The sequence below is a fragment of the Microcoleus sp. D3_18a_C4 genome (assembly GCF_036702415.1).
Taxonomy (GTDB): Bacteria; Cyanobacteriota; Cyanobacteriia; order Cyanobacteriales; family Microcoleaceae; genus Microcoleus.
Window position 1 is genome coordinate 1 of sequence record NZ_JAUBTI010000009.1, and the last position, 57,671, is coordinate 57,671.

General features: G+C 46.4%; 39 protein-coding genes and 6 pseudogenes (1 of these 45 running past the window's edge). 16 read left to right on the forward strand and 29 right to left on the reverse strand.

Features of this window, described 5'->3' with window-relative positions:
* Positions 1 to 182 precede the first annotated feature (182 nt).
* The 6 genes from atzF (at position 183) to QUB16_RS06935 (ending at position 7,187) form a co-directional block, all read left to right on the forward strand.
* A complete protein-coding gene (gene atzF / locus QUB16_RS06910) occupies positions 183 to 1,997 on the forward strand; it encodes an allophanate hydrolase (RefSeq protein WP_333315086.1) in 1,815 nt (604 codons plus the stop codon).
* Positions 1,998 to 2,037: 40 nt separating this feature from the next.
* Positions 2,038 to 2,808, forward strand: coding sequence for a calcium-binding protein (locus QUB16_RS06915; RefSeq protein WP_333315087.1), 771 nt, complete (start codon positions 2,038 to 2,040; stop codon positions 2,806 to 2,808).
* A 293-nt stretch (positions 2,809 to 3,101) separates the two neighbouring features.
* Positions 3,102 to 4,028, forward strand: a complete 927-nt coding sequence (gene truB / locus QUB16_RS06920; RefSeq protein ID WP_333315089.1) for a tRNA pseudouridine(55) synthase TruB — start codon at positions 3,102 to 3,104, stop codon at positions 4,026 to 4,028.
* A 149-nt stretch (positions 4,029 to 4,177) separates the two neighbouring features.
* On the forward strand, positions 4,178 to 4,408 hold the full coding sequence (gene yidD, locus QUB16_RS06925; RefSeq protein WP_333315091.1) for a membrane protein insertion efficiency factor YidD: 231 nt from the start codon (positions 4,178 to 4,180) through the stop codon (positions 4,406 to 4,408).
* Between the two features lie 216 nt (positions 4,409 to 4,624).
* Positions 4,625 to 5,839: a response regulator gene (locus QUB16_RS06930; RefSeq protein WP_333315092.1), complete on the forward strand. Its 1,215-nt coding sequence runs from the start codon at positions 4,625 to 4,627 to the stop codon at positions 5,837 to 5,839.
* 361 nt (positions 5,840 to 6,200) lie between these two features.
* The gene (locus tag QUB16_RS06935) at positions 6,201 to 7,187 is read left to right on the forward strand and encodes a glycosyltransferase (RefSeq protein ID WP_333315094.1); all 987 of its coding nucleotides are present in this window, start codon (positions 6,201 to 6,203) and stop codon (positions 7,185 to 7,187) included.
* Between the two features lie 136 nt (positions 7,188 to 7,323).
* Here QUB16_RS06935 and QUB16_RS06940 read toward each other — a convergent pair whose 3' ends face one another.
* The 3 genes from QUB16_RS06940 to QUB16_RS06950 all read right to left on the reverse strand — a co-directional run bounded on the left by QUB16_RS06940 (position 7,324) and on the right by QUB16_RS06950 (position 8,798).
* Positions 7,324 to 7,896, reverse strand: a complete 573-nt coding sequence (locus QUB16_RS06940) for a Uma2 family endonuclease (RefSeq protein ID WP_333288921.1) — start codon at positions 7,894 to 7,896, stop codon at positions 7,324 to 7,326.
* An 8-nt stretch (positions 7,897 to 7,904) separates the two neighbouring features.
* The gene (locus tag QUB16_RS06945; RefSeq protein ID WP_333070615.1) at positions 7,905 to 8,234 is read right to left on the reverse strand and encodes an iron-sulfur cluster assembly accessory protein; all 330 of its coding nucleotides are present in this window, start codon (positions 8,232 to 8,234) and stop codon (positions 7,905 to 7,907) included.
* A 144-nt stretch (positions 8,235 to 8,378) separates the two neighbouring features.
* On the reverse strand, positions 8,379 to 8,798 hold the full coding sequence (locus tag QUB16_RS06950) for a phosphomannose isomerase type II C-terminal cupin domain (protein ID WP_190693399.1): 420 nt from the start codon (positions 8,796 to 8,798) through the stop codon (positions 8,379 to 8,381).
* A gap of 694 nt (positions 8,799 to 9,492) precedes the next feature.
* On the opposite strand from QUB16_RS06950, the gene QUB16_RS06955 reads away from it, so the two are divergent.
* A complete protein-coding gene (locus QUB16_RS06955; RefSeq protein ID WP_333315096.1) occupies positions 9,493 to 10,614 on the forward strand; it encodes a hypothetical protein in 1,122 nt (373 codons plus the stop codon).
* Between the two features lie 233 nt (positions 10,615 to 10,847).
* On the opposite strand, the gene QUB16_RS06960 is transcribed toward QUB16_RS06955, so the two are convergent.
* A complete protein-coding gene (locus QUB16_RS06960) occupies positions 10,848 to 11,081 on the reverse strand; it encodes a hypothetical protein (RefSeq protein WP_333315097.1) in 234 nt (77 codons plus the stop codon).
* Between the two features lie 278 nt (positions 11,082 to 11,359).
* On the opposite strand from QUB16_RS06960, the gene hemH reads away from it, so the two are divergent.
* Complete coding sequence (gene hemH, locus QUB16_RS06965) at positions 11,360 to 12,523, forward strand: ferrochelatase (RefSeq protein ID WP_333315099.1); 1,164 nt, start codon at positions 11,360 to 11,362, stop codon at positions 12,521 to 12,523.
* A gap of 347 nt (positions 12,524 to 12,870) precedes the next feature.
* On the opposite strand, the gene QUB16_RS06970 is transcribed toward hemH, so the two are convergent.
* On the reverse strand, positions 12,871 to 13,482 hold the full coding sequence (locus QUB16_RS06970) for a DUF4126 domain-containing protein (protein WP_333315100.1): 612 nt from the start codon (positions 13,480 to 13,482) through the stop codon (positions 12,871 to 12,873).
* Positions 13,483 to 13,908: 426 nt separating this feature from the next.
* Between QUB16_RS06970 and QUB16_RS06975 the strand changes: the two genes are divergently transcribed.
* Positions 13,909 to 15,195, forward strand: a complete 1,287-nt coding sequence (locus QUB16_RS06975; protein WP_333315101.1) for a Glu/Leu/Phe/Val dehydrogenase — start codon at positions 13,909 to 13,911, stop codon at positions 15,193 to 15,195.
* 451 nt (positions 15,196 to 15,646) lie between these two features.
* Here the strand turns inward: QUB16_RS06975 and QUB16_RS06980 are convergent, their stop codons facing one another.
* Complete coding sequence (locus tag QUB16_RS06980; protein ID WP_333315103.1) at positions 15,647 to 15,847, reverse strand: helix-turn-helix transcriptional regulator; 201 nt, start codon at positions 15,845 to 15,847, stop codon at positions 15,647 to 15,649.
* Between the two features lie 160 nt (positions 15,848 to 16,007).
* On the opposite strand from QUB16_RS06980, the gene QUB16_RS06985 reads away from it, so the two are divergent.
* Positions 16,008 to 16,226: a hypothetical protein gene (locus QUB16_RS06985; RefSeq protein ID WP_333315105.1), complete on the forward strand. Its 219-nt coding sequence runs from the start codon at positions 16,008 to 16,010 to the stop codon at positions 16,224 to 16,226.
* A 207-nt stretch (positions 16,227 to 16,433) separates the two neighbouring features.
* Here the strand turns inward: QUB16_RS06985 and nrdJ (QUB16_RS06990) are convergent, their stop codons facing one another.
* From nrdJ (QUB16_RS06990) to QUB16_RS07040, 13 genes and pseudogenes are all read right to left on the reverse strand, one after another.
* Positions 16,434 to 18,500, reverse strand: a complete 2,067-nt coding sequence (gene nrdJ, locus QUB16_RS06990; RefSeq protein ID WP_333315217.1) for a ribonucleoside-triphosphate reductase, adenosylcobalamin-dependent — start codon at positions 18,498 to 18,500, stop codon at positions 16,434 to 16,436.
* A gap of 235 nt (positions 18,501 to 18,735) precedes the next feature.
* Complete coding sequence (gene nrdJ, locus QUB16_RS06995; protein WP_333315107.1) at positions 18,736 to 19,980, reverse strand: ribonucleoside-triphosphate reductase, adenosylcobalamin-dependent; 1,245 nt, start codon at positions 19,978 to 19,980, stop codon at positions 18,736 to 18,738.
* 208 nt (positions 19,981 to 20,188) lie between these two features.
* A complete protein-coding gene (locus QUB16_RS07000) occupies positions 20,189 to 20,476 on the reverse strand; it encodes a hypothetical protein (protein ID WP_333053679.1) in 288 nt (95 codons plus the stop codon).
* Positions 20,477 to 20,769: 293 nt separating this feature from the next.
* Positions 20,770 to 22,932: a DUF4394 domain-containing protein gene (locus tag QUB16_RS07005; RefSeq protein WP_333315108.1), complete on the reverse strand. Its 2,163-nt coding sequence runs from the start codon at positions 22,930 to 22,932 to the stop codon at positions 20,770 to 20,772.
* Between the two features lie 432 nt (positions 22,933 to 23,364).
* Positions 23,365 to 23,931 (reverse strand): annotated as a pseudogene (locus QUB16_RS33510) (DUF6745 domain-containing protein); the annotation flags it as partial.
* Between the two features lie 540 nt (positions 23,932 to 24,471).
* Positions 24,472 to 25,815: pseudogene (locus QUB16_RS33515) on the reverse strand (leucine-rich repeat domain-containing protein); the annotation flags it as partial.
* Between the two features lie 55 nt (positions 25,816 to 25,870).
* Positions 25,871 to 26,443: pseudogene (locus QUB16_RS33520) on the reverse strand (DUF6745 domain-containing protein); the annotation flags it as partial.
* A 498-nt stretch (positions 26,444 to 26,941) separates the two neighbouring features.
* A pseudogene (locus tag QUB16_RS33525) lies at positions 26,942 to 28,123 on the reverse strand (leucine-rich repeat domain-containing protein); the annotation flags it as partial.
* Positions 28,124 to 28,178: 55 nt separating this feature from the next.
* Positions 28,179 to 28,754 carry a hypothetical protein gene (locus QUB16_RS07020; protein WP_333315111.1) on the reverse strand — a complete coding sequence of 192 codons (576 nt, stop codon included), beginning with the start codon at positions 28,752 to 28,754 and terminating at the stop codon, positions 28,179 to 28,181.
* A 209-nt stretch (positions 28,755 to 28,963) separates the two neighbouring features.
* Positions 28,964 to 29,164 carry a hypothetical protein gene (locus QUB16_RS07025; protein WP_333208170.1) on the reverse strand — a complete coding sequence of 67 codons (201 nt, stop codon included), beginning with the start codon at positions 29,162 to 29,164 and terminating at the stop codon, positions 28,964 to 28,966.
* Complete coding sequence (locus tag QUB16_RS07030; protein WP_333315112.1) at positions 29,161 to 29,460, reverse strand: BrnT family toxin; 300 nt, start codon at positions 29,458 to 29,460, stop codon at positions 29,161 to 29,163. The genes QUB16_RS07025 and QUB16_RS07030 overlap by 4 nt, the downstream gene beginning before the upstream one ends.
* Positions 29,461 to 29,554: 94 nt before the next feature.
* Positions 29,555 to 30,595, reverse strand: a complete 1,041-nt coding sequence (locus QUB16_RS07035; RefSeq protein WP_333315113.1) for an ABC transporter permease — start codon at positions 30,593 to 30,595, stop codon at positions 29,555 to 29,557.
* A 225-nt stretch (positions 30,596 to 30,820) separates the two neighbouring features.
* Complete coding sequence (locus QUB16_RS07040) at positions 30,821 to 31,333, reverse strand: adenine phosphoribosyltransferase (protein ID WP_190740620.1); 513 nt, start codon at positions 31,331 to 31,333, stop codon at positions 30,821 to 30,823.
* A 237-nt stretch (positions 31,334 to 31,570) separates the two neighbouring features.
* On the opposite strand from QUB16_RS07040, the gene QUB16_RS07045 reads away from it, so the two are divergent.
* Complete coding sequence (locus tag QUB16_RS07045; RefSeq protein ID WP_333315115.1) at positions 31,571 to 32,737, forward strand: pyridoxal phosphate-dependent aminotransferase; 1,167 nt, start codon at positions 31,571 to 31,573, stop codon at positions 32,735 to 32,737.
* Positions 32,738 to 32,878: 141 nt separating this feature from the next.
* Here the strand turns inward: QUB16_RS07045 and QUB16_RS07050 are convergent, their stop codons facing one another.
* Positions 32,879 to 33,652: an RNA polymerase sigma factor SigF gene (locus tag QUB16_RS07050; protein ID WP_333315117.1), complete on the reverse strand. Its 774-nt coding sequence runs from the start codon at positions 33,650 to 33,652 to the stop codon at positions 32,879 to 32,881.
* Between the two features lie 462 nt (positions 33,653 to 34,114).
* On the reverse strand, positions 34,115 to 34,954 hold the full coding sequence (locus QUB16_RS07055) for a photosystem II manganese-stabilizing polypeptide (RefSeq protein WP_333315118.1): 840 nt from the start codon (positions 34,952 to 34,954) through the stop codon (positions 34,115 to 34,117).
* Positions 34,955 to 35,353: 399 nt separating this feature from the next.
* Between QUB16_RS07055 and QUB16_RS07060 the strand changes: the two genes are divergently transcribed.
* Positions 35,354 to 35,716 (forward strand): hypothetical protein, encoded by a 363-nt coding sequence (locus QUB16_RS07060; RefSeq protein WP_333315119.1) that lies wholly within the window; start codon positions 35,354 to 35,356, stop codon positions 35,714 to 35,716.
* Positions 35,717 to 35,783: 67 nt separating this feature from the next.
* On the opposite strand, the gene QUB16_RS07065 is transcribed toward QUB16_RS07060, so the two are convergent.
* The 4 genes and pseudogenes from QUB16_RS07065 to QUB16_RS07080 form a co-directional block, all read right to left on the reverse strand.
* Positions 35,784 to 37,418: a calcium-binding protein gene (locus tag QUB16_RS07065; RefSeq protein WP_333315120.1), complete on the reverse strand. Its 1,635-nt coding sequence runs from the start codon at positions 37,416 to 37,418 to the stop codon at positions 35,784 to 35,786.
* A 320-nt stretch (positions 37,419 to 37,738) separates the two neighbouring features.
* A pseudogene (locus QUB16_RS07070) lies at positions 37,739 to 39,661 on the reverse strand (ATP-binding protein); the annotation flags it as partial.
* A 457-nt stretch (positions 39,662 to 40,118) separates the two neighbouring features.
* Positions 40,119 to 42,947, reverse strand: a pseudogene (locus tag QUB16_RS07075) (ATP-binding protein); the annotation flags it as partial.
* Positions 42,948 to 43,217: 270 nt separating this feature from the next.
* Complete coding sequence (locus tag QUB16_RS07080) at positions 43,218 to 44,204, reverse strand: AEC family transporter (RefSeq protein ID WP_333315126.1); 987 nt, start codon at positions 44,202 to 44,204, stop codon at positions 43,218 to 43,220.
* A 379-nt stretch (positions 44,205 to 44,583) separates the two neighbouring features.
* Here QUB16_RS07080 and QUB16_RS07085 point away from each other — a divergent pair, with 379 nt between their 5' ends.
* Positions 44,584 to 47,115: a VWA domain-containing protein gene (locus QUB16_RS07085; RefSeq protein WP_333315128.1), complete on the forward strand. Its 2,532-nt coding sequence runs from the start codon at positions 44,584 to 44,586 to the stop codon at positions 47,113 to 47,115.
* A 247-nt stretch (positions 47,116 to 47,362) separates the two neighbouring features.
* On the opposite strand, the gene QUB16_RS07090 is transcribed toward QUB16_RS07085, so the two are convergent.
* Both QUB16_RS07090 and gyrA read right to left on the reverse strand, forming a co-directional pair.
* Positions 47,363 to 48,655, reverse strand: a complete 1,293-nt coding sequence (locus QUB16_RS07090) for a ribonuclease D (RefSeq protein WP_333315130.1) — start codon at positions 48,653 to 48,655, stop codon at positions 47,363 to 47,365.
* A gap of 547 nt (positions 48,656 to 49,202) precedes the next feature.
* Positions 49,203 to 51,914, reverse strand: a complete 2,712-nt coding sequence (gene gyrA / locus QUB16_RS07095) for a DNA gyrase subunit A (protein WP_333315132.1) — start codon at positions 51,912 to 51,914, stop codon at positions 49,203 to 49,205.
* Between the two features lie 396 nt (positions 51,915 to 52,310).
* Between gyrA and QUB16_RS07100 the strand changes: the two genes are divergently transcribed.
* From QUB16_RS07100 to QUB16_RS07110, 3 genes are all read left to right on the forward strand, one after another.
* Positions 52,311 to 53,234: a histone deacetylase gene (locus QUB16_RS07100; protein WP_333315134.1), complete on the forward strand. Its 924-nt coding sequence runs from the start codon at positions 52,311 to 52,313 to the stop codon at positions 53,232 to 53,234.
* Positions 53,235 to 53,555: 321 nt separating this feature from the next.
* Entirely contained in the window at positions 53,556 to 53,744 is a 189-nt protein-coding gene (locus QUB16_RS07105) for a hypothetical protein (protein WP_015175516.1), read from the forward strand.
* A gap of 741 nt (positions 53,745 to 54,485) precedes the next feature.
* The gene (locus QUB16_RS07110) at positions 54,486 to 55,508 is read left to right on the forward strand and encodes an ATP-binding cassette domain-containing protein (RefSeq protein ID WP_333315135.1); all 1,023 of its coding nucleotides are present in this window, start codon (positions 54,486 to 54,488) and stop codon (positions 55,506 to 55,508) included.
* Between the two features lie 263 nt (positions 55,509 to 55,771).
* On the opposite strand, the gene QUB16_RS07115 is transcribed toward QUB16_RS07110, so the two are convergent.
* Positions 55,772 to 56,359 (reverse strand): Uma2 family endonuclease, encoded by a 588-nt coding sequence (locus tag QUB16_RS07115; RefSeq protein WP_333315137.1) that lies wholly within the window; start codon positions 56,357 to 56,359, stop codon positions 55,772 to 55,774.
* A gap of 172 nt (positions 56,360 to 56,531) precedes the next feature.
* Positions 56,532 to 57,671: the 3' portion of an NB-ARC domain-containing protein gene (locus tag QUB16_RS07120; RefSeq protein ID WP_333315139.1), read on the reverse strand. 273 nt of this gene lie beyond the right edge of the window; the window shows 1,140 of its 1,413 coding nt (coding positions 274-1,413); its start codon lies beyond the right edge, outside the window — the gene reads right to left on this strand; it ends in the stop codon at positions 56,532 to 56,534.

A 57,671-nucleotide genomic window follows, 5' to 3' on the forward strand; every position in this document is an offset into this window, starting at 1 on the left:
GGTATTTTAAAGTCCCAAAAGCCTTTCGACCCCAATTATTTACTCGCTACCCCTTGACAGATCAAGACAGTATCTACAAAATTTAACATCATACAAGTCCGAATCTCTCCAGAAATGATATGAAGTCAAATCTTCAATCTAAAATCTAAAATCTAAAATCTAAAATCGACTGACCGTGCATTATGGAAAAATTTAACTACAGCAACAGTCTCGACATTCATTCGCTGCTCGATCGCTACCGCACAGGCTCGATCGCGCCCGCAGATGCGATCGCCAGCGTGTACGATCGGATCGAACGCTATGCAGATCCGGCAGTATGGATTTATTTAGCACCGCAGGCAGAAACCCTCGAACGCGCCAAAGCCTTGGAAAACCTAGATCCGCAACAATTGCCACTCTACGGAATACCTTTTGCGATCAAAGATAATCTCGATTGGGCGGGCGTTCCGACTACGGCGGGATGTCCTGCGTTTGCTAGCACTCCAGCGCGATCGTCCGCAGTCGTAGAGCGTTTGTGCGCGGCAGGTGCGATCGCGATCGGCAAAACAAACATGGATCAATTTGCCACAGGATTAGTGGGAACCCGCACGCCCTATGGAGTTTGTCGCAATCCCTTCGATCGGCGCTACATCCCTGGCGGATCGAGTTCCGGTTCCGCAGCAGCAGTCTCCGCCGGATTGGTGAGTTTTGCTCTGGGTACCGATACCGCAGGATCGGGGAGGGTTCCCGCTGCTTTTACCAACATTGTCGGGCTGAAGCCAAGTTGCGGATCGATCGGCACTCGCGGGCTGCTGCCGGCGGTGCGATCGCTCGATTGCGTTTCTGTGTTCGCTCTCACCTGTGCGGATGCGGCCTCCGTGCTGCAAGTAGCCAGCGGTTTTGACGCTGAGGATGCGTTTTCTCGTCGCCATGAAACCAAAGTTTTGCCGGATTTATCCAGGTTACGGGTGGGAGTTCCCGGAGACGGCGAACTCGAATTTTTCGGGAATGCAGAAGCCGAACAGCGCTACAGAGAGGCGATCGTGCGCTTGCAATCATTGGGCTGCACGATCGCACCTATTGACTTCAAACCCTTTGCGGATGCTGCCGAACTGCTTTACGGCGGGCCTTGGGTAGCAGAAAGGTTGGCCGCGATCGGCGATTTCCTCGACGCGCACCCAGATGCGATCGATCCGATCGTCTACCAAATTATCAGCGGCGGCAAACGCTACGATGCCGTCGCTGCTTACCGCGCGTCGTACCGATTGGCAGAACTCCGCAAGCTTGCTGAAATTCAGTGGCAGTCAATGGATGTGTTAGCGGTGCCGACGACAGGTACGATTTATACTGTCGCAGAAGTTGCAGCCGAGCCGATCGCGCTCAACACCAATCTCGGCCGCTACACGAACTTTGCGAATTTGCTCGATTTGTGCGCGATCGCAGTTCCCAGCGGCTTTCAAAGCAGCGGATTGCCCGCAGGATTGACACTGATGGCTCCTGCGTGGCACGATCTATCGCTCTGCCGCCTGGGCTCTGCTTTCCACGCTAGCTTGGGGGGAACTTTGGGCGCAACCGGTCTGCCGCTGCCAACCGTCCCGGAACCCGCCAGCGCCGCCAAATCTTCCTCAGAAGAACGAGTCAAAATAGCCGTGGTTGGCGCTCATTTGAGCGGTGAGCCGCTGAATTATCAACTAATCGAGCTCGGAGGTATTTTGGTTCGCGCCTGCCGTACCAGCCCGATTTACAAGCTGTACGCTTTGACGGGTACTGCTCTGGGCAAGCCGGGATTGGTGCGTCAGATAGAGGGCGGTAGCGCGATCGAGGTGGAAGTTTGGGAGTTGTCGATCGCGGCTTTCGGCGGATTTGTCGCTAAAATTCCCTCGCCCTTGGGAATTGGTACGCTGGTGTTGGAGGACGGTTCCACGGTGCAGGGCTTTTTGTGCGAACCTTATGCTGTGGCGGATGCGATCGATATTTCTCATCTCGGCGGTTGGCGAGCTTATAACTTCCGCTTTTAAGTTAAGTTAGAATGGCAAATTTCTACCCATCTTCAGAATCATGCCACCAGCAGTGCCAATTCGACCAATTCCCGTCACAACCCCAACCCCCAGCGGCGGTACCAGTCCCGGAGGGGCACCTGGCGGTACCAGTCCCGGAGGGGCACCTGGCGGCACTCGCGGCACCAGCGGCCCCGACTCCCTCAGAGGTACTGCGGGGGCTAACTTGATATTTGGTTTGGGTGGCCCTGACAGCATTTTGGGCTTAGCCGCCGACGATTCCCTCTACGGCGGCGACGGCGATGACTCACTGCTGGGCGACGTTGGCAATGATTTGCTGTTCGGCGGTGCAGGCCGCGACAGCGTTTTGGGCGGCGCCGGCGGCGATACTTTCTACGGCGGCAAAGGTTCTGACTCAATGCTGGGCGACGAGGGTAATGATTTGCTGTTTGGCAACCAAGACACCGATACTTTGTTGGGAGGCGCGGGCGATGACTCGCTTTTTGGGGGTGCCGGCGATGACTCGCTGTTTGGTGGCATCGGCAATGACTGTTTATCGGGCGATCGCGGCCGAGATACTTTAACTGGTGGCGCCGGGAATGATACTTTTGCGATCGGGCGTTTGGCAGACGGGGATGTGATTACAGATTTTACTGATGGTACGGATCAAATTCGCTTGGCTGCCGGCCTTACTTTTGCCGAACTCACCATTTCCGCTGGGGCCGGAACTTCGCCGAGTACAATTATTCAGCTTACAAACACCAAGGAAACTCTCGCTACTTTATTCGGAGTTTCCCGCGCTTCTATCACTCAGGCGGACTTTATTTTTTAATTGGGAATTGTTGACGGTTGACTGTTGACGGTTGACGGTTGACTGTTGACTGTTGACTGTTGACTGTTGACTGATACAAAATCCGGGTTGGCTAACCATTTTATGAGACTCGGTGCTTGAAACCGCTTTTGACCTCAAACTACACAAACGAAGTCTGCCTTCGCAGACTAAGATAGAGAAAGTTATTTAAGCAGGATTTGGTATGACAAATAACCAATAATAAATAACAAATAACAACTGACTAATGACTACTGACTACTGACTCATCACTACTGACTACTGACTACTGACTAATGACTACTGACGGTTTTCTCAATCTCAACAAACCTGCGGGCATGACATCTCACGACTGCGTGGGGCGAGTGCGCCGGCTATTGAAACTCAAGCGAGTCGGACACGGAGGAACCCTCGATCCTGCTGTGACTGGCGTTTTGCCGATCGCCCTGGGCAAAGCAACCAGACTGCTGCAATTTCTCCAACACAATAAAGCTTACCGAGGCACGATTCGATTTGGCTTAACTACTGCTACTGACGATTTAGAAGGAGAAATTATCCATTCTCGACCGGTGCGGGAGTTGAGTTTGGAAAAAGTGCAAGCTGCACTCCCAAAATTCCTAGGAAAAATCGAGCAATTTCCGCCGAGTTTTAGTGCGGTTCAGGTGGGAGGAAAACGCCTTTATGAGTTAGCTAGGAAAGGCGAAACTGTGGAAGTTGCTGCTAGAAATGTTGAGGTTTTTCGGCTGGAAATCTTGGATTGGCGGCCGGGGGATTTTCCTGAATTGGATTTGTCGATCGCCTGCGGGGCGGGTACTTACATTCGGGCGATCGCACGGGATTTGGGCGCTATGTTGAATGCAGGCGGTACTTTGGCTTGTTTGACTCGCACCGAAAGTAGCGGTTTCTCGATCGAGGAAAGTCTCAGTTTTGAAGAATTGGAACTGCAATTGCAGGAGAATAAATTCTGCCCGATTTTGCCATCGGCGGTTTTGGGACATTTAGGGGCGATCGTCCTTTCCCCTGAATATACCAAACGCTGGTTTCAAGGACAGCGCCTCCCGATTCCCGAAACGCCGATCGGATCGGAGGAGGAAAGTAGCAACCCAATACCCCAACCTCCCTATCCCTTGCAGGTTTACGATCGAGACGGTAATTTTTTAGGTATCGGTCAAGTAGCGAACTCAGAGACAAGTACCATATTATCTCCTCAAATTGTGCTTTAAGTATCTAAAATAAAAATGAAAATAGGTATAATTGGTACAGGAAAAGTTGGCGGAACTCTAACCGCTGGGAATCCCCTAGATTCACCTAGCTTACAGCGGTACCGGACGAGATTGGCCTATTAATCTAATCAATCGCTGAGGTAAAAGTTGTGAAAATATTGCTGCTAGGATTAATCCGAGGCTACAAAATGGGGATTTCTCCTTACCTGCCTAACGCCTGTAGGTTTCAACCAACTTGTTCGCAATACGCGATCGAAGCAATAGAAAGATTTGGGCCGGCCCGCGGCAGCTCGTTGGCAGTTAAGCGGATTTTGCGATGTCATCCTTTTCATCCAGGGGGTTACGATCCAGTACCTCCCACAGAGAGCGAGGGCGATTAGTTATTAGTCAAAAATAGTATTTTAGTTATTAGTTAATAGTGCAAATAGGCGTTGCATCCTCATGGCTAAAACTACCGAGGGGAATCACTCCCTACGAAGGTTAAATTCGCACAATTAGTGGTGTTTTTTAACCCAAATTCAGTAATATTACTGTTATCTTTCAAAACTCAGCAGCTCTATAATGGTACAAACAGAGTACAGGGGATGCGAGTTGATATGTCTGCTACCGCAATCGGATACAAAATGTTGTCCCATACTCTGGCTGTACTCAGCCAGAAACAAGCAACGGGGAAACTGGTGTTAGAGCAAGGGGAACAACAGTGGCAACTTTACTTTTTTCGGGGTAGTTTGGTTTATGGCACAGGAGGAGCGCACAGAGCGAGGCGCTGGTACAGGGCGATCGGGCAACACTGTCGAAACTTTCAAGTGGATCTCAGAGACCTCGATGCTGGAGAACTGTGGGAATATCAACTGCTTCAGCGAGGGATAGCAGCCAGCGAAATGAGTCTGGAACAAGCTAGGGCGATCGTCCACACCAGCCTTTCGGAAGTGTTATTTGCTCTGATCGGTCAATCGGGTTTGCGCCGGGAGTGGCGTCCGTCCCAGAAATATTTTTCTACAATTACCTCTTCTTTGCTGCTGTCTTTAACAGAAGTAGAGAAAGTTCTGTGTTGTACAGAAGAAATTTGGCAGAAGTGGAAAGCAATGGGTTTGTGGCTGGTAGATCCAGAACAAGCACCGCTTTTAAAAGCGTCGGCCCATTTACAGGAAAATCGATTTAGTTCTAATTCTTTGATCGCATTAGCTAACGTATTCAACGGCGAGAATACTCTTTGGGATATTGCATTTAAGAAAAAGCAGTGCGTGACAGTGGCAACTCGCGCTTTAGTTAATTACATCAAGCAGGGTTTAGTAAATTTCCGAACAGTCCCAGACTTGCCGTCGCCTATAGAACAGTGGCGCCTTGCCGCGGCGATCGCAGGGCCGGGTCGCCCTTTGATTGCTTGTATCGATGACAGTCCCACAGTATGCGAATTTTTAGAGCAAATTTTATTGCCGGCGGGGTATCGAGTCCTAAAAATTCAAGACCCCATGCAGGGAGTGGGCATCATCTCCAAACAGAAGCCTGCTTTAATTTTTATGGACGTGGTGATGCCGAAGACAAGTGGCTTTGCTTTGTGCAATTTTTTGCGAAAAACATCGGCTTTTCGGGAAACTCCGATCGTGTTTTTGACCGGTCAAGACAGTATAATTGACCGCACGCGAGCGAAATTGACAGGTGCTTCCGATTTTTTGAGCAAGCCGCCCAATCCCGAACAGGTTTTACAAATAGCTGACAAGTATTTGAAGGTAAAAGGCGATCGCCACCCTTCAGCAATTCGCCCCCAAGATTTACTCCATTCACGACAACTTACCCTGGCCAATTCTTGAACCCAAATTATGCTGATAAACCGTCATTTATCGGGTGTGTGAGCCTCCGGGGCACCCGATAAGTATTGTAAAATAAAGACGCCACCGGATTTTACCAATAAATCTTCTAGGGGCTGTTGCATGGTTTTTCTTGATTTCCAAGCCCTGATTTCCGTAAACTTGCCCAGCGCCTATTGATTCTAATACCAGTTGCAACCAGTTCAAAAAAAGACTGCAACTGTAGGCAACTTCCAAGCCAGACGCTCATCAGTCATTTCCAGTTTTTTAATCTAAAATCTAAAATCTAAAATCTAAAATCTAAAATCTAAAATCTAAAATCTAAAATCTAAAATGGTATAATCCCTAAAACTTGATATTAATTATGAGCGATCGCACCCCGCAGGTGAGCGTAGTAATTCCGGCTTACAACTGTGCTGCTTACGTCGGCCAAGCCGTAGATAGCGTTCTGCACCAAACCTATGCTAACTGGGAAATTATTGTCGTAGACGACGGCTCCCGCGACGATACCAAGTTAGTTTTAGAGAAATATGGCGATCGAATTCGCTACATTTACCAACAAAATCAAGGAGTTTCGATCGCCAGAAATCACGGCATCGAGCTAGCGCGAGGAGAATTTATCGCCTTTCTCGATGCTGACGACTACTTTTTTCCCGACAAATTAGCAGCACAAATGGCTGTATTTGCAGCGAAACCACATCTAGGAATCGTCCACAGCGGTTGGCGTCTAGTTAATAGTATAGGCGAACCGCTAAAAGATGTCAAACCCTGGCAAAATGTTCCTAAATTAGACTTAGAAATGTGGCTGCGGTGGAAACCCGTGTTACCCAGCGCGATGGTATTTCGCCGTCAGTGGTTAGAGCGCGCCGGCGGATTTGATCCTCGATTTCCCCCGGCGGAAGATACAGATTTAGTGCTGCGTTTAGCCTTAATGGGATGCGAAGCAGAGTGGTTGCAACAAGTAACTGTTTGCTACCGCCAGCACGAACAAAGCGCCATGTACAAAGGTTTACCCCAGGCTAAATCCCTCGCCGCAGTGATGGACAATTTTTTTGCCCGCCCCGAGTTGCCGGATAAAATACGTTTGTTGGAAAAGCACATCAAGTACAGTACCTTAGTTTGGATTGCTTGGTATTTGTACCGCACCGGTCATTCTGTTGAGATGATAGAGTTTTTGCAGCGTTCTTGGAATTATACGCCTTATTTGCCTGTGGAAACAGTAATTAATTGGGCGGAAGCTTTCGCCGAGTTTTCCCAGGATGCGGGAAATGAATTCGATGCAGATTTATTAGCTCAATCTCCAGAGTGGCAGCAGTTAATGCAGTGGACTATTCTCGGTACACCAGCTTGATTGAAAGCTTTTCCATTGCACTGATATCGTTTACGGTTGCATAGGAATTATTTAACCGCAGAGAGCGCAGAGGACACAGAGGAAGAGAAGAGAGGCTTTTCGCATTTCTGGCTATGTAAAACCTGCATAAACTTTATTAGGCTTCAGTTTGAGTTTCTGCTTCAGTAAAAATTGGCGGCCACAGTTCAGCAATTGGCAATTCCCAACCAGGGAAAAGTTCGGGGACAGTCAAAATATCTTGATTTCCTAACACAATTGGTTCACCTTCCTGACGATAAACTGTTACAGTTTCTTCATCTGGATCGATCAAAATTCCTACTTGCGCTCCGAGTTCTAGGAAATTATGAATCTTTTTTTCTAGCGGTTTAATGCGATCGCTCTGTGATTTAATTTCTACTACCAAGTCGGGGACTAATTCTCCAAAATAACGGGGACTTTGCCTGAGACGTGCGGCTCGGACAAAAGAAACATCAGGTGCTGTAAGGTTAGCATCAGGTAAAATAAAGCCGCCTGCGGAGTCAAAAACTCGACCCAAACGGCGGGGATTCACCCAAACGAAGAGAAAGGCACTCAAGCGAATGCCAATTTCACTAGATACAATGTCTGACGGGCCCACAATGATAATCTTCCCGCTTTCTAGTTCAACTTGATAGTCTTGACCGGCTTCTTTGAAGGTTTTTTGGACTTTTTCTAAGTCTTTGAGTGTCATCATATTGATTATTCCTTAGCCGAAAAGGAGTTGCCGCAGCTACAGCTTTGGGCGGCATTGGGATTGTGAAATCGGAAACCTCCGCCCATCAAGTCTTCTGAATAATCCAAGGTCAGCTCATTGAGATATTTTAAGTGCTGGGGGTCGATCGCAACGGAAATTCCCTCCGACTCGCACACAGCGTCTTCTGGGGCTGGCGCATCGTCAAATGCCATTGTATAAGACAAACCGGAGCAGCCACTCGATTCCACGCCCAGACGAAATAAAGCATTGGGGTTCGGATGCTTCGACTTGAGGCGCGTTACTTCTGTTGCTGCTGTTTTGCTCAGATGAATCATTATGAGTAATTGGTAACTTGTAATTGGTAATTTGGAAGTAATGTTGAGTTTTGAAAATGTAGAGTGCGCCTAGCCTTGCACCTTACCCGGAGAATGTAGGGTGCGCCGCAGCGCACCTTACCCCTATATCTTTAGCAACTTGAGTTACTTAGCCTTTTCATTACGAGCATAATCGTCTTGAAAGCGGATAATATCATCTTCTCCGAGATATTCGCCATTCTGCACCTCAATTAAAACCAGGGGGATAACTCCCGGATTTTCCAGGCGGTGAGAAGTGCACTGAGGAACGTAGGTAGACTGATTGGTAAACAGAACTTGTTCAGTTTCGCCACAAGTAACTTTTGCAGTACCAGAAACCACAATCCAGTGTTCGCTGCGGTGGTGGTGCATTTGCAGGCTGAGGCGGTGTCCCGACTTAACTTCGATCCGCTTAATTTTATATCCTGGGCCTTCTTCTAGAGTCGTAAATGAGCCCCAAGGCCGCAATTCTGTAGCGGCTATTCCGTTGGGTGCAGCAGGTGCGTGCAGGGTAGATACTTGAGAAATTTCTTGAATCTGAACCATGATTTTCACTCCTTGAGGATTGCTTGCGGAATCCTGTGGTAAACGACGTTGTTTTTTGAGATTAACTAATCTATAGTTAAAACCGAAGCCCACCTGCGGGGACTGGTTAGCCGACTGTAGAGTTTTGCAAGAGTTGTGCTCAGCCCGATCGACCTGCCTTAACAACCATAGCAAAACCAACATAGCTGTTGTCACCCAGTATTGGCTCGATCGCCCCAATCTACATCAAATCTTCATAGAAAGGGGGCTGGTTCTTGAATATTGATTAAAGTTGACAGTACCGGCGGCTTTGACATCTAACTGCCGATCGCAATTATCGATTTTAGCTGATATCTCCCACCATTGTCAGTAACAGGCTTTTCGGCCTGTTCCACAAAATATAAATTTTATTGTGGAACAGGCCGAAAAGCCTGTTCCCAAACAAGTAATTGAGAATGGTGCAACATATGAGTTTTAGCCAATCAGGGCAAAAGGTCGATCGGTCTTTTGCCCTTGTTTTGAGTATTTTAGCTTAGGGAGGGGGCGGAGGTTGGGCGATACCCTACCGCAACGGGCCCGCAGGCGCGTTGGGGATAGCTTCCCTCGCGCAGACATTTCAATTGCCGACAACCCAAGAGAATCTATTAAGATATATAAGACTTGTGCAAATCTTGCCAGTTCAAGGGCGCAAGTCATGACTCTACTGGAGCTTCTCATGTTAGCCGAGCTAATCTCAGCCAGACGAATACTCAAGACCAAACTCCTCGACTTCTTAGGACTTCCCGAAAATTGCCAAGACCAAACCGATCATCTCGTCAACCGAATTGTATCCCTGCTGGAAGCAAATCCAGCCGAACAAGAAAGATTTTGGGAGACATTCAAAAGTGAATTAGCCGTCGATCCCGTTGAATTAGAAACAATACTCAAGTGTTCGCCAGCAGAACGCCAGCAGTGGATTGAACAAGACAAACTCCCTATTTTAGAATACCGCTCTTTCCGCAAATCAGGAATCCATCTAGAATATCCCGTTCACGACAGAAGATTCATCTTAAGTCTAACGCCAACCGATATTAATAATTGGCGCAAAGAACCCAAAGGGCTGATTAAAAATAATCACCAAATACCCACCCCAATCAATACAGAAAAGCCTGAAGAAAACGAACAATCACGGGTAGCTTTTAGTTCAGCTTGGGAAAAAATAATTGCCGACTGGAAAGAACAAGGTTCGGCGGAAATTTCAGCAACCTTCCAGCTAGCTTATTGGACTGTTTGGGCGTCGCGCTGGGCCAAAGAAAATCAGCTCAACAGCTTTAAAGCAATTAAATATAAGGAAGTCTACGAAACTCACCAGCAGGAATGGTATCAGCGAAAAAATCAAGCAGTCAAGTTACTGATTGAAATGCCCTACGCCATGCTTTACTTCTACCGTCCGGCGGATTCTGACAAATTATATCTCGAACTGTGCGACGATCACCAGGAAATGATGAAAGATGGCTACTTTTGGGATAAGTGGGATTTTTTCTATCAGAACCGCAAACTTGTAAATAAGTGCCGCGAATGCGTGTACTCCGAAACCAAAGATTATTACTCGCTTTACTATCTCGAAATCAAGAGCGACAAGTTTCCCGATTTTAGTTTTTCTTTCCACACGCCGTACCCAATCGGCAGAAAATTTTTGCCGCATCCAGAAACGCTGCCTTATGTAGACCACGTAGAACAGGACGGCATTTTTCGCTTTGGCCGCCCGCTGCTGGAACAAGAGAAAGCTATTCACACAGAAAAGGATGTATTGCTCAAGTTTGAGGCGGCTTTGGCAGAAGCGAAAAAGTTTGTTTAGTCATTAGTCATTAGTCATTAGTCATTAGTCATTAGTCATTAGTCATGAAGAATTAGCGATGAGTAGACATTCTTGATTTTAAAAGTAAGAAGTCAGCCGTTATTAGTCACTAATTGGCGGGTTCCTTACTAATGACTAATGACTGCTGACTAATGACTAATAACTGCTGACTAATGACTTTTGAACTTGGATTACTTGAATGCTGCCGCCCGCATAAAGTTTTGGTGGTGGAGTTACTTCAGAATTGTACGATCGCAATCCACCTCTGCCAACAAACTCCCCAAGTCAGTTTCCGTCTCAAAAAACCACAAAAATACAGCCAACCCTGGCCTAAATACCGGATTTGTAGGCCGATGAATATCTACCAAAATGAATAGACCACCGGGATCGATCGCGCGGTATACTTGCTGAAAGATTTGTCGCAAGGGCGCCCGTTGCATTTCGTGCATCACAACGCTGCTGTGCACTCCTGTCAAACTGACAGTCGGCAAAATCTTCTAAATAATAATTGGCTGATGGTACATTTTTCGTGGGCCGTTGTGACCGAAACGAGGATGGCCGCCTACGCTCAAAGCAGCCAGAGGTGCGATCGCAATCCTAGAGACACTGATACCGATAACTTAAATCTCTAAAAATTGTTGCTATAGTCAAAATTATGTATACCTTGCTATCGACTTAAGATATTATTAAATTATATGATAAAGATAAGTAACAGAACTGAGACGATGGGAGAGCTGTAACCGCTATGGGTCGTGTGGGAGTATTGCTATTAAACTTGGGCGGGCCAGATCAAATCGAGGATGTCCGTCCTTTCCTGTTCAACTTGTTTGCTGACCCGGAAATCATTCGCATTCCGTTTCCGTGGATGCAAAAACCGCTCGCCTGGTTGATTTCGACCCTGCGCTTTCAAAAATCCCAGGAAAACTACCGCCAAATCGGTGGCGGCTCTCCTTTGCGGCGAATTACCGAGGAACAAGCCCTAGCCCTGCAAGAACGATTGCAGTCCAAGGGACAAGATGCTCGAGTATACGTGGGGATGCGCTACTGGCATCCTTTTACCGAAGAGGCGATCGCCAAAATTAAGCGCGATCGCATCGAACATTTGACAATTTTGCCGCTGTATCCTCAATTTTCCATCAGCACCAGCGGTTCTAGCTTCCGGCAGCTAGAAGAAATGTGGGGCAAAGATCCTGCCCTCAAGGATATACAATATACCGCGATTCCTTCTTGGTATCAGCGGCCTGGTTACATTCAGGCAATGTCGGAATTGATAGCCCAACAACTAGACCACAATCCGAATCCCGATCGCGTGCACATCTTTTTCAGCGCCCACGGCGTCCCCCTCAGCTATGTAGAAGAGGCGGGAGACCCCTATCAGCGCGAGATTGAAGATTGCACTCGGCTGATTATGGAACATTTGGATCGATCGAACGAACACACTCTAGCTTATCAAAGTCGGGTTGGCCCGGTGGAATGGCTCAAGCCTTACACCGAAGACGCCATTACCGAATTGGCAGAAAATGGAGTCCAAGATTTGTTGGTAGTTCCGATTAGTTTCGTTTCCGAACACATCGAGACTCTGCAAGAAATTGACATGGAGTATCGAGAATTAGCAGAAGAATCGGGGATTAAAAATTTCTACCGAGTGCCCGCACTGAATACTCATCCGGTGTTTATTGAAGCCTTGGCTGATTTAGTCATCGAGTCGATCGAATCTCCCAGCGTTAAATTCTCCGATGTTATACGCCCTTCCAAGAAAGTGAAAATGTACCCTCAAGAGCAGTGGGAGTGGGGTTTGACCACGGGGGCGGAAGTCTGGAACGGTCGTGTGGCGATGATTGGTTTTGTGGCACTATTGCTGGAGTTAATTACGGGTCAGGGCCCGCTACACTCGATCGGATTGCTTTAAACTCAAATGTTGCACCATTCTCAATAAGCTTTTTATGAACAGGCTTTTCGGCCTGTTCCACAAAGAGTGAATTTTCTTGTGGAACAGGCCGAAAAGCCTGTTAAGCGAGAATGGTGCAATATCTCAGTTTAAATTGACAGTTGACAGTTGACAGTTGACAATTGACTGTTGACTGTTGACCGTTGTTACAAATGCCTGATGATATCAAATCCGTTGCGATCGGAATTATTCATCTCTCTCTTCTCTTCCTCAGCGCCCTCAGCGCCCTCTGCGGTTAAATCATTCCGAAACAACCGTAAACGATATGACTAATCACCAATAACTAATCACCAATAACTAATCACTAATTAATCAGGATCGCGCTTGCGACGGCGGGGATTTCCCCTATCGCCCGGTATTCCCTGACTTCTGTACCAGCGATACCACTCTTTAGAACTGCGGATTGCCAGCCACAGCAGGATCATAGCCACTAATCCTCCCTGCCGCGGGGCGTCAAAGGCAAACAAAACCAAGGAAATGCACAGAACATCTTGGAGGAAAATCACCCAAATCGGCAAACCCTGCAGCCGGTAAAACCATCCTGCTTGTACCAGTTGCAGCACTAAAGCCAACAAACCTCCGACAATACCAATTATCCAAAGCATCCAAGGGTGAGCAATAATTTCCTCGATCGAACTTACCTGAGCGATCGCAATTCCCATAATTGCTCCTACAATGGGACTGAAAATAATTTGCACAATTTGCAGTACCCGCTGTCCCACAAAGGTTTTAGAAGCAAATAACTCTAACAGCGACCAACTCACCAAGATGGTGATAGCCACTTGGGGGGGAACCCCCGACAATAGAGGTATTTCCGACCAAAGTTTGTCAATCCGCAACAAACCAATTAACAGCAGGGGCAGGGCAATTCTCATACCCCCTGCCGCAGACGCAGAGAGTGCGGCTAGGAGTCCAACCATAATAATAATTCAGTTTCTAACGTCAGCTAAAGCCTCGATCTATTTCAGAATTTAATTCCCCTGATGGCTGCCAGTGATTTGAGCGATCGAACTCAAATTGCTGCTTGAGCTTAAATATCACCCTCTATTGTAAGTGTATCTGCTTAATAGCTGCTTGGCACTGCTCGAAAAGTCGATCGACACAAGGCAGTTTGTGAACAGTTGACCGTTGACAGTTGACAGAATTCAACCTGGATTGTGATTAAATTAAAATGTATAGGAAAACCAGTAGCTCAGCCGAGATACTTAAAATTAAGATGTCAGCTATTCTTCCTTCTTCCCTCTGACTTCAAAATCTGACGGACACTAAATAATTAATCCGTGTATCCGTGTCAAAATCCGTGTCGTGCTTTCCTTATTCCCTCGAACCTCTTCCTTAGTCTTATTATGTCTGAATCATTATTTGCCGATGCCAGCCGCCGATTAGAACGAGCCTTAAAATATGTGTCCCTTTCCGAGGATACGATCGAACGGCTGAAACACCCCAAATCCAGTTTAATTGTATCGATACCCGTGCGGATGGACGACGGTTCCCTGCGAATTTTCCAAGGTTATCGGGTGCGCTACGACAATACCAGAGGCCCGTCTAAAGGAGGAGTGCGGTATCATCCGGGAGTATCCCTTGATGAAGTGCAATCCTTAGCATTTTGGATGACTTTTAAATGTGCAGTTTTGAACTTGCCTTTTGGAGGGGCCAAGGGCGGAATTACTCTCAATCCCAAGGAATTGTCCAAACTGGAATTGGAACGCTTGAGCCGAGGCTATGTCGATGCGATCGCAGATTTCATCGGCCCCGATGTGGATATTCCCGCGCCGGATGTCTACACCAACCCCATGATTATGGGTTGGATGATGGATCAGTACAATATTATTAAGCGGCAGCTTTCTCCAGCGGTTGTGACTGGTAAACCAGTGACAATTGGCGGCAGTTTGGGCAGAGATACGGCAACAGCAATGGGTGCTTTTTTTGTAGTACAAACTCTTCTACCCAAATTTGAGCTAAATCCTCAAGATACGACTGTAGCAGTACAAGGTTTTGGTAATGCCGGTGCCGAAATAGCTGAACTTCTGTGGGAAGCAGGTTACAAAGTTGTTGCTGTCAGCGATTCCCAAGGGGGAATTTATGCTAAACAAGGGCTGGATATCCCCAGTATTAGAAGCTTTAAAGACTCTAACAAAGGTATCAAAGCTATTTACTGCGAAGGTTCAGTTTGCAATATTGTCGAACACGAAATCTTGACTAATGAACAGCTTTTAGCATTAGATGTAGACGTGCTGGTTCCAGCAGCTTTGGAGAATCAAATAACGGAAGCGAATGTTAATGATGTTAAGGCTAAGTTTATTTTTGAAGTAGCTAACGGGCCGATTGATTCTGCTGCTGATTTGATTTTAGAAGCGAGGGGAATTCAGGTAATTCCTGATATTTTAGTCAATGCGGGAGGCGTAACGGTTAGTTATTTTGAGTGGGTGCAAAATCGCAGCGGACTTTATTGGACGCTGGAGGAAGTCAATCAGCGGTTGAAGCATAAAATGGTCGAAGAAACTGAGGCAATTTGGAAAAAATCTCAGGAATTGTCAGTTTCCATGAGAACTGCGGCTTACGTGTACGGGTTAAATCGACTCGGAGAAGCGATGAATGCGAAGGGAACGCGGGATTATTATGTGAACGGTTGAGAAAAGTGCGGTAAGATTGTGCGATCGTACAATCTTACCGCACTTATTCGATAAGAGCGCAGTCTACGAACCGACTTGGCAAAACTTGGCTTTGAATTGGGGAATTTTAGGTTTGCACGCCGCCGTTTATTTGACCGCAACATTGATGCTTTAAAAGACGAAAGATGTTTTTAAATAGAGATTTTACATAGAGAGAAATGTGTTAATTTCTAGGAACTACCTAATTGTACAACACCCGCAGTTATGATGTAGGGGCAACCACCGGAGGAGCGCCCACACCATATCCGGAGGTCATGCGTAAGTCCGGATCTTGCACTTTTCTCAATCAATCGCCGCTGCACAATAGTGGCATTCTTTTTTAAGAGGGGAAGAGAAGAGACGATCGCACTTTTTGATTAGATATGGAATAGGTGCGATCGCAGTTACTTTTGCTATTGCCTAGTTTCCTTGGTTAATCTACCAAATCCTCTAAGGAAAGCTTCAAGAGGTCGCACAATACTTTCGTCTGTTCTAGATACAGCTTTGGAATATGTCTACCCGCTTCCCAATTTTTCACAGTGGTTACACTCACGCCCAATTCATCCGCAACTTGCTGCTGCGTCAAAGAAAGCGATTGGCGTCGCTGTTTGAGTTTTTCCCCCACACTACTCATTAACTATCCAAATTCAGAATTCGTAGGGTTAAGTTGACTTAACCACAAATTGTCCGTAGTATGAGAGGAGAACATCACATTCGTCAGAAAGCCAGTGCGTCCCGGCTACCAACCTATCAGCACTGGCTCTGGCTCCCATACGTATGGAGACAAGTTAATTATGCCTTACAAAGAACGACTTTACCCTTGGGTGCTGGTTCGTTTGCTGCCCAAAATGCAGCGGTTGACAGTTGGTCAGTTCCGCACTCGCTCTGATGCAGATGGTCATCTAGAGATTCTCCGTCGCTTGGTTCCTGGCGGGAAATTCGCGGTGATATTTAACCCCGACCTGCTAGAGTCCCAGCAAGCTGACACTTGCGACAGAAGATTCGATCGGTAATTTTCAAAGAACCCCTTCCCGGACACGGGGAGGGAGTCAGATTGTTCTTTCTTTCCTAGTGACAATTAGTCGTTGGGTGGGGGCGGGTTTACGAGATTATTGATTTTAGGCAATTATTGTTGGTAAAACCCGCCCCTACGATTTTTGCTGAACCAGCACTTAAAAACATAAAAAAATCCCCCAAACGGGGGATTTCTTTCAACGCTATTACATAGCCTTAGTCTCCGGCATCAAACACTTATCGGAATCGCAGCCCGCCGGCCCCGAATCCATCATTTCACCCAAGTCATAGCGACTTAGTGCCGCATGAAAAACATCTATTTGGCGGCGCGCTAAACTCTCTTCCACCATCTTGGTGTAAATTTCCTTGCTTATCGGTTCAAAGGGCAGACGCGGGAAAGTTTCAAGAGCATCAAACCGAGCCAAAAGCGCTGCGGAAATGTAGCCTTCATCATCGCGAATCGCTTCATAAATCCGAGTGCCCAAACTTTCAACTTCATTTTCGCGCAGTTCAATCGTGGCCGAAGTGTTATGTCTGACATAGAACTTTTGCACTTGCATATAAAAGTCCATTTGTGCCGCCGCTGAGAACTTGTTAATGTCAATTTCATCAGCACCGGGCAAGTCAGCCCAACTTACCGCAACAGGTATTTCTACCAGCCATTCTGTACAGCGTTCATCGAAGGGATTGTTCAGCAAATTGCCGTTTTCATCTTTGTCAGATTGAGACGGAATCACGTTGTATCCGTAGTCGATGCAGGCGAGGGCTACGGGGTCGTTTTTGCCGAAAGTGATTCGGCGAATGAAACGCTGGGCTTTCGGCGGATGCCAGCCGGGGGAAGCACCTGTCAGCAGAGATTTAGTACCCGATGGTTGAACCGTTGTGCAGCGATTTGGGCGTTTTAAGGAATGGCGATCGCAATAATCCCATACTACCCGATCGACAATCTCGCGCCAACCACTCAAATACTCTTCTTCCCGCTGTTTAAAAGCGATTCCTTGGGGAGTTTGCGGGCGGCCTTCCACCCACCAGCGCAGCCACTCAACGCCAAAAGCGTGAACGAAGAAATCGAACAATCCCGTGAAAGAGACGCCGACAATCGGGTCTAGTTCGCGGCTGTATTGATAGCGGGGTTCAAGAAATTTGTGATTAAGAAGTACCGCGACAGATAGAGCTGCAGCCCTGAAAGCTTCCTCCTGTTCTTTGAAGTTGTAAGGGTCAATTTGATTGAGGTGAACCTCCGCCAAATTACAGTTTCCAGTTAGGGTATTGCCGAAAACTCCCTTATGAAACTCTGGCTCGTTGAAGCAGTAAGTATCGTGCAATCCCGGTAATTCTTCGACACTTCTGACAACTTGCCATTTACCTTTGCCTTTAGCATTCGTCCCTTTGCTCACATCTAACCGCTGACAAGGAATTTCACCGCAGTCAGTAATTTGCAAGTAGTACAAATCTTGACTTCGGACACCGTAATTAGTAATTGCTCCTTGATGAGCGCAAAGATTTAGCGACGAACGAATACCGCATTTGGTCAAAAGTAACTGAACTCTAAAAGCCCGATCGCGATCGGAGATATAAATTCTGATACCATTACTATTGGTATTCGAGCCGTCTGTATCAGCTAGTCCAGCAATAAAATGTAAAATTGCTTGCCGGTTCCAGCTCGCAATTACATTTAATGCTTCTGGGTTAACTTTCAAACTTTTCAGGAATTCTCCAGAAAAGCTCAAGTTAGTTACATCTGTAAAAACAGGTAAATAGTCATAGTTTCTTTCAGGCGACTTATTTCCTGCTACTGACAATGCCATTTTGCCTTCGTAAAGTCGAACTTTTGCATTGTCATTTTTGTCTGTAGTTCCATCTCCTACAGCCACACCCAAAGTGTAAGCATAACTTGCATCGATATTCATGCCATCTTCATACTGAATTGTAAAAGGTTCAGTATGAATGCTATATCGACTTGTATCCATCAAATCTTTGGTTTGAACTTCTTGGTAAACTTTACCAAATCGATCCTTGACAAAAAACCGATGATATTCTGTGGCATCCAGATAAGTACCATCAGCAAACTTCACACGATAAAGTTTGCGTTGTCCACCATTGGTATCGCTCGCTGTCTGAAATGGTGTGACGGAACTCCATCTTTGACCATTCCAAATTTCGATTTCACTTCCAACAACATCCTTTATTTTATGCAGTCCGTCTTTCGTAATTAACAGAGTCTCCCCACTGACACAGTGAAAATTAGAGCCGATGATTTCCAGTTTTGTTATCCTAAAGGCTTTTTATCCTCTAGTTCTACAGATTCGATTTTATCTGTAGCTCGGCGTACTTTTTCATTTACGGTAGTTGTAAATGCCCCGCACTCTTGCCAGGATTATGTTCTTCAATTAAGAAGGTTCACCTGGTACGCTCTACGGTGGTAAAGGATTTTTAATTCCCTTACTTACCTCGGAATTAACATCTCAGTCTTCTCCGAATTTGCGAGGTTTTTAACGTGAGGCAAAATTACTTACCACACGGGTTTAAGCCCAAACGGACTGACCGATGCTCTAATTCTTCCGCAGTCATGTCAGGATAGCGTTCCTGGAACCACTGTTTAGCTTTTCCTTCGTCGTAAGCTTTCAAGAACTCAATTTTAAGACTTGGTGTTGAAAGTAAATCAACGTTAGCTCTAGCTACAGCTTCACCAGCCCATTGAATTGCACCTTCACCAGAATAATACTGTTGGCGAACGGCATCAATACACTCTTCCCGCGTCGGTTTATGATGAAAAACGCGAGAGTGATTGGCCATTCTCAAAGCATCTCGATCGGGGTCGATTTTCCAGTTGCCATTTTCATCTTGCTGCCACAGATTATTTTTAGCATTTGCGCCCAGTTCATCACTAGAATCAAATTGACGAATCCCCGCGCTGCGCCTAATATTGCCGGCGACGATCGTGACCGCCGCTTCATCTATCAACACGCAGCATTCAACTGAATTTAACTGCCGCCCTAAAGCTTTATTCAAAATTGCGGCGCAGCGCTGATAAAGGTCGGGCAATTTCACCGGATTTGCTACTCCGCCAAAACCTTTTAAAGGTTCTCCCACCGGGCGAACGTCGCTCAAATCGATGAAAACTTGAACTTCTCCTGCAAATCTTTCATCGGTGGATAATTCCAGCAAACTTTGATAGGAGTTTACCCAACCTTGGCGAGAATCTCCGACATAAATAGTTGCGGTTTTTTCTGCTATTTTTACTTCTGTTTCTTGACGGCGCGACTGGGCGGGTGTAGAGCCGATTTCGCCTTGCATGGTTAGGGTTAAACGGTTGCGAATCGGCGGCAGTTGGTTGATATATTGTGGTTCCAAGACGGCCCCAGTGCCGCAGCCCATCATTGCCAAATCCATTAACAACCCAAAGGAACGCCAGTCGAGAATATTTGTTGAGGAGCAATTATATGCGCCGGAAAAATTCTCTGGTTGCTCGATCCATTTGCTGCCACCTACCCACAGCCAGCGGCCTGAAGCGAGGGTTTTGAGCTCGTTTTGCATCCGGTGCAGCAGTTGTGTTTCTTCGGGGCTGAGGTTTCCCAGCTTTTGCAGCCCCTTGACTGTTCGATCGCACACTTCGGCCCAAGTCTCCCTTCCCGTCTCGGTACGGCGGCTGTAAGTCCTAAAAAATACTGGATTGGCTGCGGGTGCTGTTTCGGGGAAATCGGACAGGTTGCGTTTCTCGCTGGCACTCGATCGCTCTAATTCTCTAACCATAGGTTGTGTACTGACGTGTCGGAATAAATCAACAGACTACGAATATACAACAGGATTCAGATTTAGGGTAAAAGGTTAATATATTTGACAATTTGCACTAGATATGGGGCACAGAAGTGTACAAACTCGATCGACCGATCGCCCCAAAACTTGACGAAAAAACCCGATTTCTTCCAGAAACCGGGTGAAGCGCAAATCTTGTCAATTGTCAATTATTTGTCAATAAAAACTCAATATTGGGTAACAGCGGGTCTTGAACAACCCCCACGCCGTTAAAGCCCCAACGTTCAAGCAGCTTTTTAACCTGAGAACCGGAAATCGATTCTACTCCGAATCGATCGGCAACATCAGCAGCGTGGGCATTGAGATAGCTCAAAGCGTCATAGTCTTCGCGAAACATCAGCAGGTAACTCACTGCCGCATCTGGATTGGGATTCGCGGACAGATATTTGCCGTCACTGCGGGAACGTAGCAAGTAAAAAACTTGAGATAACATATTATCTTGGTTGCCAAAATAATATGTTACCTCAAATTGGGAATTGGGAATTGCCCAAACGATTTTAGACTGACAATTTCAGATTGTAGAAAAGTTGAGTTTTTTTCAACTTTCTACCTAAAAAGGGGAGCATCTCAGTTTTGTAAAAAGCATTTTTTTTATTGTAGTGCGATCGTCCCCGCTCGCGTATTGTACAATACGCGAGCGGGGACCCTCGCACTGTAAATGCAAAACTGAGATGCTCCCCCTAAAAAGTACATAATTGATGCCTAAAATCTCTGGGAATCTAGCAGTTAAATCAAAGTCAGTGCTAAGCCTTTAATCCCTCGCCCGTCACCAATTTGACCGACAATCGAAGCTTGACCGGTCGTCAAATTGATATTGTATAGGCTGGAAACTCCGCCAACCTCGATCGCAGCCAAAGCCGTCTCGTTACCGCCAACACTCCTGATATCAAAGCCGAGAACGGTACCAGCATCAATTCCCAAAGATCCGATCGTATTCAACACCCCATTATTCGGCGGATCTTGCCGCACCAAAACGTCTAAATTGGTGTCAATTGCAAATAGTGTCGTCGAAGTTGCCCCCGCAAAGTTATTCACATACCCAGCAGCAGCAGCAGCGCCGAGATTGCCAAAATTGCGATCGCCCGCAGCATAAGCCAAATTCCCGTCGAGTTGAACTCCCCCCGTCAGCGTGTCAAAATCGACAATGGCCCCAGTATCCGGGTTGAGGCGGGCGTTTTGACCGGCTTGATTGACAAAGCGAATTCGATCGACTGTCGGATTGAAATCAAAACCCGCAGCCCCCGGAGTTAGGGGAACAGCAAACTGCCCGCTACCGACTGCACTTGCAGCCCCAGTAACGGGATTGATCGCGTACAAGCGATTGCTAGAACCGACACCGTATAGCACACCGTTAGCGGGGCGAAAATCAATTCCCAGCAAACTTTCTCCCGGCTGCAACCCTGTAACTGCCACGTCGCTGAGAATCGCCCGCGGTGCCGCCTCGTTAAAACCGACAATTGTTTCGGCGCCATTTCTGACAGTTAAGGCGTAAGCTGTAGGCAAAGGCAAAGCCAAACCGTTAATCTCTCTCCCGTCGGCAATTTGACCGACAAAGGAAGCTTGACCGCTACTTAAATTGATATTGTACAAGCCGGAAATCCCACCGACTTCCAGCGCCGCCACCGCTACCTCGCGGCCGCCAATACTTCTGATATCAAAGCCGTTAACGCTAGTAGCATCAACTCCCAAAGATCCGATCGTATTCAACCCTCCATTATTCGGCGGATCTTGTCGCACCAAAACATCCAAATCGCTGTCAATTACAAACAGGGTTGTCGAAGTTCCCCCGGCAAAGTTATTCACATACGCAGCCCCTGCAGCCGCTGGATTTGACCCAAAATTGCGATCGCCCGCAACATAAGCCAAATTCCCGTCGAGTTGAATTCCCCCCGCCACCGTGTCAAAATCCACAAGTGCCCCGTTATCCGGGTTGAGGCGGGCGTTTTGATCGCCTTCATTGACAAACCGAATTCGATCGACTGTCGGATTGAAATCAAAACCCGCAGCCCCCGGAGTTAGGGGAACAGCAAACTGCCCGTTACCGACTGGACTTGCTTCCCCAGTCATCGGATTGACAGTATACAAGCGATTGCTAGAACCCACACCGTAAAGCAAACCGTTAGCCGGTCGATAATCAATTCCTAGCAAACTTTCTCCCGCTGGCAATCCAGTCACGGGAAAATCTGAGATCACACTTCCCGGATTGGAAAGACTAAAACCGACAATCCGATTAGCAGGAGTTAAAGCATAAGCCGTTGTCCGCGCTGGAGGCGGGGGGTTGGGAACAACGCTGCCAATATTATTAGTGAAAGTTGCCTGGTTAATCGCACTTTGCCTCACCCCTCTGAGAGTAGCGAGAAATTCTCCAGTCACTCGGTCTTGAATAACAGTATCGTTTCCAGCTTCCAGAATATTCAAGTCGCTAAAACTGAGACCTTCCCCCAAACCGATTAAATCTGTACCTGGTACAAAATCGGCGATCAGGTCGGCATTTGCCAAACTAACACCGCCGCTGGTACGGTTCGGGTCAGCCTCCGCGTAGCGCCTCAAAACAAATAGGTCTGCCCCGTCTCCGCCTATCAGGACATCAGTATCTCGATCGCCCGACAAAACATCATTGCCGGAGTTGCCCGATATGGAATCGCTGCCTTTTCCGCCCACTAAAAAATCGTTACCTTCTCCGCCGTTAATAGTGTCGTTCTCTAAATCTCCAAAGAGCGAATCTTGACCTAAATTGCCCTCAATTAAATCGCTTTGTTTCCCGCCATAAATGCTGTCATTACCAGAGTTTCCGGCAATGGTGTCATTGCCCATAAAACCAAAAATCAGGTCATTTTCTGGAGTTCCTGCTAGCAAGTTTGCTTGTGCGGTGTCTCTAATTTCTGCCATGTTCTAATCACCCTCTAAATTTAATACTTCTGTTGCCTAACGGCGGTGGTATTCTCAGTCAAAATATCACAAATTCGCACTTTTAGGATAGTTTTTCTGATTTTCGGCTGTAGGGGTGGGTTGCCATAAAAGTATTACAAGCAGCTAAAATGATATATAAACCCGCCCCCCGATTCCAATAAACCCACTCCTAAAGACAGATCGCTTAGCCGTATTTTATAGTTTGGTGTGTAGCCAAGGGCGATCGCAGCTCAACTGCAAACAGGCAAGCTGAAATTTTTAGCGGTGCGAACCTATGAAATTTTGTACTGCGTTCATTAGTAATATACGCTGACTCTATAATTTTGGATCTGTACGGTCAGAATTTTTTTTCAAATTTAATCTTAAAGCCTGCGAAGGTGGGCTTTGTGTGTGTAGCGGCGACCACCATCATCAAGTCTGCACGGAAAATTCCTCTGGATCAATATCCCAATTTGCCCAGCGAATTGCCTCCCTAGCTGATGTCAGGTTAGGCGGCACTCTCAAAGCGTGAATGAATCCCGTACTCGGACAAGTCATTTTTAACAAACAAATCGGCTCAACATCGGCATTATCTATTGTTAATAGTGCATATTCCTGCCAACTATCTATTTGTTCTGCGGACAACTCTTGAATTATGCGATCGTAACCAATTTCTTCAATTAACACTCGCCGAACTTCGGCATTATCTTCTGCTAAAATCCATTCGGATTGCCATTGATTTGGGTGGACTTTGCCGTATTCTTCAGGCAATCTGACGCCGTGATAATAGTAAAAATTCCATCCATCCGCAAACTCAATCGCAGGTTCTCCTTCCGCGTGCAAGCGGTTTTGACTGTCAAAGCGCAGGTGGCGCGGGCGATCGCACACCGCGCAAATCTTTTCAAAGGCAAATATCCAACCGCAATGCTCGAAAAGCAGCTTTTGGGAGCGAAGTATTTCTTGTGCCTTTTGGGAGAGATTGATGCCTAATGAAGAGATATACAATTCAGTCAAATAGATTGTTTTAAACAAAGTCGTGGGGGTTTCAGGGGATGTCATGTCGCAGAAATAATCGGGCAAAATATCCGACATCGTTTGTTTCGATCGCACATAGCTGTCAGCCAATTCGTACATTAGCGAACTCAGTGTGCTGTCTGCTTCGGGCTCGATAGCCATGCAATCGAGCTCATACTCCCACACGCCCGGACTTGTAAAGTCTCTTACAATCGATGGGGAAATCCCTTGGCTGTATAGGTTTTCCCCCAATCTATTCCTGTCCCATTCGTCTGAGCAGTTTTGTGAAGGATCGCATTTCAGCAAGTTGAAGATTTGGAGATAAGCGTTGCGGGGACTGCTGCAAATAATAACTTCGGGTGCTTCTAGACCAATAGCTGCATAGGCAATTTTGACTGCTTCTGTGGCTTTTTCAGCATCAATTGGCTTAGTCGAGAGAGTCAGACGTTTCTGTACGAGTTCGCCTGACACACTGATGTCGGTAATTTGATTGTTTTCGAGATACAGTGTTGTCAGATTGGTGAGTGATCGCAAGGCGCTGATGTCAGTAATTGGATTGTCGCTGAGATGCAGTGTTGTCAGATTGGTGAGCGAGCCGAGGAAGCTGATGTCGGTAATTTGATTGTTGTCGAGATCCAGTGTTGTCAGATTGGTGAGCGAGCCGAGAAAGCTGATGTCGATAATTTGATTGTTGTCGAGATCCAGTGTTGTCAGATTGGTGAGCGAGCCGAGAAAGCTGATGTCGGTAATTTGATTGTTGTCGAGATCCAGTTTTGTGAGATTGGTGAGCGAGCCGAGAAAGCTGATGTCGGTAATTTGATTGTTGCTGAGATCGAGTGTGGTCAGATTGGTGAGCCATCGCAAGGCGCTGATGTCGGTAATTTGATTGTCGAAGAGCTCGAGTTTTGTCAGATTGGTGAGCGAGCCGAGGAAGCTGATGTCGGTAATTTTCTTGCTGTAGAGAGACAGTGTTGTCAGATTGGTGAGCGAGCCGAGAGAGCTGATGTCGGTAATTTTCTTGCTGTAGAGAGACAGTGTTGTCAGATTGGTGAGCGAGCCGAGGAAGCTGATGTCGGTAATTCTATTACCCCAGAGATTCAGTGTGGTCAGATTGGTGAGCGAGCCGAGGAAGCTGATGTCGGTAATTCGATTGTAGTCGAGATGCAGTGTGGTCAGATTGGTGAGCGAACCGAGGGAGCTGATGTCGGTAATTTGATTGAAGCTGAGATTCAGTGTGGTCAGATTGGTGAGCGAGCCGAGGAAGCTGATGTCGGTAATTCCATTGCTGTTGAGATTGAGTGTGGTCAGATTGGTGAGCGAGCCGAGAAAGCTGATGTCGCTAATTCGATGATTGTTGCCCAGATTCAGTGTTGTCAGATTGGTGAGCGAGCCGAGGAAGCTGATGTCGGTAATTTGATTGAAGCTGAGATTCAGTGTTGTCAGATTGGTGAGCGAGGCGAGGGAGCTGAGGTCGGTAATTTGATTGTGGTAGAGATTCAGTGTTGTCAGATTGGTGAGCGAGCCGAGAGAGCTGATGTCGCTAATTCCAGTGCTTTCGAGATTGAGTGTTGTCAGATTGGTGAGCGAGCCGAGAGAGCTGATGTCGCTAATTTGATTGCTTTGGAGATTGAGTGTTGTCAGATTGGTGAGCGAGGCGAGGGAGCTGATGTCGGTAATTTTATTGCTGCGGAGATCCAGTTCTGTCATGCTTGAAAGTATCTGCTCCGCTGCTTCAGGGTCATCAGTGCCAGCCTTTTTTAACAACACTTTAACTGTGTGCCTTGCCTTTTGTGAAAGACTGTCAATATGCCTGCACCTGTCCGCAAAGCTCCTAAAAATAATGGGTTCGTTTGGTTGTTTTTCTGACATAAAATACTCCGAGGGAACAAAATTTGAGTAACAATTGACATCCGCCGCAACTCGCTCAAGTCTGCACGGAAAATTCCTCTGGATCAATACCCCAATTTACCCAGCGAATTGCCTTCCTAGCAGATGTCAGGTGCGGCACTCTCAAAACGTGAATGAATCCCGTACTTGGACAAGTCATTTTTAACAAATAAATCTGCTCCCAATCCGAGGCTTTATCTATTTTTAATAGTGCATATTCCTGCCAAATATCTATTTGCGTGGCTGACAATTCTTGAATTATGCGCTCGTAACCAATTCCTTGAATTAACACTCGCCTCAGCTCGGCATTGTCTTCTGTTAAAAGCCACTGGGATTGCCATTGGTTTGGGTGGAGTTTGCCGTATTTTTTAGGCAATCTGACGCCGTGATAATAGTAAAAATTCCATCGATCCGCAAACTGAATGGCAGGTTCTCCTTCCGCGTGCAAGCGGTTTTGACTGTCAAAGCGAAGGTGGGGGCGATCGCACACAAAGCAAATTTTTTCAAAGGGAAATATCCAACCGCAATGCTCGAAAAGCAGCTTTTGGCAGCGAAGTATTTCTTGTGCCTTTTCCGAAACATTGACGCCTAATGAAGATATATACCATTCAGTTAAATAGATTTCCTTAAACAAAGTCGTGGGGGTTTCAGGGTATTCCAGGCCCTCCAAATAATCGGGAAAAACATTCCCCATCGTTCGTTCCGATCGCACATAGCCGTCAGCCAATTCGTACATTAGCGAACTCAGTGTGCTGTCTGCTTCGGGCTCGATAGCCATGCAATCGAGCTCATACCCCCACACCGCCGGACTTGTAAATTCTCTCACAATCGATGGGGACATGGACATCCATTTCCCGTCTAGCTGTTTCCCCAATCTATTGCCATGCCCTTCGTTTGACCAGTTTGGTGAATGGTCGCCTTTGGGCAAGTTGAAGATTTGGAGATAAGCGTCGTGGGGACTGCTGCAAATAATAACTTCGGGTTGTTCTAGCCCAATAGCGGCGTAGGCAACTTTGACTGCTTCTGTGGCTTTTTGAGCATCAATTGGCGTAGTCGAGAGAGTAAGACGTTTTTGTGCGAGTTCGCCTAACACGCACAGAGCGGTAATTGGATTGGAGTCGAGATGCAGTGTTGTCAGATTGGTGAGCGCTCGCAAGGCGCTGATGTCGGTAATTTGATTGTGGTCGAGATGCAGTGTTGTCAGATTGGTGAGTGAGCCGAGAAAGCTGATGTCGGTAATTTGATTGTGGTCGAGATGCAGTTCTGTCAGATTGGTGAGCGAGCCGAGAAAGCTGATGTCGCTAATTTGATTGTCGTTGAGATACAGTTCTGTCAGATTGGTGAGCGAGCCGAGAAAGCTGAAGTCGGTAATTTGATTGCCGCCGAGATCCAGTGTTGTCAGATTGGTGAGCGAGCGCAAGGCGCTGATGTCGGTAATTTGACTGCCGCCGAGAGACAGTGTTGTCAGATTGGTGAGCGAGCCGAGGGAGCTGATGTCGGTAATTTGACTGCCGCCGAGAGACAGTGTTGTCAGATTGGTGAGCGAGCCGAGGAAGCTGATGTCGGTAATTTGATTGTAGCCCAGATTCAGTGTGGTCAGATTGGTGAGCGAGCCGAGAAAGCTGATGTCGGTAATTTGATACCAGTCGAGATTGAGTGTGGTTAGATTGGTGAGCGAGCCGAGGAAGCTGAAGTCGGTAATTTTATTGCTTTCGAGATCCAGTGTTGTCAGATTCGTGAGCGAGCCGAGGAAGCTGATGTCGGTAATTCGATTTCTGTAGAGATTCAGCGTGGTCAGATTGGTGAGCGAACCGAGAGAGCTGATGTCGGTAATTTGACTGTAGCTGAGATCCAGTGTGGTCAGATTGGTGAGCGAGCCGAGAAAACTGAAGTCGGTAATTTTATTGTCGCCGAGATCCAGTGTGGTCAGATTGGTGAGCGAGCCGAGGGAGCTGATGTCGATAATTTGATTGCCGCGGAGAGACAGTGTTGTCAGATTGGTGAGCGAAGCGAGAGAGGTGATGTCGGTAATTTCATTGTAGCCCAGATCCAGTGTGGTCAGATTGGTGAGCGAGTGGAGGAAGCTGATGTCGGTAATTCGATTTCTGCCCAGATCCAATTCGGTCATGCTTGAAAGTATCTGTTCCGCTGCTTCAGGGTCATTAGTGCGAGCCTTTTTTAACAACACTTTAACTGTGTACCTTGCTTCTTCTGAAAGGCTGTCAATATGCCTGCACCAGTCGGGAAAGCGGCTAAAACTCCTTGGCTCGTTTGGTTGTTTTTCTGACATAAAACACTCCTAGATGGGGAATGGGGAATGGGGCATGGGAATATTTATCGCACTTTTATGGTAATTTATCGCGCAGGTCAAGCCAAGTGTTGAGTTTTTCATCTAAAACATATTTATCAGTATCAGAAAGTGCTGCAATAACTTTCAAGCGATTTTTAAGTTTTCTTAACTCGCGAATTTCTGCAATAGGTAGCGTTTGCCAATTAGCAGCCTTTTTTTCGACATCTTCCTGCGACTCTTTGATGTTATCCCAAAACCATTCTAAAATTAAGTTAACATCGAGAACAGGATGATCGGAAATTACTTCCTGTTTTTCTATCATCGCAGCCCGCAACATCATTGAGGAAATCGTAAAAGACTCGCCACTACCTGGTTTTTTCCGATCGGCATCATCGGCCTTGCGATCGTAAATTGCGATCGCGACTTCTGCCCATTTGCGATCGCACAAACCGGAACCATTTTGACCTTTTCGAGCCTTAGCCGAGGCAACATCGGCTAATAATAGCCAGTTAAACCCTTGTGGTTCGGTGGTTTGACCTGAAAATATGTTGTTCGCCCAAATCAGTACAGATTCGGCATTTTGTTCGAGAATGCGATCGAGGGATATTGTCGTAGGAGATTGAGTCATCATTTATCTACTCTACATATTCGATATCAGCATTATTTGGATCGACTCCGCCAAATAAACCGGGTTTTTATCTAATTTGCGAGCTGAAACGAAGTATTCAAGGGAAAAACCCGGTTGCTGACTATCCCTGCGTAAGTTCCTATCTCCTTTTGCGGTCGATCGCGATCGAACACTATCAGGCAAGCCACTTGAGAAAAAAATGGGTTTTTCACCTACTCAACACTTTGAATTAGTTTCATGTTATTTCTCAGCCATTCATTGACCAAAGCTTGAACCTCAATCTTTTTATGATCGGCAATTTTAGTCACAAAGTCCTCGACATCGGGTTCGAGATAAATGGGATAATGAAACGTAGCATCAGGATGGTAAAACTTGCCTTGCTCTGATGAAGAAAACTCATACTCTGATTTCATAATTTCCTCTCTTGATAAGGTTGGGTTTCAGTGGAATTAGCTTTGCGGGCTGAAATAATCCGAATTACACAGGAGGTGCGATCGGTTTGTTCAAAGGTATGGACAACAACCCTTAAAATTTCTGTTTCATCTAAACCTATGGTAATCCATCTATCTTCATCTTGACTGTGTTCTTCATCATAGATTGTTAATTGAGAACGATCGCGGAAAACAGTTGATGCCAAACGAAAATTTAATTGATGTTTGCGAATATTTTGCTTTTCTTTGGCTGGATTCCAATCAAAATTATAATCCAAAGCAATTTATCAGGTTAAATCGAGGTACTATCAAATTATAACACCAATTATAAGTTAGGGTTTTTCACCCCGCGTGCGTCCAGGACTAATTCTACTATTTCAAATCTTCCAGCTTAATCCGAGGATCGATCGCTTTCAGCAGCAAATCCGCCAACAAATTCCCCACAATCAACATCGTCGCACCCATCATCAAACTTGCCATTACTAAATACAAATCTTGATTGTTCACCGCCTCCAAAGTCAGCTTTCCCAAACCCGGCCAATTAAAGAAAAATTCCGCAATAAACGCACCGCTCAACAAACTAGCAAACTCAAAACCCAATAGCGTAATCAACGGGTTAACAGCATTCCGCAAAGCATGAATGTAAATTACTCGATCGTCCGGCAAACCTTTCGCGCGTGCCGTTCGGATGTAATCTTGACGCAGCACGTCCAACAATTGTCCGCGCATCAATCTTTGCAAACCAGCAAAACCAGTAACGCTGAGGGCGACTGTTGGCAAAATTAAGTGCCAGCCGTAATCGAGGATTTGACCCCACCAAGGTAAGTCGGCGTGGTCAATACTCGTCATTCCTCCGACGGGAAACAGAGGCGAAGTATTTTGAGCAAAAAATAGCAGCAGCAACGCTGTGATAAAGCTCGGAAATCCCTGTCCGGTGTAGCTGACTACTTGCAGAACTCGATCGACTGTGCGGTTTTGATTGACGGCGGCGACAATTCCCAAGGGAATGGCGATCGCCCAAGTTACAATCAAAGATGCGATCGCCATTAATAACGTCGCCGGTACCCGTTCCCACAGCAGCGAAGCTACGGATCGCTGATACACAAAACTCGTGCCAAAATTCCCCCGCGTCACAATTTGTTGCAGCCACAGCCAATACTGCACAATCGCTGGTTTATCTAAGCCGAACTGCTGTTCGAGTTGCTTGAGTGTCTCCGGCGAAATCTTCGGATTTTGGCTCAAAGTATCCAAGTAATTTCCCGGTGCTAGCTCAATAATTGCAAAACAAAGCATCGATGCCAAAAATAGCGTTAAAAGTGCCTGCAACAGTCGCTTGAAAACATAAGTAAATGTCTCGCTGCTAAACAGAGAATTCAACCTTCGCCAATTTCGATTCAATTTAATAGAAGTCATAGGATTTTAGATTTTAGATTTTAGATTTTAGATGTGAAGAATTGTGAATGATATTAATTCCGGTTGCATCGGAATGATTTAACCACAGAGAACGCAGAGAACGCAGAGAAAGAGAAGAGAGAGATGAATAATTCCGATGCAAAGGTCAAGGATATTATTTGTCAGTAGTTTTTATTCAAGTGTCAGCAGTCAACTGTCAACTGTCAACTGCCAACAGTTAACTAACTAATACTCCACTAGCGTGACGATCGGCACATCGGGCAATTTCTGCCTGCCGCCCAAGGCCTGCAATTCAATGATAAAAGCAAAACCGACAAGCTCGCAGCCAGCTTGCTCTAACAATTTAGCCGTCGCCGCCGCTGTTCCGCCAGTGGCGATTAAATCGTCCACAATCAGCACCCGGCTGCCGGATGTCATCGCATCTCGGTGCATCTCCAGTCGATCGACACCGTACTCCAACTCATACTCAGCAAAATGAACCGCACCTGGCAGTTTCCCTGGTTTGCGGACAGGAATAAAGCCTATTCCCATTTTATAAGCCAACGGCGCGCCAAAGATGAAGCCCCGCGATTCCATGCCCACCACATAGTCAACAGACATTGCAGAGCATTTTTCGGCTAAGCTGTCAATGGTGTAGCTCAGCCCTTGCGGGTCGCGCAGCAAAGTTGTAATGTCTCGAAACATAATTCCCGGCTTGGGGAAATCAGGAATGTCGCGAATCAGAGATTTGAGATCCATAAGCTTGCAGATCCGGGTTGAAGGTAACGAGGCATCAAAAATGGTACAATAATAACGTGAAAAATTAAAAATTAAAAAATAAAAATTAAAACTAAGAGCTTTTTTAATTTTTATTCTTTAATTGCTTAATCCTTTACGTACTATGTAAACAAATGTCATAATTCCCTAACAACAGGGTTGAATATCAACATTTGTCACCCTAAGATCTAAAGTCAAAAATCTAATATCTAAAATCCAATGATTAAGTTGGCAGCACGAGTGGGTGAGGTTCCTCCTTCTATAACCTTGGCGATCGCCGCTAAGGCTAAAGCCATGAAGGCCGAAGGGATTGATGTCTGTAGTTTGAGTACGGGAGAACCCGACTTTGATACCCCCGAACACATTAAAGCAGCGGCAAAACAAGCTTTAGACGCGGGGAAGACTAAGTACGGCCCGGTGTCTGGGGAACCGCAGTTAAAAGCTGCGATCGCCCGCAAACTCCAATCCGACAACAATCTCAACTATCAACCGGAAAATATCATTGTCACCAACGGCGGCAAGCATTCGCTCTACAATCTGATGATGGCTCTGATCGAGCCTGGAGAGGAAGTAATTATTCCGGCTCCCTACTGGCTAAGCTACCCTGAAATGGTGAAACTCGCCAGCGGCAAGCCAGTAATTGTACGGACTGATGCTTCTACAGGATATAAAATTACACCGGAACAACTGAGTAAAGCGATTACTCCCCAAACCAAGTTATTTGTACTGAATTCGCCTTCTAACCCGACGGGAATGGTGTATACTCCGGCGGAAATCAAAGCATTGGCCGAGGTGATAGTCGATCGAGATATTTTAGTCGTTGCTGACGAGATTTACGAAAAAATTATATATGACGGCGCCCAACACGTCAGCATCGGTTCCCTAGGCCAAGAAATCTTCGATCGCACCCTGATCAGCAGCGGTTTTGCTAAAGCTTACTCGATGACAGGCTGGCGAGTCGGTTATTTGGCCGGGCCGATCGAATTAATCAAAGCCACCAGCACCATTCAAGGTCACAGTACGTCAAATGTGTGTACCTTTGCACAGTACGGCGCGATCGCAGCTTTGGAAAGCAGCCAAGAATCTGTCGAAACAATGCGTCTAGCTTTTGCCGAAAGGCGTCAGGTAATATTTGAATTACTCGATGCTATCCCTGGAATTAGCTGTATTAAACCCGACGGTGCTTTCTATATGTTTGTCAACATCAGCAAGACTGGAATGAATTCTTTGGAATTTTGCGACGCTTTCTTAGAACAGCAGCAGGTAGCAGTTATTCCGGGGATTGCTTTTGGTGCAGACGACCACATTCGCTTGTCTTACGCCACCGATTTAGGCACAATTAAAAAAGCTGTAGAAAGGCTCGATAAATTTGTCCGCAGCCTCTAAAAATTAGTCTGTTGACTGTTGACTGTTGACTGTTAACGGTTCACTGTTAACGGTTAACGGTTAACTGTTAACTGTTCACAACTGACAACTGACAACCAACAACTGACAACCAACAACTGACAACCAACAACTGACTAATAACTAAAGCTGTTTAGTCATAATCTCTTTGAGCAAATCCAGCCCCTTCTTAACTCGCCGAGAAACAGTCACCGCACTGATACCCAAGCGTTCAGCCGTTTCTTTCTGGGTCAAATCGTAGAGAAAAACAAACTCCAATATCTCGCGAGTCCGTTGTTCCAACATCGCCAAAGCTTGCTGTACGCGGATTTGATCCTCTTGCGCCAACTGAAAACTCCGATACTTGCTATCGGGCACCAATTCTCCCAGACAAGTCGCCCCCTCATCTTCATCTTGCATCGGCGCGTCCAAACTCAGAGGCGATCTGTTGAGATGGGCCAACTTAATTTCTTGCCATTCTTGTACAGAAACCTCAAGGGCTGCTGCTACTTCAGCATCCGTAGGTTTGCGGTTTAACTGCACCTGCAAATCCTTAATCGTGGCTACAGATTTGCGTTCCAGGGACTGCCAGTGGCGGGGAAATCGCACAGAAGGGCTTTTGTCGCGCAAGTAGTGTTGAATTTCGCCCCGTATGTAGGGAATTGCAAAGGAACTAAAAGCGTGTCCCTTGGCGATATCAAACCGCTCGATCGCCCTGATCAACCCAATACATCCGACTTGCAGCAAATCGTCGTAGCTTTCACCGCACTGGTTGATCCAGTGGTAAACTTCTTTTCTGACCAGTCCAATATTCAGTTTAACTAACTGATTGCGGATTTCATTCGATCCAGAAATTTGGTACTCGCGCAACAATTGGAAATTTTCGCTTTTTAGCTCGTTCGGCAGTGTGGTAGACATGGTGACATAAGGGTTGGTAGAGCAGAGGACTGAGGTTGCTTTAGATCTAGCTTCTAATCTAGTCTAAAAAAATTCACTTTTAGGTAGTGTAATCCTAGCACTTAATCGGTGTGATAGCGGACACACCAGTTGAGTTTTCGGTACCTGAACGGATTTAGCGGGATTCTCCGAAGTTTTTCGGCATCAGGCAGACTTTTACCAGGTAGAAGGCCTTCGACCGAATACCCAATTTAAGCAGCTTTTTTGAAAAATATATTATAAGCTGAAAACGCTGTGAATACAATACTTTAATTAATTAAAAATCCCAAATTCATAACTTGCGAATCACCACAATTCAATCATACATTTAGTCATTAGTCAACAGTCCTAAGTTATATTGCTCAAGACTGTTGGCTAATGAAGAGCGAGCAGTACCTTTAGTACCAGAAACTGCTCAAGTTCGATCGATCCAGAAAGCCACTTTTACGAGACAGAAGGCTCAATGCGAGCGTAAAACAAACCCCGAATTTTCACGTCCAGAGCCGGTCTAGCTCCCAAATCAGTATCAGAAGGCTGCGTGCTCTCAAAAATCCCGCCAACTTCGCCAGTGGCGCTGTTGACTTTAGCAACTTGGAGAGAAATTTTGCCCGCCTTGGTGCGGGTGTCAGCAACCTTAACATTAGCCCGCACACGTTTGGAATTGTCAGTAGCCGGAAGCGCTACAGCATTGTCATAGCCAGTCGCTACCCCGCGAGCTTTAGGGTCTAAAAAGCCTGCGCTGCGGTAAGAAGGAACGTTAAACTCCCCTCTCAAATCGGTGGAAGTATTGATAGCAACCACTCCCGGTTCGGAACTGGCCACTAGCTGTTTAATGGTAAACAAGAAAGGTACTTGCTCTCCGCCCGGTAACTGAATCGTAATAGCTTGAAAATCCAAGCCGTCTTCTTCTGTGAAAGTCAGAGTTCCGTCAGTACCGACCTTGAGCGTACCTTGAACTTGGTCAATGCTCGACGTGAACCGTGTCAGCAATTTACCAGGCACAAATTCCGCTTCTTGGCGTTTGTTTGCTGGTTCTTCCTTCACAAAATAAGTTGTGGGCTGCAAACACAAACCAGTCAGTTTATAGGTGGCACCAGCTTCGATGGGGATCGATCCCCGAGAAGTTTCTGCCAAGCTAGGGCAGTTATTAGCCAAGCCAGTACCTCTAATCTCGTCGTAGGTAAGCAACTCAGTAGTCGCCACCGTGTCAGGAGCAGAAGAACAAGCAACCAGCGCACTCATGCAAAATGCTAAAAGTGCAACAATTAAAGCACGATATTTCATTGCAAACCTCAATATCCAACATCGGATTATATTAAGAAAAAGCCCTAGTTCGAGCAAAATATAATTGCCCGCCGGCAGGCTAGGCCAGCGCTTAGGGCAGCATTTAGATCCAGATCGCTCGCTTCACCGAGACCGGCATTGACTCAAAAAATCAAGCTAGTGCGCCGTGAAAATAAGCATGAACTTATGATTTCTCAAAGGTTCGGATCGCAGCCCAATACACATGGTACGACGGGTTGTGCTCTTTTCCTGACTTGGACTGCAAATTAATATTGCTTAAGTCAACCTACTTAAGTTACTTTGCTTATGGCCCCGAATGGCGATCGCGACTAGCTCGATTAGTCGATTGACCAAAAGGCTGGGGACAAAGGCCTTGTAGATTTCAAAGGAAGCAGCAGTATGGACAACGGCAAAGATTTAGAGTCAGAAAAGTTGCAGTCTCAAATGCAATCGCTGACAGAGGCGATTCGGACTTTAGCCGAAAGTTGTCAGGGAGACAGTCTGCTGCTTTTGGCCCTGCTGCGGAGGCTGGAAGCTTCGCACCGGGAAATTCGGGACGGTTTGTTTCAAGCGTCTTTTCCCGACAACCGCCAAGCACTTTACAAACTGCTCAGGAATATTGAAGCCAATGGCGGCTGGCCTTACATCCACCGCATGAAACTTCGATCGCTCTTGGGGTACAGCCAACAATTATCTCCTCTAGAAGATTCTCCAGCCGAGTCGCCACAAGACTCGGCAGAAACTCCCCACGACGTGAAATAGTTTTGAGTTATGAGTTTAGTGAGTTTTACATTAACTCATAACTCATCACTGAGCTGCGCGATCGCGCCTAGAACCCCAAAGGTGTAGGAGCTAAGGGTATCGGGTTCGGCACCGTCGGGAATATCGGCGTCTGGCCCGGCATTGGCAATAGTCCGGGAGTCCGCGTCGGGGGGATCGAACTAATTGATAGCAGAGGCGAATCAGGCACGCTAACTGTCGGCGGAATCGGAATCCTCGAAGCAGTCGGCGTTGGAGTCGGAGTCGGTGCTGCTGTGGGAGTCGGAGTCGGTGCTGCGGTGGGAGTCGGCGTCGGTGCGGCTGTGGGAGTTGGAGTTGGAGTTGGAGTTGGAGTTGGAGTTGGAGTTGGAGTTGGAGTTGGAGTTGGAGTTGGAGTCGGAGTTGGAGTTGGAGTTGGAGGAGGAGTTGGAGTCGGAGGCGGAGTTGGAGTCGGAGGCGGAGTTGGAGTTGGAGCATCAGTTGCAGCCGCAGTTGCAGCCCCAGTTATATCTGTAGTTGTGGTTGTAACTGTGGTTGTAACTGTAGTCCTAGTTGGTCTGGGAGTAGCCGTCCCAGTCACAGCGATAAAATCATTCGCCTCGATCAGCGCCGCCGGAGTGTCGATCAAAATTGCTAAAAGCTTGCCGTCGAGCGTCGTAATTACTGTATCCCTGACATTTGCACCGTTACCTTGCCGAACTTGCAGTTGAGCGAAAGATAAATTGCTCGGCAGTCCAAAGAAATCCTCTGTGTCATTGTAATCAGTAATTAAACCCAAACTGCCAGGCCCGGCTCCCAATCCAAAGACATCGCTGCCGCTGCCGCCAGTCAGAGTATCCGAACCCTCGCCCCCGATTAAAGAATCATTACCCTCTGCCCCAAATAAATTGTCATTGCCGAAACTGCCCAAAATGGTATCGTCGCCGATACCTCCTGCCAAGGAGTCATCGCCAAAACCGCCGTCGATACCATCATTACCTTTGCCGCCAAACAGGAAGTCATTGCCTTCATCTCCCAGTACCGAGTCGTCGGCTTCATCGCCGCGAAGGGTATCCGAACCGGTGCCGCCAAAAACTGTATCGTCAGCCTTGCCCCCGAATATCTGGTCATTACCAGCGTCTCCGAAGAGCGAATCGTTGTCGGCATTGCCGTACAAAGTGTCGTCGCCGTCGCCGGCACTCAAGTAATCGTTGCCCTCACCGCCCAACAGTTGATCCCTGCCGCTACCGCCGTTGAGAGAATCGTTCCCAAAATTCCCGTAGAGAAAGTCGTCATCAGCATTCCCGAACACGGAATCGTCCCCGTCATTCCCTGTGAGGGTGTCGTTGCCAGTACCGCCGGCAATCACATCAAAGCCTGCGTTCCCACTAACTAAGTCGTCCCCTGCATCTCCCAACACGCTGTCTATCCCGTCGTTGCCGTCGAGGATGTCGTTGCCCAAACCGCCGCGAATCGAGTCGTCGCCGTTGCCGCCGGAAGCAGAATCGCGGCCTTGGTTGCCAATAAGTTCGTCATTTCCTTCACCGCCAATCAGCGAATCTGCTCCGTCACCTCCAAGAAGCTGGTCGTTGCCGCCGTCGCCCTCTAGGGTGTCATCTCCTCCCGCACCCAGAGGCGTGTCATCGCCATCTAAGCCGCGAATTCGATCGCCCAGCGGAGTCCCTAGAATAAAGTCGTTGCTGTCTGTGCCGATCAGGTTTGTCATACGGGATACACCGGTCCTCAATAAAATAAATTGTTTGAAATTAGGTTAATCGCCTTCGTGACAAGGGATTGCTGCTTGCCTAGGTTAGCATAATTGAGATTTTGGCAATCTGGCGCAGGGGCGCTGGAAGTTTTGCCCGTGTCCGCCGTTGCGATCGGGGCTGGTATAATGCCCGATTAGTCATTAGTCATTAGTCATTAGTCATTAGTCATTAGTCATTAGTCATTAGTCATTAGTCATTAGTCATTAGTCATTAGTTAACAGTTAACAGTTAACAGTCAACAGTCAACAGTCAACAGTCATCAGTCAACAGTCAACTTTTATGCGCTAATAGGTAACACTATCTCAAATTCACTCCCTCCCCCCAAAGTAGAATTGACATTAATTGTTCCGCCGTGGGTTTCGACTACAATCTGGCGGGCGATCGCCAATCCTAACCCAGTGCCTTTTCCTACTGCCTTCGTTGTGAACAAATGGTCAAAAATACGCTGTTTCACTGATTCTGTCATGCCCGCACCGTTATCGGCAATCTGAATTTTGATGTGCCGATCGCCCGACAGACTGGTACGAATAGTGATACAGTGTGGATTTGCTTTAATATCCTCGAAACTGCGTCCTTGGTTTGATTCTTCTAGGGCATCGATCGCGTTAGCAAGCAGGTTCATAAAGACTTGGTTAAGTTGACCGGGAAAGCATTCGATTGGGGGGAGATTGCCGTAGTCTGTGACGACTTCGATCGCAGGATGGTGTTCGTTGGCTTTCAGCCGATGTTTCAAAATTAAGATTGTGCTGTCAAGGCCCTCATGGATGTTAAAGGGAACTTTGTAGTCTTTATCGGCTCTGGAGAAGGTGCGGAGGCTGGTGCTAATGCCGCGAATGCGATCGCACCCCACTTTCATCGACAACAGCATCTTTGGCAAATCTTCTAAGGCATACTCTAAATCAATATCCTCAGCATCTTGTTCGATTTCCTCGCCAGGATTTGGCAGTTTTTCTTGATATAATTTTAAATGGCCAATCACATCTTTGATCGTGGTGGTTGCTTCCTCAATATTGCCGCTAATAAAGCCGACAGGATTATTGATTTCGTGGGCTATTCCTGTGACGAGATTGCCCAGGGTGGACATTTTTTCGCTTTGCACGATCTGTAACTGTGCTTGCTGCAAATCAAGGAGCGATCGCTCTAATTCTTGTGCATAAGTTTGAGATTGTTGGTACAAGCGGGCATTTTCTATAGAGATAGCCGCTTGGGCGCACAAAAGTTGGATGACATCAGTGCGCTCTTCTGTAAATGCACCAATTGTCAAGTTATTTTCTAGATATAGCAACCCGATTAATTTACCCTGATTTAAAATTGGCGCGCACAGCACACTTTTCGGCTTTTTCTGCACCCAATACTGATCGGCAATAAAATCGTTTTGTACTGCTGCATTATCCAAAACGACAGTTTTCCAAGTCCGCTTAACATAGTTGACCACAGCAGCGGGAACCTCGTCGCTGGCTGACAGCGGTACAGATATTGAGATGACATCTTGATGGAAGGAGGCTACAGCTTCGATCGCGAGATTCCCATCCTTAAGCAACAGGAGAACTGCTTTTTTTGCCCCGGCATTTTCCATCACCACACACATCAGCGCAGCCAGCAATTTTTCTAATTGAATTTCACTTGAGAGAGTTTGGGAGGCTTTGAGAATAGCCGCGAAATCCAGGGTTTCGTAAATACTGTTGCTGCTCGATAGAATTGTTGGGAATCTTTGAGGTAAAATTGACGATTTATTGATTGGGTGGAGGCTGGTTTCGCAAATTACACAACGATTTTCTCTTGCCTGCAATAGTGGAGAAAGAAGTTGGGGATAGCGTTTTTCTAACTCATCGATTTTGGCTTTCGCACCCCACCGCTCGTAACAGTAGTAGGCATCTTGCATATAGGCTTGCGCCACTTTTTCTTTGCCCCAGTCGAGGTAGAATTTAGCTGCTAGTTCGTTAGCGAGAGCTTCTTCTTGGATGTATTTGTTTTCTTGCGCTCCAGAAATAGCGCGATCGTACATTTCAATAGCTTCTGCCCTCTGTCTGGCAACTCGGTATTTCTCTGCTTCTACCAACTGCCACTTATGCAAATAATTCATGGGGGCGTGTTCTGCCCAATGCTGCAACTTCCTTTGATTTTCCTGAACTCGTTGCCCCTGCGTTTCTAACTCCGTCTCGGACTCAGGAGTGGCCAGGGCTATGAGTGAGTCATAGAAATTTGACACTCCCCGACCTAAAAGTGCGAGGATTCTTAATTCAGCGACTAACCTTTAAGTGTTGCGTCCTTTCGGCAATATTCAGACCTTTTAACCGTAGAAAACTACCAATTAACGAGCCTGATTCGCAGCCACCCCAGCGGGTCTATCTCCAAAAGCGTACTAGGATATTTACCTAGAGTTTGGGTATGCCCTACCCTACTTAACAATCCTAAAAGAATAGTTTGTTTTAACTGGTTTAAGGTTTAATTCAACCTCTAGCTGTTTAAAGAGTTTTCGCTGCTCTGCGTCCCCCGGTTTATACCTAAAAGTGTGTCTTAACTGTTTCACGATGGTAAAGGAATTAAACCTTGACTTTTATAGTATATCACAAATATAGGAACTTACTGGACTTGTTGAAAGAAGTTTTAAGAAATTAAAGCCGTCCTAGAAGGACAGGGTTTTAAACCCAAATTTTTGATAAATTTACCTGTAAGGCAGTCACCAGCGCAAACAAAGACGAACCGACCAGATAACAAGCTGTGCCAATACTTGCCGCCACTTGCATCGCAGCCAGCTTTTGGGCATCCACCATCGCTGGCAGATCGAATAACTCTTCAATAGGTCGATCGCCGATCGAGCTATTAATTTCCTGCACTGCTTGCTGAATATCTTCTGATGTAGGGCGATCGGGCAATTCAACTCCTAATTCTTTGAGACTCAACAAACCGATAGCAATTGCTTCTAAAAACTTGTTCTGGGACGATAATGCCTGAATTTTGACGATGTAAACGCTCACTCGCTCTAGGGGAATTCTGGTATGATGAATCACAGTGTTAACCCACTGATTCATCTGGTCAAAATCACCACAGAGTGAAGCCACTTCTGCGGCTATGTCGTGCAAGTTCAAGGTCATCTCGTACTGTCGTTGCCAAGCGCTCTCTCCAAGCAAATTTAGCCCGATCGCAGCATACTCGCGAGCAGCTTGATAAGCAGTAGCGGCTCTGGCTTTGCGGCAAGCCGTGAGGTTGAGTTGTGCCAGATAGTCCCGTTCTGTTTGGTCTTCAATCAGCGCAATACCATAATTCAACTGATTGACAAGTGAAAAAATTTGCTCTTCTATAGCTGCGGGTGAAATTTGCTGGATCAGCAATTGTCCAATCTGATAGTGAACGCGCGATCGCTCTTGTTCGGGAATTAAAGAATAGGCGGCTTGCTGAACGCGATCGTGCAAAAACTTGTAATTCGCCACCTCCGAATTTTCGGTCTCCTCCCGTCTTTCTCGCCCCATATAAAACTTGTATATTTCACTTTCAGGCAGGATTAACCCCTCTTGCAAAGCCTTCCACAAATCCGCCGCCGTTTCCGTTTCCAATTGCTCGGAAACAACTGCCAAAGTCCCCAAATCAAACTGATTCCCAACACAAGCCGCCAACTTCAACACATTCTGAGTCGCTGGCGGCAATTTTTGCAACTGCAACGCCATAAACTCGACCACATCATCCGTCAGCGCTGCCTCCCGAACTCGCACAATATCGCACTGCCAGTAACCAGCAAGCCGGTCAAACTCAATCAGCCCATCCTGATGCAGTGCTTTGAGAAACTGCGTTGCAAAAAAGGGATTTCCTTGGGTTTTTTGTGCCGCCAAATCAGCCAAAGGTCTTGCCCAAGATCGATCGCAATTGAGCGTATCAGCAACCAAATGATTTAGACTTTCTGAACTCAACGGTTCCAGCGTAATAGTATCCACCGTTGCCCCACCTTTTACCGCTGCATCCAGTGTCAGCATCAACGGATGTGCTGCAAATACTTCATTATCTCGGTAGGCACCAATTACTAATAAATAGCCGGTTGCTGACTCGGAAACCAGCAGTTGCATTAACCGCAGGGAGGCGGAATCGGCCCACTGCAAGTCATCCAAAAACATCACCAGGGAATGTTCTGGTTTTGTGAACACCTTAATAAAATTTTGAAACAGCAAATCCCACCGATTTTGGGCCGCCGTTCCTGATAATTCTAGTGCGGGTGCTTGTTTCCCAATAATTCTTTCGAGTTCGGGAATTACTTCAATAATGACTTGTCCGTTCTCGCCCAGTGCTTGCAATATTTGAGTTTGCCATTTTTTCAACTCCTCGTCACTTTCGCTCAACAATTGTTTCATTAAGTCTCGAAATGCTTGCACAAAAGCTGAGAAAGGAATGTTTCGGTTAAATTGGTCGAATTTGCCTTTGATAAAATAGCCGCGCTGGCGGACAATTGGTTTTTGAACTTCATTTACAATTGCAGTTTTCCCAATCCCAGAAAAACCAGCTACTAGCATCATTTCAGTTGTGCCACTACTGACGCGATCGAAGGCTTCGAGTAGGGTTTCTACTTCTGTTTCGCGACCGTAGAGTTTTTCGGGTATAATGAATCGATCGCCCACATCCCTCTGGGCGATCGCAAAACTCTTTATCCTACCGTTTTCTTCAAGTTGCTCCAAACAACATTCTAAATCGAATTTCAGCCCCAATGCACTCTGATAGCGGTCTTCGGCATTTTTCCCCATTAATTTGCTGACAATCTCCGAAAGTACGGGCGGGATTTCAGGATTAATTTCATGCAATGATGGTGGTTGCTTGGCAATATGACAGTGTACTAATTCCATCACATCGTTGGATTGAAACGGCAATTGTCCCGCCAGCACTTCGTAAAAAGTCACGCCCAAAGAGTAAAAGTCAGTGCGGTAGTCAATGCCGCGATTCATCCTTCCCGTTTGTTCGGGAGACAAATAACCCAGTGTTCCTTCCAGTACGTTAGGGTTCATCAGGGTTTGAGTTTCCCTGGGCAACAAAGATGCAATACTAAAGTCTATGAGTTTGACTTGTTTTGTTTGGGGATGAATTAAAATATTGGCGGGTTTAATGTCTTTGTGAATTATCCGGTGGCGGTAGAGTATATCTAATATATTGCTCAGGTCGATACCTACTTGCAAAAACTCCATCAGAGACGGCCGAGTTTCCCCTTTTTCCGTCCATTCCTTCAGAGAAATTCCCCCAAAGTCTTCCATTACCAACGCATAGCTGTTGTGGTAGGTTTCCAAGCTGTAGGTTTCGATGATTCCGGGCAAGTTGAGGTTTTTGGCGATCGTGTACTGATTGCGAAATTGCACCAGTTCGCTGAAGCTGGGATACTCGTTCCGCAAGACTTTGATGGCGACGGGCTGTTTATCGTTAGTGCGAAAAGCTCGATAAACTAGGGTGCGAGTTCCTGAGTAAATGCGATCGAGAATTTGATAACCTGTCAATGTAAAATTTATACTTGCCATACTTCTATTCTTCCCGTCCTCCACGGGCTATTTCCACATTAGCAGAAGCCAATACAGTTTCCAACTCCCGTGATTGTTATTTTAAATCAATATGAGATAGAGCAGTTTTCAATCTAGTGAGGTATGCCCTATGCCCACGGAGGCCTAGGCCCACGGAGCCCTAGATCGGAGAACACCTCATGTTACTGATAAAGGCGATATATCGTTCAATCTTTGTGATGGGGATCACTGAAGTAAGAAACTTTTCAAGCTGAGCAATTCGTATTTTTATTAAAAATTAAATAGCCTCATCCATAGGGGAATAGTGAATAATAAACTAACGCAGCCGAGGCCGATCGCAGTTACCGCTAATTCGCGATCGAGATTGAAAGCTTCGGCCAGCAATGTAGTACCAAAAGCAGGAGGCATTGCCATTTGCAGCACGAGCACAAGTCGCGGCGCGCCCCCGATGCCAAAAAACGTTAATCCCGTGCCAATTACCAAGGGAATTAACAGCATTTTAATCGCCAGACAAGCCAAAACTTGTTTGAGGTTGTGCAAGGAATTCAACTTGCTCAACTGCATCCCGATCGTAATTAAAGATAAAGTAATTATAGTCCAAGCACCTGTTGTTAACAATTCTTCGATTGGTGCCGACAGCGGCAAGCTGCGCGAGACAAATCCTAAACCAAAAGCCCACAATGCCGGATTCCTAAAAATTGCCCGCAGGGGAGTTAACCAACTCTGACGGCGATCGCTTTTACCGCAGTGAGAAGCAATAGCAACTCCCACTATATTAATTGCCATGCCAGTGCCTAGCAAGTCGTAAAACAACGCCCAGGCAAAGTGTTCCGAACCCAATAAGGACAAGCTGACGGGAATGCCTAAAAAACCCGTATTGCCAACCATCGTTGCCAATAAGAAGCTGCCTTGAGTGGGCAAACTCCAAGCGGTGTTTTCTTCCGGGCTATTTTGGGCGATCGGATTAAGACTCTTGAAACGTTCCTCGCCGACACCGAAATTTATCAAAATCCCAGCGAGTCCTCCACCTGCTAGCATTGCCGCCCAAGCTATCAGCGGCGTCATCCAAATAGCGCCCGACAAATTGGCGCGGCGGATAAAAGCAACAATGCTCAATGGCGTCCCAAAGAAGAAAAGAAACTTGGCTAAATATGTAGAATAGCTTCTCGGTAGCAGGCGACCGAGAATGAATCCGAACGCCACCCATCCGATCAGATTTATATAAAGTTTGAGCAGCGGATTTTCTAAATAAAGCATGATGGACTCAATATTTACTAAATATTTACGCAGATCCGCTACTTTTGCCAAAAAAGCCCACCTTTAGCCCAATACCGTTCAGTTAAAAATATTTATTCCTCGGAGATCCCCCTAAATCCCCCTTAAGAAGGGGAGTAGGGGTTGACTTTGAATAAGTTCTTGTCCCACCCCCTACTCCCCTTTTTAAGGGGGGCTAGGGGGGATCGAGCTTAACTGAATTGTATTTACCTTTAGCCTACCGCCGCAGTTTTCCCTTGCACCGCAGCGCTAAATATTAATGCTTATTCAGCCTCGCAGATAATTTTCCACACAGGCCTTGACATCCCCAGAAGCGCGTGTCATGATTAAGTTGAGGAATAAGTCAACATAGGTGAAAACTATGGCACGGCAAGCAAAACAATCATCTCAAGTCAAACGTTCCAGCAGCCAAGCAGCCTCCAATACTCGCACCAAGTTTACCCTCTACAATTTTGCCGGAAACGCCAAGGCATTCTATCTAGTCGATCGCATTAATTTAGAAAGAAAGCCCGGTGATATCCCAGAAAAATCCGTCGCTCACAGCATCATCATCATCGACCGTTCCGGCTCAATGTATTATGCCTTAGAACCGCTGAAAGAAACCTTAATCAAGCTTTTGACCTTAGACGAATACAACAATTACGAGCTAATTGTCAGCCTGATTTCCTATGCTAGCAATCGGGACGTAATTTGTCACTTCCAGCGAATTCCGATTCAAGAAGTGCTGAAGTTTGACTCTCCATACATCAAAGAAATTCAAAAAATCCACACTGCTGGATCTACCTGCATATCGCAGTCGATGCAACTCGCTAAATCTCTGATTAAAGGGGGAGAAATGACAGCGATCAATTTGCACACAGACGGCTATGCAAATGACCCAAGTGCCAATTCCGAAGCTGCCAAACTAGGGGAAATTTGCGAAGAACTCAAAGACATGGATGTGTTTGCCAACACGATCTCCTATGCCTCTGCTGACTTCAAATTGCTCTCCAAAATCGCCAACACATTATCGGGAAATTGCATCCGCGCTGGCGAAGTCAAAATGGTTTATGATGCTCTTTACGACAGCACAAAACTGTTAGGCAGTTCCGTTGCACCTGCGCTGGAAGAACCCTTAATTAAGGAATATGATTATCAAGTTTTTGTTTCCAAAAGTGGCCAGAAAATCAACGGTTCATCGAGCACGCTGAAAATCTGCGGGCTGAAAGCAGACGATCGCGGATTGTTTTACAAATATCAGAAAGTCGCCAAAGATGAGTATGACAAATTAGATGTTCCCGTTGCTCAAACTGATGAGTCGGTGTTTGCTTTTGCGAAAGCTAACCTCGCTGACGGCAATTTAAATACGGCTAAGTATGCGCTGGTGAGTACCTTCGACGCTACTTTGACGGAAAAACACGCGAAAGCTTTGACAAATGCCCAAATAGCCGAGTTTACGGAAGATTTGGAAGAGGTTGTTTTTGCGCCTGATGTGTTGAAAAATCATGTAATTGGCGATCGGGTAAAAGTCAGCGAGAAAATTTCCCTGCTGGAGTTAATCAAGATTTTAGAGGAAAACAGCAACAGCATCATCATCAACTTGAAACACTTGCAAGAAAATTATCAGCGAAAAGGTTTGAAGCGAATTGAGGGAAAGCGAGACGAAAACGGCAACCTTATCAAGCCTTGGCTGAAAACTGAATTCTTAGATGGTGGCGAATACGTGCAAATGGGTTCATTTGCCATCAATCAAAATACCGCTACCATCAATATGCTGATTACCCGAAAAGCGAAGTTGGTAAAAGTTGAGGATGAAACTTTAATCGCCGAAGTGGCGGGAATTCTAGTTACAGACCTCAATAGTTTCAACAATTATACCATTGTCAGCGACGGGGAAGTTAATATTAAGTCGCTGCGAACCAAAATCAGCAGCAAAGCAGTGTTTGATTTGCTCAACAAATTAGGTGTCCTGGAAAAAGACGGTTCGCCTGTGCAAGAATTTGACTTCCGTTCAGAGTACGATATAAAGTTAGATAATTTGCCCCTAGTGCCTTTTGACGGGCGTTACGGCAGCCTTGACGGAGTGTTTGAGGAACTCGCAGAAATCAAAATTCTCTCTAGCATTCTTTCGGCTCATTTGAAGGAGGAATCCGAGGCTTACACAGCGGAACAATTGGAAGAATTGAAACAGCATTATCTGTCAAAAAACCTTTACATCAACTTTCCGACGACGACGGAATACACAGATTTAAAAAGTGCGATCGCCAACGGTTCAGTAGATTCGCGAGTCAGCTACAAAATCGACATCGGCAGCAAAAACATTCTCAACTTCGGCAAATTGCACTCGGCCAACAAATTTCTCGATCGCCTTTATGAAGTTTACCACAAAAACACGGGCGAAAAGCTAGCAAAACCGACATTTGACATCACTTTAGATGAGCCTGTTGTCTTCGCCCACAAAACGCTGTCATCCCGAACAAAAATTACCAAAGTTGACGACTTGATGAAACTGATTTTCGATGAGTTTTTGGGGTTGGAGGATAACGGAATTGTTAGCGCTACTTTAGCCAAAGTGGGTGCAGATAGTTTGCTGCGCCTTTTGCAAGCGAAATGGCAGGGAGAAGATGTCAAGCGAGACGAATTTGTCGCTGCTTTAGCTAATGCGAATGAGCGACTGGAAGCTTATGCTGAAAAAGTGTACCGCGAAAAAGTTTCACCGCTGGTTTTCTATATCGGTTCTACCGGACTTATCCCGGATGAAATGGAGGCTAAAGCGGCGACTGCTGAGGAAATTAATTCTAAATACGGCAACTTGCAATTTTCTAAGGATGAGCAAGAGGGGATGTTTTTTGAAGTGGGAGACTGCATTATTAGCGTGTATGCTAAAAATGAGTATTTCACGGTAGGGAAGTAGGAATTAGGGTGAATGTGTAAGGTTTGTAGTGAAGACTGAAGTCATCCTAAAAATCAGAGGACTTCAGTCCTCACTACAAACACTTTTTATTACGGGTAATTCACCAGATTTGACAGGATATTATGTCCGGTCAATTACCCTGATTCCTGTAGGGGCGGGTTCACCAACAATATTTGCTAAAAACCGACAATCTCAAAAACCCGCCCCGGCCTATGTATTATGCGCGATCGATCGGACATGGTATAATTTAAAACGGAATTTCCTCATCTTCATCTTCCACAGTCTTAGCCGTCATCCGCCAACTGGTAATATACTCAATTTGCACATCAATTTTGTTAATCGCTTCCCCTAAACGCTTTTGGATGTATTGAGTCAGCGTCACCATAAAATCTAACTCAACCCCCACAGATAGCGCAAGTTTTGCCAATCTAGCAAAATCTACCTTCAAAATTGAGGAACTGGATAACTTAAAATCGGGAGTATTTCTCTTATTTTGCACCAACATTGCTTTTTTAATTCGCTCTTTCAAATGCTCAACTTCTGAATCCAGTAACTTCCATTCAGGCAAAATTTCTTGATACCTTTTCCCCAATACTGTTAAATCCTCACTCTCCGGTTCCGGCGCAATTTTTTTAGTATATTTCCGCCGTTGCTGTACATTAGAATTTAACCGCCAACTAGCAATATCCTCCACTTCCAAAGATGGATCAGCGATGAGTTGTCCTAACTGTTTTTGAATTTCTTTCGTCAGCGTCACCGGAAAATTCAACTCAATTCCCTCAGTTTGCGTCAGTCTGGCCAGCGTCATAAAATCAACTTTCATCGTTATCGAACTGGCAAGCTGAAAATAAGAACTATCTTTGAGATTTTGGGCCATCATCCCTGCTTTAAATCGTTCTTTAACTTCAGCGATTTCTGAATCTAGCGGCTTCCACTGAGATTCTATTTCCTGATATTTTTCGCCCAATGCTGTTAAGTTTTCCGTTGCGGGTTCGGGGTAACATTGGGCAAGGATTTCTAGCAGGCGGCCATGCACTCCAGCTAAATAAACCGCGTCCATCTTGGCATATTCTAGCTGCTTTTGGGTGAGGGGACGCTTTGCCCAATCGCCGCTTTGTTCTGTTTTATCTACATAAGCAATGCCGCAAAGTGTTTCTATTAAAGTTTTGAGTTGTCGGTTAGGTAACGGCAGAATGTAAGTGGGAATCTTGCTCGCCATTTTGAATGTGCAAGTGACATTTTGAGCGTCGTCATTGCCTAGAAATCGGATGTCATAGCTGGCGTTGTGCAAAACTTTTTCGATATCTGGATTTACCATGATTTGGTTGATGAAATCTTTGGCCAATTCAGGTTTATCCAAGACATCTAGTAGAAAAGTACCATCTCCACTCGAATCTGTGGAGTCAGCTAACACCTGAATTAGAGATAATCTGGGGTTGGATTTATAGTCTGCTATTTCTGTGTCAACCCACAGGATTTTAGCTTGGGCAAATTTAGCGATGAGTGCTTTGATGTCGTTTGCTGCTGTTAAATAAGGCATTTTTACAGACTTTTGCTATTAACTTTATTCTTACAGCAGATTCCACATTTATGAAGTACACCGCGCGATCGTTAGCTCCCCGTAGGGACACTCCAAGAGCCCATTTGTGTCAACAACCAGGTCAAACCCAGCCAGAGACTGCTGGCAAGACCATTAAATCTAGATCCCCCCTAGCCCCCCTTAAGAAGGGGGGGACAGGAGGCTTCTCAAAGTCCCCCTTCTTAAGGGGGATTTAGGGGGATCTAGACTGGGGTAAAAACGAGATTTCTCAAGGCTTTCGGCTTAAGTTGACACCAATGGGCTTTTGGAGTGTCCCTACATTTAATAAACCTGGAATACGCTGTATATTATGCTATAGCAACTATCGGATCGATTGTCAACGATTCAAGCGCCGGATAGGGAATTGCAGTGTCGCTAAAGATATATTTTCAGAATTAGTATTAAATTTTGACCGGTCTTGGATGCAGAAACCGGGAATAGCCGATCGCATTTTTACCATTCAGCAGTAAGGTACGCAGCGCGCACCTTACAAACTATTAACCTAGGACTATTCTGCCACTTCCTCAGATTCCGATTCTTCCGCCGATTCTTCACCAGCAGGCGGCACTAAAGCCACAGCTACGATCGAATCATCCTCATCTAACCGCTGCACCCGCACACCCGTTGCTGTGCGCGATTGGGTGGAAATTGCACTCACAGCCTGACGGATAATAATACCTCGGTTGGTAACGATCATCAATTCGTCATCTTCGTTGACAATTCGCAGCGCTGCTACCTGATCCTTACCCTTTTTAGATTTGAATTTAGTAGCCGTCAATCCCTTGCCAGCCCGTCTTTGCAGGCGGAATTGAGAAACAGGAACCCGCTTGCCGTAGCCGTTGGTGGTGATTACCAACACCGAAGGAACTTCGCTGCTAACTGTCGAAATTTCTTCGGCATCTTCGCCTTCAATTTCGTCGGCTTGCAGTTCTAATTCTTCGTCTTCCAATTCTGCATCTTCAGTTTCCACTTCAGCAATTTCTGCCCCTTCAAATTCCGAGTCTCCCGTTTCTAATTGAGCAAGATTAGCTCCCTCAAATTCCGAGTCTTCAGTTTCCAATTCAGCAATTTCGGCAACAATTGAACTAGGCAAAATGTCCATGCTGATCAACTCATCGCCCGATCGCAATTTCATTGATTTTACACCCCGCGTCGCGCGGCCGACTGGGCGCAACTGTTCGTGATTGGTGCGGAAATGAATTGCCATGCCTTGGCGCGTACCGATGATGATGCTGTCACCCACTTTTGCTCTCCGTACCCAGCGCAGTTGGTCGCCTTCTTCTAGAGAAATCGCGATTAATCCATTAGTGCGGATGTTGCCAAAAGCGGAAAGTGCGGTTTTCTTGATGTAGCCGTTACGAGTCAGCATTACCAAGTATTCTTCGCTGGTAAATTCTGTGACTGATACCATAGAAGTGATTTTTTCTTCTATAGGAATCGGCAGCAGTTGTACCACGGGAGTGCCGCGGGCAGTCCGGGAACAGACGGGAATTTGATAAGCTTTGAGAGAGTAAACTACGCCCCTGTCGCTGAAGAACAAAACGCTATCGTGATCGCAGCAGGAAAGGAAATGTTCTACTCCATCGTCTTCTTTCATTTTCGCGCCTGCTTTGCCGCGAGTAGCGCGACTTTGGGCCTCGAAAGTGCTGACCGGCATCCGCTTGATGTAGCCTTGCTCTGTAATCAGAATAATTGCTTGTTCGTTGGCAATTAAATCTCTTTCATCGATTTCTCCTTCGGCGTGTTCGATGACGCTGCGCCTAGGAGTGGCGATTTTGGTTTGGATTTCGACTGCTTCAAATTCGGCGATTTCTAAGATGCGTTCCCGGCGCGCTAAGATATCTTCCAAATCGGCGATTTTAGCTCGCAGTTCTTCGTGTTCTTGCTGAATTTTTTGCGCTTCTAATGCTGTCAAACGCCGGAGCTGCATTTGCAGAATTGCGTCGGATTGCTGTTCGGAAAGACCGTAATTATCCATCAATTCTTGTTTGGCTGCTGCGGAGTCGGCAGCGGCGCGAATTAAGTGAATAATTGCATCTAAGTTGTCTAGGGCAATCAATAAGCCTTGCAGAAGGTGGTCGCGTTCTTCTGCTTTGCGGAGCTCATATTGAGTCCGGCGAGTAATTGTCTCAATGCGGAAGTCTAGGAAGACATTGAGGAATTGGGAGAGCGTAAGTAGTTGGGGTTCCCCATTTACTAGCGCTAACATATTGGCTCCAAAGTTGGCTTGGAGGGGTGTTTGTTTGTAGAGGTTGTTGAGGACAACGCGGGGATAGGCGTCGCGCTTGAGTTCGATCACGATCCGCATTCCGTCTCTGTCGCTTTCGTCGCGAATGTCGGAAATTCCATCTAATCTTTTGTCGTTGACAAGTTCGGCAATTTTCTCAATTAGGGCTGCCTTGTTTGTTTGGTAAGGCAATTCGGTGATAATAATTGCTTCTTTGTCGGGGCGACCGGGATGTTCGATGGTTTCAATGCCGGCGACTCCGCGCATTGTAATCGAACCGCGCCCGGTGGTGTAAGCATCGCGAATGCCGCCTCTACCCAGAATTTGCCCTCCGGTGGGAAAGTCCGGGCCGGGGATGTACTGCATCAATTCCAGGTCAGTAATTGCTGGATTGTGAATTAGTGCTACTAAACCGTCAATTATTTCGCCTAAATTGTGCGGCGGAATGTTGGTGGCCATCCCTACAGCAATCCCGGAGGAACCGTTGAGCAAAATTTGGGGGATGCGTGCCGGGAGTACGAGGGGTTCTTGCTGGGAACCGTCGAAGTTGTCGCCGAAATCAACTGTTTCCGAGTCGATGTCGCGCAGCATGGAGTCGCTAGTCAAAGCTGTGAGGCGACATTCGGTGTACCGCATGGCAGCGGGCGGGTCGTTGTCAACGGAGCCGAAGTTGCCGTGGCCGTTGATCAGGCGTTCCCGCATGGAGAAATCCTGAGCCATCCGCACCAGGGCGTCGTAAACCGCTGTATCTCCGTGCGGGTGATACTTGCCCAGCACCTCCCCCACGACGCGGGCGCATTTGCGGAAAGGTCGATCGGGAGTCAAGCCCAATTCGTTCATGGCGTAGAGAATGCGTCGGTGAACGGGCTTGAGACCGTCCCTGGCATCTGGTAGCGCCCGACCGACAATTACGCTCATGGCGTATTCCAAGTACGATCGCGACATCTCATTACCCAGATCCGTCGGGATTATCCGCGACTCAGAGGTGCTCATAGGTTGAAAAACTCCGTTAAAAATTTAACTTTGACCGCTATAAATCTCAAAAATGCGATAAAATCGGTTTGGATTCAGTAGAGCTGCCAAATATTGCAAATTACTCCTGAAATTATATCACAATTTGCCTTGGAATTTATGGGAAAGTTGCCAGAAAAATTAAGGGACGAAACAAGCACAATTGATAATTTGTCAGTTGGTGATTTTGTCAGCAGTTGGCAAAAGCTAGAAAGTTTTTTTTAGGCGGTCGCTTTTCATGCTTTCGTGAGTTTGTTTGACGACCATATAAGAAATTAAAATGGTTACTCGATCGAAATTTTAATTTCACAAAACCGAAGGCATTCTTAAAGCCAACTAAAAATCTAAAATCTAAAATCTAAAATCTAAAATCAGCCGATGCTACCCGTCATCTACTCCGAAGATTTCTTGCTGCACAAGACTGGAATGCTTCACCCAGAGCGACCAGAACGTTTAACGGCGATCGTCAACGCTCTGAAAGCTGCTCCTTGGGCGGATCAAATTGAGTGGCAACTGCCCACCCCAGTGGCGCAGCGCGAACAACAACTGTTCTCGGCTATCAAAAAAGTTCACTCGCAAAGATACATCAAAGAAGTCGAACATTTGGCTCATCGGGGAGGCGGCTACCTCGACGGCGATACGCCGATTTCTGCTGAAAGTTACGACGTAGCGCTGCTAGCGGCGAGTGCTTGGCTCGATGGGGTCGATCGAGTGCTGGCTGCGGGGGAACCGGCTTTTGTGCTGGCCAGGCCGCCGGGACACCACGCCGAAAACGCCCGCGCGATGGGTTTTTGCTTGTTTTCCAATGCTGCGATCGCCGCTCACTACGCCCTGGAACAGCCGGGAATCAACCGCGTCGCTGTCCTCGACTGGGACGTACACCACGGCAACGGCACTCAATCTTTGGTGGAAAACTGCAGGCAAATTGCCTACTGTTCCCTGCACCAATCTCCGTGCTATCCGGGAACGGGAGATGCCGAGGAGCGCGGTGCCTACGACAACGTGCTGAACATTCCCCTCTATCCCGGCAGTGGCATAGCTGAATACCTGAGCGCCTTTGAATCTCTTGTCGTGCCTTTTTTGTCCAAATTTGAACCGGATTTGTTGATTGTCAGCGCCGGTTATGACGCTACTGCGTCCGATCCGCTGGCGAGCATGACTCTGATGCCGTCAGATTTCGGTACTTTCACCGGATACTGCCTGCAACTCACCCGCCGCATAGCTTTTGGTTTGGAGGGGGGTTACGCGCTGAAAGATTTGGCTGAGTCGGTTGTGGCGACTATTGACCGATGCCTCAATTAGCTGGAAAATTGGCATAGGGGAAAATAAGGTTGAGAAGCCGTCAGGACGAGATGGAGAGTTTTTGAGGGCGATCGCGCTGCAAGGGTCTTTTTCCCTCTTACTTCTGACTTCTGACTTCTGACTTCTGACTTCCGTGACAAGCATCACCAATTTAAGAGATCCAAGTCACTGGGCATCAAAGTCTCGGTCACAGATTTTTAACCAAAAAATCACACCGTGTCAATGTTTTCGATCGCCTTTGAAGTCCCTCCCAGAGTGGATAATAAAAATACAACAAGCCTGTTAAAATTTTATCTGTCTCAATCAACTAGGAGGTTTATCATGTCAGTATCCCAAATGACACTCGAAGAGTTATTTGGTCAGGTCATGTTCTCCAGCGTCGTGACTCGCCACGACCGGAGACAGCTCAGATCGGCACTCTTAGAAAGAACACTCAATGAAGATGAGTATGCCATCATCAACCGACTGCTGTACAACGTTCGCCGCGGTTGGGTAAAAATTGTCGATTAAAGAGGTGGCAGCCACTCCCTTTAGGGGAGTTAATACCATTTTCGATTTTCGATTTTCGATTTTCGATTAATTTTCGATTAAAGAGTTGGTGATTACTGATAACTATCGGGGTTGAGATCGCGGGCCTACAGTTACATTTTTTGGGAACTCGTTACAAGTAGAACTTGCCAATTCGGGAAGTTTTTTGTGTTTAATAGTTTGCTCGAAAGTGTGATGTGTTTGACCAGTGTGTTAATTATCAAAATCTCGCTACACATCAGCCTATAGGTAGAGATAATTATAAAATAACAGGTTTCGGGTGCATCTCTACTTGTTGAAAACTTGTGAGTTTTGAGTTGTTAACTGAAAAGTTATAATTAACTCAAAACTCATAATTTTTTGGATTTGATATCATGTCCGATCGATTGACCGCGATTAAAGGCCAGGGCGGGTTTACAGATTTTCTCGTTTCTATTCAATATCTTGGTGAACCCGCCCCTACAGGAATCATGGTTAATTGACCGGACATGATTTGAGATGGGAGATTAAATAGTGGGAAAACTGATGAATATCAGGGTTGAGAACCGCTATAAAGTTAATATTTTTTAAACTGATATTAAGAATCAGAACTATAAGCAGTTTCCGGTTGAGGAGGAGTGTGCGATCGTACAAGCACACCGAGTCGTATAGGTCGATCGACCATTCCGGCAATTTGAGCTCAGAAGTGTCAAAATATTAACAACCAGTTCATCCCCAAAATATATGGCTCCCGCCGTTTTAATTGAAAATCTTCAGAAACGCTACGGCACTGTAGAAGCCGTTAAAGATGTTTCCTTCAAGGTAGAACCGGGGGAAATATTTGGTTTGCTAGGCCCCAACGGTGCAGGCAAAACCACAACCCTGCGGGTACTTTGTACTTTGAGTGCGCCCGATAGCGGACGCATTGAAGTGTCTGGCATTTCTGCTGTCAGCCAGCCGAGAATTGCCAGACAAAGACTAGGCTACGTCGCCCAAGAAGTGGCTCTCGATAAGGTGCTGACGGGGCGGGAACTCCTGCAACTGCAAGCAGCGCTTTACCATTTGCCGCGCAATACGATTAAAGGGCGGATTGACAAAATGGTGCAACTCCTCGGTTTGGAGGAGTGGGAAAATAAAAAGACGGGCACTTATTCCGGCGGTATCCGCAAACGCCTTGACTTAGCTGCTGGGTTGCTTCACCAGCCGGATGTTTTGGTGTTAGACGAACCGACTGTCGGGCTCGATATTGAAAGCCGGGTGGTAGTGTGGGATTTCCTGCGCCGCTTGCGGGAGGAAGGTACGACGGTTTTGATTACCAGCCATTATCTCGAAGAAGTTGACGCTTTGGCCGATCGCGTGGCGATTATTGACAAGGGTACGGTGATTGCTGAGGGGACGCCAGAAGAGTTGAAAAATCGGGTTGGGGGCGATCGGGTGACTCTGCGGATTCGGGAGTTTTCGCCGATCGAAGAAGCCCAAAAAGCTAAAACTCTGATGCAATCGCTGCCTTTTGTGCAGGAAGTAATTGTCAACACGGCTCAAGGAAATTCTCTGAATTTAGTAGTAACGCCGCAAAGCGATGCGCTGGTGACTATTCAGCAAGCTTTGAAAAATGCGGGACTTCCTACTTTTGGGATTGCTCAATCTCGGCCGAGTTTGGATGATGTGTATTTGGCTGCGACTGGTAAGACGCTGTTGGATGCTGAGTTGGCTGCTGCTAGCAACCGCGATTTGAAGGCTGAGCAAAAACAGGCGATGCGATCGTAGTTTAGTTTAATAAACCTCTCCAATAATTATTGTGGAACAGGCATCTTGCCTGTTCGAGACGCTCTTTCCCTGAGCCCGTCAGGGGTTGAAACCCCTGCCTCAAAGCTAAAGTCCTCTGAAGAGGACTGAAGAAATCATTATTCATTAGTCCTATGCAAGAGGACTTTAGCTATTAGCCAGGGAATTCATTCCCTGGCGGTCTTTCGGTTTAAGTTGAAACCAATGAGCCATGCTGTATCCTGATATTTTCGGGATATTTGAGATCATACATCCAATACTTGCTCTGCTGTCAGCGCTAATTCTGGGAAAGTTCGGGATATAATTCGCTCAGTCCCTCGGTAAGCAGTCATTTGATAAACCCCATTTTCATCAAGTAGATAAACAAAAACAGTCGGCTCTTTCGGGTTGCCCAAATAGTTTCTGCTACCCAAAGCTAAATAATCGACAATCCAATATTCAGAAATTCCCAGCCGCTGATATTCATCTAGCTTGTCGATATAATCATCTTCCCAATTTGTTGATACTATCTCTACTGCTAATTGTGGGGCATCAGTTAGGGCTGAGGGGCCGAAGGGCTGCGATTCCCAGAGGGTTTTGTCTACTACTGTAACATCAGGATGGCGGCCTTGTTCTTTACCATTCGGGGTTAATGTCCTGACTACAATTCGGCCAGATACCCTGTAATTCAGGTGGAGTCTTTTTACCTCGTCTTGGAACGTATTTTCAATAAAATCAGCTACATTTTCGTGCAGTCTTATTGTTGGTAAGATTTTGACAATTTCTCCATTAACAAGTTCATAGCGTCCGTCTTCATCTGGAAGTTGCTTGATGAATCGATCGAAAGTGAGCATTAGTTTAGGTTGGGTTTGAGTTGCGATCGTGGTTGGCTCTCATTTAACTAGATTAGGACTTATACCAATTTAATGTGAAGTTGCACATATCTAGATCCCCCTAAATCCCCCTTAAGAAGGGGAGTAGGGGTTGACTTTGAGAAGAATCTTGTCCCCCCCTTATTAAGGGGGGCTAGGGGGGATCTGCCACCATTTTAACATACTGTTTTAACACAGGTGGAATCGTGAAAACGGTTTCTGTTTCACAGATAAATTTTTCGATCATTCCCCGTCTGGCTAAAGATTGAATTGCTTTACATAATTCACGTTGTGAGCCTTGACATTTTGCCATCCATTGGGTAAACGAAACAGGCTGGATTTCATTACTAAGTTGCGAAATCGCCTGTTTTTCTATTTCTGACAACCGCTGATAGTGCTGCTGCAATATCGGTGTCAATTCATCGCTTAAAAATACTGGTTGATAGCTTAAATATTGAGCGACTCTACCGCCAAATAAGTTGTTAATGGTTTGAGCGACTAATTTTAACCACAGGGGATTACCTTGATAAAGGTTAATCAATTCTGGCCAGTATTCTTCATCCAACAAACCTTTTTCTCTAAGAATTTCTGTGGCGGCTTCACCTAAACCGGTTAACTGCAATAAACGTACTGCTGAATTATCGTCGGTGAATGTGAGGATGTCTGAGGGTGGTTCCCAACTATTGAGAATTAAGCAGCTATTATGGGGAATTTCGCCGATGAGTTTAAATAGGGTTCCGTAGTTTTCATATCCTGGTTTATAATGTCCTGCAAGTTGCCCGCTGCTGAGAATTTGCTGCACGTCATCGAGGATGATTAGACAGCGATTGTCTCGCAAATATTCGATCAGGATTGACAACTGAGCATCGATGTTGGCGGAAATGTTAATATCTGTGCGATCGGATAGAAATTGAATCAGGTTTTTGAGGGTTGTTTCGAGGGGTGGGGAGGTGCGGAGACTGAGCCAGATGATGCGATCGAATTGAGTTTGAATTTGGGGGATGAGGTGACGGGCGATCGCACTTTTGCCGGTGCCTGTCATGCCTGTGATGGTGAAGAGGCGGCAGTTTTGGTGGGCGATCGAGTTTTCGAGGGCGGTGAGGGGTGAGTTGGGGTAGTTGTAGAAGGTTTTGAGCTCCGGTGCATCTCTTAAATCATAGAGATTTTCTGGTTTAATATTGTCTGTGTTAGTGGTAGAGGGCGATCGATATTTTATCTTTTCTGAACAGTGCCTACCTTCTCCACAGAAGTTAATGTTACCTATTTTTTGCACAGAGTCCTGAGTAAACCATAA

What these genes read in the sequence shown, in the direction of transcription:
- QUB16_RS06915 (WP_333315087.1), top strand. Translation starts at nt 2,038, where the DNA reads ATGCCACCAGCAGTGCCAATTCGACCAATTCCCGTCACAACCCCAACC.
- QUB16_RS06975 (WP_333315101.1), top strand. Translation starts at nt 13,909, where the DNA reads ATGTCTGAATCATTATTTGCCGATGCCAGCCGCCGATTAGAACGAGCC.
- QUB16_RS07085 (WP_333315128.1), top strand. Translation starts at nt 44,584, where the DNA reads ATGGCACGGCAAGCAAAACAATCATCTCAAGTCAAACGTTCCAGCAGC.
- QUB16_RS07090 (WP_333315130.1), bottom strand. Translation starts at nt 48,655, where the DNA reads ATGCCTTATTTAACAGCAGCAAACGACATCAAAGCACTCATCGCTAAA.
- QUB16_RS07100 (WP_333315134.1), top strand. Translation starts at nt 52,311, where the DNA reads ATGCTACCCGTCATCTACTCCGAAGATTTCTTGCTGCACAAGACTGGA.
- QUB16_RS06945 (WP_333070615.1), bottom strand. Translation starts at nt 8,234, where the DNA reads ATGATTCATCTGAGCAAAACAGCAGCAACAGAAGTAACGCGCCTCAAG.
- QUB16_RS07045 (WP_333315115.1), top strand. Translation starts at nt 31,571, where the DNA reads ATGATTAAGTTGGCAGCACGAGTGGGTGAGGTTCCTCCTTCTATAACC.
- QUB16_RS06940 (WP_333288921.1), bottom strand. Translation starts at nt 7,896, where the DNA reads ATGACACTCAAAGACTTAGAAAAAGTCCAAAAAACCTTCAAAGAAGCC.
- hemH (WP_333315099.1), top strand. Translation starts at nt 11,360, where the DNA reads ATGGGTCGTGTGGGAGTATTGCTATTAAACTTGGGCGGGCCAGATCAA.
- QUB16_RS07105 (WP_015175516.1), top strand. Translation starts at nt 53,556, where the DNA reads ATGTCAGTATCCCAAATGACACTCGAAGAGTTATTTGGTCAGGTCATG.
- QUB16_RS07055 (WP_333315118.1), bottom strand. Translation starts at nt 34,954, where the DNA reads ATGAAATATCGTGCTTTAATTGTTGCACTTTTAGCATTTTGCATGAGT.
- QUB16_RS07035 (WP_333315113.1), bottom strand. Translation starts at nt 30,595, where the DNA reads ATGACTTCTATTAAATTGAATCGAAATTGGCGAAGGTTGAATTCTCTG.
- QUB16_RS07040 (WP_190740620.1), bottom strand. Translation starts at nt 31,333, where the DNA reads ATGGATCTCAAATCTCTGATTCGCGACATTCCTGATTTCCCCAAGCCG.
- QUB16_RS07000 (WP_333053679.1), bottom strand. Translation starts at nt 20,476, where the DNA reads ATGTTATCTCAAGTTTTTTACTTGCTACGTTCCCGCAGTGACGGCAAA.
- QUB16_RS06985 (WP_333315105.1), top strand. Translation starts at nt 16,008, where the DNA reads ATGCCTTACAAAGAACGACTTTACCCTTGGGTGCTGGTTCGTTTGCTG.
- QUB16_RS07110 (WP_333315135.1), top strand. Translation starts at nt 54,486, where the DNA reads ATGGCTCCCGCCGTTTTAATTGAAAATCTTCAGAAACGCTACGGCACT.
- QUB16_RS06955 (WP_333315096.1), top strand. Translation starts at nt 9,493, where the DNA reads ATGTTAGCCGAGCTAATCTCAGCCAGACGAATACTCAAGACCAAACTC.
- truB (WP_333315089.1), top strand. Translation starts at nt 3,102, where the DNA reads ATGACTACTGACGGTTTTCTCAATCTCAACAAACCTGCGGGCATGACA.
- QUB16_RS06935 (WP_333315094.1), top strand. Translation starts at nt 6,201, where the DNA reads ATGAGCGATCGCACCCCGCAGGTGAGCGTAGTAATTCCGGCTTACAAC.
- QUB16_RS07050 (WP_333315117.1), bottom strand. Translation starts at nt 33,652, where the DNA reads ATGTCTACCACACTGCCGAACGAGCTAAAAAGCGAAAATTTCCAATTG.
- QUB16_RS07065 (WP_333315120.1), bottom strand. Translation starts at nt 37,418, where the DNA reads ATGACAAACCTGATCGGCACAGACAGCAACGACTTTATTCTAGGGACT.
- gyrA (WP_333315132.1), bottom strand. Translation starts at nt 51,914, where the DNA reads ATGAGCACCTCTGAGTCGCGGATAATCCCGACGGATCTGGGTAATGAG.
- nrdJ (WP_333315107.1), bottom strand. Translation starts at nt 19,980, where the DNA reads ATGGTTAGAGAATTAGAGCGATCGAGTGCCAGCGAGAAACGCAACCTG.
- QUB16_RS07115 (WP_333315137.1), bottom strand. Translation starts at nt 56,359, where the DNA reads ATGCTCACTTTCGATCGATTCATCAAGCAACTTCCAGATGAAGACGGA.
- QUB16_RS07025 (WP_333208170.1), bottom strand. Translation starts at nt 29,164, where the DNA reads ATGAAATCAGAGTATGAGTTTTCTTCATCAGAGCAAGGCAAGTTTTAC.
- atzF (WP_333315086.1), top strand. Translation starts at nt 183, where the DNA reads ATGGAAAAATTTAACTACAGCAACAGTCTCGACATTCATTCGCTGCTC.
- QUB16_RS06970 (WP_333315100.1), bottom strand. Translation starts at nt 13,482, where the DNA reads ATGGTTGGACTCCTAGCCGCACTCTCTGCGTCTGCGGCAGGGGGTATG.
- QUB16_RS07060 (WP_333315119.1), top strand. Translation starts at nt 35,354, where the DNA reads ATGGACAACGGCAAAGATTTAGAGTCAGAAAAGTTGCAGTCTCAAATG.
- QUB16_RS06980 (WP_333315103.1), bottom strand. Translation starts at nt 15,847, where the DNA reads ATGAGTAGTGTGGGGGAAAAACTCAAACAGCGACGCCAATCGCTTTCT.
- QUB16_RS07020 (WP_333315111.1), bottom strand. Translation starts at nt 28,754, where the DNA reads ATGATGACTCAATCTCCTACGACAATATCCCTCGATCGCATTCTCGAA.
- QUB16_RS07080 (WP_333315126.1), bottom strand. Translation starts at nt 44,204, where the DNA reads ATGCTTTATTTAGAAAATCCGCTGCTCAAACTTTATATAAATCTGATC.
- QUB16_RS07005 (WP_333315108.1), bottom strand. Translation starts at nt 22,932, where the DNA reads ATGGCAGAAATTAGAGACACCGCACAAGCAAACTTGCTAGCAGGAACT.
- QUB16_RS06950 (WP_190693399.1), bottom strand. Translation starts at nt 8,798, where the DNA reads ATGGTTCAGATTCAAGAAATTTCTCAAGTATCTACCCTGCACGCACCT.
- QUB16_RS06930 (WP_333315092.1), top strand. Translation starts at nt 4,625, where the DNA reads ATGTCTGCTACCGCAATCGGATACAAAATGTTGTCCCATACTCTGGCT.